The sequence below is a fragment of the Peribacillus phoenicis genome (assembly GCF_047238085.1).
In the GTDB taxonomy this organism is placed as follows: Bacteria; Bacillota; Bacilli; order Bacillales; family DSM-1321; genus Peribacillus.
Window position 1 is genome coordinate 3,296,951 of the sequence record NZ_JBDFMF010000001.1, and the last position, 57,671, is coordinate 3,354,621.

Here is a 57,671-nt window from a genome sequence, read left to right on the forward strand (position 1 = left end):
TAGTTAAGGTAAACCTTCCCTCATATTGGTCCGCATCTTTTGATTCATTAGGAATAAATGTTATCAATTCCTTGTCTTTTTCAATGAAATCATAGGAGGGAATCACCCAATCTGAAAAGCTTTTCAATAGTGGTACGGAAAAAGAGTGGATCGGCTTGTTTGTTGGATCATAAAATGCATATGTACCCCGATCTTGTTTTTCTGTCTCCACTTGAATCGTCATTAGCGCTTGTTTCATTTTTTTAAAGTGAATGACATCGAGCATAAGGCTGTCCGTTCCATCCCCATTAAGCGCTTTTCTTTCTAGGGGTGCCGTCAAAGCAGGTTCTTCCCTGTCCCAATCGAGAAACATCAAATCTTTTTCACTTGCCCATTGAGCAAAGGGCTGTGGAAAGTCCAGAGTTTCCATTGTTTGTTCATCTGGATTCAACACATAACTGTTGTATGTCCAATCTTCATAAAAACTCGATAAAAACAACTGGCCATCTTTAAATGAATTCCACTCATAAGCTAATTCATAGGCTGGGATCGCCACGGAATACAGTGGATCTCCCGTTTTATCGAGTATTGTGATTGATGCTTTACCCGAAGAGGTGAAGGACGATAACAAAATATGCGTTCCAGACGGACTGATCGATACTTCAGAAAACTCAAAAGCCGGCTGATAGAAAACGGAAGTATCATTCGTTTCCAAATTCCATGCCATCAACTGGGATAATTCATTACCATCCCGCTTCACAGAATATAAAATGGTTTTAGAATCCAGCCATCCAACAATGGCTTCGATTTTATCCGTTTCTGTCGGGACCTTTAGATTGCTTACTGAAGTTTCCAGGTTTGATTGGGAGTGTTCTTTTTCCGTATCATTTACGGGTTTACTAAGGTCCTTGGAAGGCTCACAAGCCGAGATAAGAAGGATAGTGGAGATAAATAATGGGATGAAACACAACATCTTACAAATGGAAAGCCGCATACAAAGTGCTGCTTTGGATACTTTAATCTCCACACACCTCCCACTTCAAAACTAAAACGCCTGGCATATGTGAGCGAGACATTAGAAAGAGAGTAAGGATTAACCAATCGAATCCTTACGACTTTCATTATAAAGTAAAAAAGAGAAAATGTGGCGAATAATGATCTTATATTTTTTTGGAAGTATATCCCTTAGGGGGAAATGTATCACATATAAAGGCCTGCCACCAATATCTTGACGGTATCTTCATATATACCAGGCAAATGGGAAAGCGGAAGCGGATTGATGCCCTTTCCCAATTCGATTGTGAAACCGCCGCGTTTGAATTCCTGAATGAACCAATCTTTATACCCGGCATGGCTGTCAACGTATTGTACTGCCCGATATCCGCTGCGTTCCTCAAACTCCCTTGCAACATTCGCTGCCTCTTCAGGTTCATGTCCCTCATATCCCCAATAGAATTCTTTTCCCTGGGTGTGAAGTGCAAGCACTCTTTCAAAATTCCGCTTCATTGCCAGCTCCTTCATGGCCAATGCTTCTGGTTCTGATAACGCGGTCTCTCCTGGGAAATCTCTTGGGGAAGGGGCTTTTGGAATCTTTCTACGCTTTTCAATCTCCCAATTGGCAGGATATTGATTATTCAGATCTATACCGCGTATATTGGCTTTCCAAGCATAAAAGGCAGGATTGCCATTGTTTATTTTTAAAACATCGACCTTCCCCTCTGCCGCCTCCTCCCCCTTTAGGACAAGCTCGACTCCATCCGGATTCACCATTGGAACCATCGAAATGGTCATATCCCGATAGAAGGGCATACAATCCATTCCGCAAAGTGTACGATCATTCGTTACTGCCAGCAGAAAATCATTCAGCCATTTCATCAAAACCGCCGAAGTGATCCATTCATTAGCATGGAATGAACCGTTATAATGTATGATCTTATCGCCTTGACCGATCCTTACCTCAAGGAGTTCTTTTCCCAACACACTCCTCCCAATCGATTCAACCTTAATAAAGGGGTAATGAAAAGATAGAGTATCAAGATCGTCAAGAAGTGATTGATAATCATAGGGCTTGTCGGTGACAATCATGGGATTCATGACCCGGACGGGTACGGAAAAAGGTTTTTGTCCACCTTGATTCAACAATGATACCCCATCGATGGGCAGGTGATATTGTAAAGCGATTTCGGCAAAATCGATATCTAACCGGGACTCTTCCTGAACAATGTATCCAGGTATCTGTACTTCCATGCCATTTGGCAAAACCCCGCCAGTAATGGCGGGATTGGCATCCTCTATCAAAACCCGGGGAATTTGGAACAATTGACTGTAATATGCCAAACCATCCCCGCTTCTGCTCACGACTTTCATTCAGCCTCCGCCCCTTTCATTGTTTTATCTTTATGAAGGGAAAAACAGAAAGATGTTCAGGAAGTCTCTTGTTTCATAATTGTAATGGGTACTGATTCTCCTGAAAAAAAGAAAAAACCTGGATTGCGCCAGGTATCAGTAGACAAACTCGATGAAAATCTCCTACCGTTTTTTTAGGTTTTGTGCAATTTGAACGTCGATTTCCTCTTCAGGCACTCGCTTTCCGCGGGCGGTCCGGGAGCCTCCTCGGCGCCTTTGCGCCTGCGAGGTCTCCCCTAGACTCGCTTTTCTAAGCAGGAGTCTCGTATTAAGTTCCAATCAACTTTGTTTTACCTTTTAGATAGAACACTTTTGTCCACAGTCTTTTTTGTTTAGTATTAAAACTTGAAGTGACTATAGATTCTTTCAAAACATGATTGTATTCAGCGATATCGGCTTGAAATGATTACTTTAGATAATTGATTCATTTAAAACGTTATTTTTAGCCAGTACGATCGTAATACCAGATACCACCTCAATACCTTTTTATCTATAACTGAAACCTGGATTGCGCCAGGTTTCTTTTTTCAACGTTGCTCATAAAATCGAAGCAAATCCCCGTAAATGATTTTGTCGGAGTAATCAAGCTCTTGTTTCGCCTTTTCCAAATACTTTTCACATGAAACCTTTTCAGTCGCCGCTCCAGTCTTTTTATCATAGCAGGTATCCATCGTATAGAGATAATCCTTCGTGATGAAACTGCTATCGCGAAGAACGGTGAATTCTAATTTCTCTTCAGAAAATAGATCTTTGCCGAATTCGATATAATCATCATTTTCAATCCCCAATAAATGAAGGAGTGTCGGCCTTACATCAATTTGGCCGGAAACGGTGGAAATCGTTTTTCCCTTCTGACCGGGGATATGTATGATGAGCGGGACACGCTGAAGTTGGATGGATTCGAAAGGAGTGATTTCCTTCCCAAGGAACTGGCTCATGGCAGAGTTGTGATTTTCCGAAATTCCATAATGGTCCCCATATAGCACAATTATGGAATCATCATATAATCCATCACGTTTCAAATCGCCGACAAATCGTTCCAAGGCTTCGTCCGTATAACGTACGGTCGGAAAATATTGATTCAATGTTTTGGAATTGGAATCGTATGGCTCCAATGTCCGGTCTTCCTCATTCAAAGTGAATGGGAAATGATTGGTTAACGTTATGAACTTGGCATAAAAAGGCTCAGGCATCCTCTTCAAGTGAGAAATTGATTGTTTGAAGAAAGATTTATCATTCAAACCCCAATTGATGGAATTCCCTTCAGAGACATTGTATTCATCACTGTCATAAAACCGCTGGTATCCAAGAGAATCATACATTATGTCACGATTCCAAAAGCTTTTATTATTGGCATGCAAGGAAGCCGTATAGTAACCTTTTTCCGTTAAGATTTCGGGGGTGGCTTTGTATTCATTTTGGGCATGAGTGAAAAATACTGCACCTCTACCTAAAGGATAGAGGGAATTCTCAATAATGAATTCTGAATCGGATGTTTTCCCCTGGCCAGTTTGGTGATAAAAGTTATTGAAATAATAGCTTTCTTTAATGAATTCGTTCAGAAAAGGAGTGATTTCTTCACCGTTGACAGTTTTATTGATGACAAAGCTTTGAGTAGATTCCAATGATACAAGTATCACATTTTTGCCTTTTGCCAGACCATAGAGATCATCATTAACCTCTTTTTGATTGGCACGGACATAATTTTCAATTTCCGACAATTCACTGCCGTCCGCAAGGGCACGTTGAGCTGATGATTTCGTCTGTAATATTGCATCATAGAGGTGATAATGGTACGTACCGATATTCTTAACGAGGATTTCGCGGTCAAACGTTCTTGTCAATAGTTCAGGACGCGCCGCTTCAGCTAAAGCTAAGTTAAAAAATGTTACTCCTAAAGCGATTAACATAAAGAATTTACGATCCTTTGGATTGTATCGACATTCATGGAATGTTTTTGGTTTGTATTTCAGCAGCAGCAGCAAGAAAAGAATATCGGCAAAATACAATAGGTCACTCGGATTGATCAATTCATGTACACTGCTTCCAAGGTCGTTCATATTGCTCGTTTGAAAAAGAACGGGAATGGTTAAAAAGTCATTGAAAAAGCGAAAAAAAACAAGATTGGCAAAGAGGATGAAGGTGATGGAAAAACTCATGATCAATAAATATGCTGTCCTTCTATTTTCTTTTAAAAATATATGCACGCCAAGAGTAAGCAAAAGGAAACTGACAGGATTGATGAATAGTATGAACTCCTGGAACCAATTATCAATATCTATCTCAAAGCTTGTTTTATAAGCAATATATGTTTTAAGCCAAAGTGAAATGAATACGACCCAAAACAATGAATATCCCTGTTTTTTGAAGACCCTTTTCAATCCCGGTCCCTCCTCATCGAAGAAGCGCTGGAGCCATGCCAGAGCGCCTCAATCATGGGTCATGGTTCTCCCCTCTATTTAAATGCAGGAACGATTGCCCCCGCCCCTCAAAAGGGGGGTATTTTTTGAAGATTCCATCTTTTTTTCTTATAACCCTGTTAGCACAGGGCAGCAAGGGATTACGTATTCAGTTGGCTTTTAATGAGCCATGCTCCACCTATCACCCCTGCATCATTGCCTAGTGTGGCCAGGCTGATTTTCGTTGATTTACTAACCCGTTTGAATGCATACTTTCCGAAGGCAGCACGGACAGGATCAAGCAAAATGTCTCCCGCTTGTGAAACTCCCCCGCCAATGACGATTTTATCTGGATTCATGACATTCCCAACATGTGATAGAGCCAGCCCCAAGTAATTGCCTACCTCATCCACCACAGCTTTGGACAAAGAATCACCTGCTGCAGCACATTGGAATAACAGTTTGGAAGTAACTGCATTTCCCTCGTCGACTTTCTGCTGAAGCAATGATTTTTCATTAGCGGCGGTATTCAAGGCTTCTAAAGCCATACGGACGATTCCCGTTGCCGAAGCAACCGTTTCCAGACAACCAGTCTTGCCGCAATTGCATGGTGCCCCTCCGTCCGTTACGACCGTTATATGCCCTATTTCTCCAGCAGCTCCACTGATACCATGGACGATTTGCCCATTATGGATGATCCCGCCGCCTACACCCGTTCCCAGAGTGACACAAACGAGGTCTTTGGCACCATTACCGGCGCCTTTCCACATTTCTCCCAAAGCCGCCATATTGGCATCATTATCGATCACAGCTGGAAGAGATGTCTCCACTTCCAGTAAATCTTTTAAAGGATAGTCCTTCCAGCCTAAATTGACAGCTTCATATATGGAACCGTTAACAAATTTCACAGGGCCTGGAGCACCCATTCCTATCCCTACTATCTTACTCTTCGGTTCATTAAGTTCCACGAGCTTCGCATCAATTGCTTTGGCTATATTAATCGTAATGAATTTTCCCTTTTCGGAGATGTCCGTGCTGATCTCCCATTTATGAATAATCTCTCCGTATAAATTGATTAGAGCCAGTTTGGTAGTTGTACCGCCTAAATCCACACCCATTAGCCACTTTTCCATCATTCTCACCTTTTTTATCAATTTTTTTTCTGTTTTTCCCTTTCAAGAGACAACTGCTGTCTAATTAAAAGGATCGCCATTTGATAATCTTTCGTATCCATCATCTGCATACGGTGGATTTCCCTTATTTCGGCTTCCATCATTTCAAGCTCGGCTAAGCGATCACCAATATAGATAAATGTACCGAATCTTTTCAAGTATTGTTGAAGATCATAATATGTTTTCATAGTAAACCTCTTTACTCTTTTCTTTAGGAAAGTATATCGAATCAGCCTTTTTGTAACAAGCGGCCAATTCCCCTTTTGATAATTTCCCCCATCCCCCTCATACATGTCCAACTGTATTCATATGATGAAATATTAAGAATGTGGACTCTATCGATTTGATTCAACAGCTTAATGTTTTTAACCACTCATCACGAGCGAAAACGGAGGGGAAAAATGAAAGTACAATTGAAGTATACCGTCTTTTTGGTTTTGACGACCATTTTTGTCATCCTATATTTATCAAATCATAAAAGGGCAGAGGAAACCATCATTTTTTTTCCCATCGATTCCTCGCTCCATTATGAACATGCTTCCACCCACCTGACACCGGAAGCTACCGGGGATTCAACCTATACCATCACTTGGAGGGTGGAGTCTTCATTGGACCAGACAGCTTACTTGCGTCAGGACGTATCGCTTTTATACAAAAATGGAAAATTGGCAGGAGCCTTAAAAAATTGGCGCCAAAATAAACAAGAGCTCTCTCAAAAAGCGAAAACTAAAGAAACCGAGAGTGGTCGTTATGAAGCGGTAACGTTTCATTATGCCGAGGTTCATCCGAGTGACACAATATTCACCAGTGCCCAGCAGCTCAGTAAAGATAAACTCTATACAGTAACGACACCGGTTTTTCAATATTTCCACCGTCCCCTTTCAGAAGAACAGTTTCAGTGGAAAAAAACGCTGGACGGCTTGACAGATCAAACGGTTCGAAATGGTTTGGAAAAAGCCGGTCAAGCATTTCAGGTTAATCTGGATCAGTACAAAATCATCTCTTTAACAGATCTGCCGTCAAAGAAAAATCAATGGCTAGCTGACTTCCCCCAATTCAAACGGGAAGAAATTGTGGGAAAACTGTGGGAAGGACTTTACAAAAATTACGTGTTGGGAATAAAAAAGGAGGATGGATCCACTGCGAGTCCACAAGGGAGCACCATCCCCCTATTGCTCATGGCGAAGAATCAAAGTGAAATACTTGTCTTGTTTACCCTGAAAGACGGTTCCCCAATCATGCTGCGTCAAAAGTTATAGTCGCTTTTCAATTTCTGCCAGCAGTTTAGTATATGATTTATTATCCGGGGCAAGCGCAATAGCATGAACAGCTTGCTCCTTAGCTTGATCGAATGATTCGAGATTCATGTAGACTAAGGCAAGATTGTAATGGGCTTCATGCAAATCCGGATTGCTTTCAATCGCTTTTTCATAATAATCCCTGGCTTTATATATGTCCTTATTATCAAAAGATAAATTTCCCAGCATAAAAAGCGATAGCGGTGCATCAGGATTTGCATCAACATAATTGTTTAGCATCTCTACAGCTTTATCCTCTTCATCATCATCAATATACTTTTGGGCCAGCATGGCCATCGTATTATCATCTATATCTGCACTTTCCTGATGATTGAAACCAAAGTGAAGCAAGGCATAGGTCAGTATTGCCGACCCGATCAGAAAAGCCAGCTGCCGAAAGATATTCCTGGATTTTGGCAGATGCACCACTCCAGCAGCCAAGAACCCTCCGATCAAACCTCCGATATGCCCTGCATTATCAATTCCCGAAACGGTGAAACCATATATTAAGTTAATGATGATCAACACAATCACCGATGAGCCCATCGAGCGCATGAATAATTTCGGATAGACGATGCCGAAGTACAGAAGTGCCCCAAAGCAGCCAAAAATGGCTCCGCTCGCCCCTGCGGAAAGGTTCGGGGTCATGATGAAGCTGCCTAGAGTTCCAGCGAAACCAGCGAATATATAGATGAAAAGGAACCTGGCATTACCGTAAATCCTTTCAACTTCAGCTCCGATTAAATACAATGAAAATGTATTCATCAATAAATGAATGAACCCAATATGGACGATCATCGGTGTAAAGAACCGCCACCATTCCCCTTGTATGATATAAGGGGAAAATTTAGCGCCAAACTCAATCAAAGTTTTGGAATTGGTGCTGCCCCCATTAAACACCATCAAGATGAACACAGCTATTTGTAACGCCATGAATATATATGTAAAGAATGGCTTATTGGCATTTTGAAATACCTTCTGCTCAGCCTTAGCCTTTTTGACTGACTCCGAGATGGCGTCTTTCTTTACTGCGAGAATCTTTTCCTCATCTATTTCATTATCTTCAAGAACTTGAATTGAAAGTGGTTTTTTCAAAACATGTTCAAGGTTTTGCAAAGAGTCATGAAAGTTTTCACAAGTTAAAAGGAACGTGTTAACATTCGTTTTTTTAAAGGAAGCCAAGCGTGAGCTAAAGTCATGATCATCCACCGGGGCGAATTTACTAACATAGATACTTAATATGTTAATGGGCTTTTTATACAATTTCCTTCTGATCCTTTCCCCATTCTGTAAAGTTCGGTCGATATCGCGTTTCAGCCAATTAGCCCAATCCAAATCATGTCGAATGAGTCTTATGACAGGAAATTCTTTATTCTTATCGCTTTCAAGCCAAATCTCCTGATGGTTTTCCGTGACAGTGATCATTCGATAATCATAATGGGCTGACAACTCCCTTATGGTTTCCCAAAACAAATAATCCTCTTTAAATCCCAATGCCTTCCCCACTTTCCAATGAAACTTAAGCTTCTAAAATTCCTGTTTCTTAATTAAAACTATAGACGAAATCATGAAAAAAGTAAAAAAGGAGACTGCTTTCCCGGTCCTTAAAAATAAAAAAGGAACCCCTGATCAGGTTCCTTTTTAAGATGCCGGCATTCTCATTTGGTCTGACTGAACATGCTTTGCATCATTTTATCCCTGAACATTGGCATATCCAAGGATTTAGTCACTAGAAATCTTCTTAAAATGCCGTTGGACAGCGCAACATTTATCAGGCGGTACCGGTTTTTGTAACCTGCATAAACAGCTAAACCAACCAAGAAGATTTGAATAATTAATCGAAGCATAACAATCCCTCCTATCAATAGTGTGATACAGGACAGGATTTTTATGAGCTAAAAGTGATAATTAATAAACTTCTTCTAATGGGCGTACGTACGTATTACCCTGGATGGGGTAATGAGTTTGCCTACCGCTATATCATGGACTTCTATCGGGAGTTCATCCATTAATTGAAGCTCGTATGTAAGTGCCAATGTATCTCCTCGGTAATAAGATAGGAAACGGTCATAATAGCCGCCTCCAAAGCCTAGGCGATACCCTTCCTTGGTAAAAGCAAGACCGGGTACGATCAATGCATCCAATTCCTCTTTCCGAGCCTTGGCTGTTTCAGCCACTGGTTCAAGCAACCCGTAATAAACAGACTCCAGCTGATTGAAGGACGAGATTTTCTTGAATTCCATTGTCTTTTTTTCAGGATCACATTTTGGTACTGCCACTTCTTTTCCTTCACTCCATGCTTGTTCGATGATTCGTACAGTTGGAACTTCGGGCGGTATGGAGATGGTGATGCCTATGGTTTTTGCTTTTTTCCATTCCTCCAGTGAAAATAAGTTTTCAGCAATTCTATTCGAAAGTTCCTCATGTTCCTCTTTAGTCAGCTCCATTAAACGGGACCTAACTTCTTGGCGGAGCTTATTTTTGTTTTCTCTCATCTCTTCCGACTCCTTTAGTCTGCTTCTATCATTATCTCATAATATTGGTTCATATACGAAAAATACGGTGTCGGAAATCGCCGAACCATTAATTCATCTGAAAATATCCACTAAAGGAAAGAGAGGAAGAATGGATTAAAAAAATGCATAAAAAAAACAACAGGAAAAATCCTGTTGCTTACTTTGTTTCACGGTGAGTCGTGCTGCGTTTTTCTCTTGAGCAGTATTTTTTAAGCTCAAGACGGTCTGGATTGTTACGTTTATTTTTTTTAGAAATATAGTTACGGTCTCCACATTCAGTGCAAGCTAATGTAATATTTACGCGCATTGTGTATTTCCCTCCAAACATATTGACTTTTTCACATAGGACTTTTCTATAATAGCATTATTCAATGCGAATTGCTAGTATGTTTTTTGGGAAATCCAACATTAACTTTTTTGAATTCTTAATTGTTTACGTTTTGCATCGTCAGGAGGAGCTGATTATTTATGACTTTCGCTTCTTCTTTCGTTTCAGCATGAATGACCCAGGCCACAGCTTCCACACATTCCTTCGGCAAGATTTCAGTCTCTAGCGTAAACACGCTGGTAACTTCCCCTTTGGCGAGCGGTGAATAAGCCAGGAGCCCCTCCTTCAATGATTTGAAGCACCCCTCTTGATAAAGGCTTCCCTTACCTTGGATGCAATATTGAGAGATGCTTTTTCCTTTCACCAATCCACCCAATAAGGCAATCGATTGGGGGGCTACATGTAAAATCGCCCGTTCATTCGGGCTGTAAAAAGCCACCGCCTGCCTTTCGAAAGCGTTTTCATAGTGAAAAAACACTTTTGGGCGCTTCGTCTCGAATGAGGTATTTCTAATCGTGAACTTCGAAAAGGTCACCTGCCCTTGGGTATATGTTTGTGAAAGTGTCCGGATCTCTCCATTAGGATGACTCATCATATCTTCTTCAGGATACCAATCAAAACTCTCATCCATCCATAACCCAGCTTTTAATCCCTTACGAAATATATCCTGGTTATCCTGCGGCATATACGCGAATAGCGAATTCATATAATCATCCCTTCCCCTTCTTTATCCTTATATATAGCTTATCGTTAGGCGCTGACAGTGAGACTATCCACTTTAGAAACTGCACACCATTTTCTTATAGGTAAATTATTTTTAACTATTCAAAATATTTTGTTTTTTCGATTTATTCTATCTTTATGTTAGCACTGAATTGGCTGATGGACAATAAACACATTTTGTCGAATTTTATGTATGTTATCTCTTAAAGGTTTTTTTCCCATTTTAATGCCTAATTTTTTTTCTTCATCTACTGTCTTAAGGATTTTCGACAATATCTGAAACAAAACAGACAATAAATGAAGTTGAAGGCCCACTTCCGAAAATATAAAAATATGAAAATCTCCAATTTTTCTTAAATATGTGTAAAATATAAGTATATTGTCGAAAATTATCTTCTGAGGTGAAAACATGGAAACACTTATCATCCTTCTTTTTTCATTAGCGATCGTCCTTCTCATCATTTCCTTTTTCGGTAAAGATAAAGTTGCCAAATTAGAGGAAGATTTGGAGCAGATGACACTAACGTATATGCAGGATATCTACCAATTAAAGAAGAAGGTGAAGATTCTTGAAGAGGAATTCGTTATCCCGGACGAACCCGTTCCCCCTGAAAAGGTTAAATCAACTGTCAATTCCAATGATAGCGAACCCATTCATGAAATTCTAAAAAGCCAGGTTCTATCTTTATATAGTCAAGGCCTTTCTTTGGACCAGATCGCCAGACAATCCTCGTTAACGAAGGAACAAACCATTGCAGTGATCGAGCAGCAAAGATTGCGTGGTGAATGAGAATGAACAAAGCAAGACTGCAAGGTCTTTCCGCCGGTATCATTTTTACAACAACAATCTTTGCTGGCTTTTATTATGGCACCGGATTATTCGAAGGCACCACTCCGACTGCGGAGGAAGCTAAGGAATTGCTCGTGAAGAAAGGATACGTCGTTACACTCCCTATGGAGGAAACTAAAAAGACCGTCCAACCAAAGGATCCGGATAAGGATTCAATGGAGAAAGGGGCTTCAAAAAAAGATCCCTCCATCGTCACCTATACAATTAAAGTGAAAACGAATATGACCACAACCGAAATTGCCGATAGCCTTGCCACTGAAAAAATCATCGATGATGCTGCTGAATTTGAAGCGTACATGAATGACCATGATTTCTCAAAAAAAATACAAATCGGTGAGTTTGTTGTTACGAATAATATGACATATAGACAATTGGCCAATACTTTGACCCATTAATGAATAAGAGAGACTTTTAAATGGACGATGTCCGAGAAAAAGCCTCTCTTTTTTTCAATCAGGATGGGTTCATTCATTCCTGCTGATATATCTCCCTCTTACCAGGAAGTAAATATTCTCTGCAATATTCGTTGTATGGTCCGCTGTCCTTTCCAAATATCGAGCAATTAAGGAAAGCTGTGTAACCTGCTGAAGGTTTTTTTCATCTGAAAGGCGAAGGAGACTCCGAATCATATCTCCATAAAAGCGATCAACCTCGTCATCCATTTCAATGATTTCTCTTGAAAGAACAACATCTTCCTTCTCAAATGCTTCTATTGAAAGTTGAATCATCTTTAATGTAATATCATGCATCTGCTTTAATGGTGTTAAAGGCAGAATAAATGGCTGGTCACCGATTCGGATGGCTGATTTAGCAATATTCACACCAAAGTCCGCCATCCTTTCAATATCAGAGGCGATTTTTATGGCAGCAATGATACGCCTTAAATCAATCGCAACCGGCTGCTGCTTAGCAATCAGCAAAATCGCAAAGTCATTAATTTCCTCTTCCAGTAAATCAGCGATTGTATCATCATCAATAACTTCAAGAGCATCATCCACATTATTGTTTTCCAGTGCGGCATATGATTTTGATATGGCACTTAATGCTAAATTAGCCAACTTCACGATTTTCTCCTGTAACTCTTTCAATTGAAGCTCGAAATTTTCACGAACGATCATTATCGCATCTCCCTTTCTCTTTAACCGAAGCGTCCGGTAATGTAATCTTCTGTTCTTTTATCATTCGGATTAGAGAAGATGGTGTTTGTATCAGAATATTCGATGACTTCCCCATTTAAGAAGAAGGCTGTTCTATCAGAGATACGTGCTGCCTGCTGCATGTTATGGGTAACGATGATGATGCTGAAATCCTTTTTCATTTCTTGGACCAATTCTTCTATTTTCAAAGTGGATATCGGGTCAAGGGCAGAAGTCGGTTCATCCATTAATATGACATCAGGTTCGATTGCCAAACATCTGGCAATACAAAGACGCTGTTGCTGTCCACCTGAAAGTCCATATGCATTTTCATGCAGTCGGTCTTTCACTTCATCCCAAATGGCTGCCCCTTTTAAACTCTTTTCGACGATCTCATCAAGAATTTTTTTATTTTTAATTCCATGGATTTTTGGTCCGTATACAACATTTTCATAAATTGATTTAGGAAAGGGATTAGGCTTTTGGAAAACCATTCCCACCTGTGTCCTTAAATCTTCCACCTTATAGGACTGATCGAGGATATTCCTGTTTCTATATTTAATCTGACCTGTCGTTTTCACATCCGGGACTAGCTCTATCATTCGGTTCAATGTTTTGATGTAGGTGGATTTCCCACATCCTGAAGGACCAATGATGGCGGTCACTTCATTTTGGTGCATATCCAGATTAATATTTTTCAAAGCATGGTTTTCTCCATACCATAAATTGAGATTGGATGTTTCATACACCTTTTCCGTCAAGGCAGCTGATCCGACATTTTCGATTCCGATTGCCGGTGACTCTTTTTCTCTCGTTAAGGTCATATTCATGCTTCCTTCCTCCTATCAGTATCTTTTCTGGAATTTATTTCGAATTATAACCGCTATTGAATTCATGAATATTAACAGGATGAGTAAAACGATGATTCCCGCGGCAGCAACCTGCTGGAATTCCTCCTGTGGACGGGATGTCCAATTATAGATTTGCATTGGCAGCACTGTGAATGTATCCATGACCGTTTGAGGTAAAAAGGCGATGAACATTGGTATGCCAACCACCACCAATGGAGCCGTTTCACCGATTGCACGTGATAAAGCAAGTATCCCCCCAGTTAAAATGCCAGGTATCGCAGCAGGCAGGACCACTTTCAATATCGTTTGCCACTTTGTTGCACCCATTCCAAATGAAGCTTCCCTTAAATCACGAGGTACGGCACGTATGGCCTCTTGGGCAGCTACTATGATGACAGGAAGAACAAGTAGGCTCATCGTCAAGCCTGCTGCCAATATGGACCGGTCCAAAGCTAGAGCACGAACGAAAACCGTTAAACCCAAAAGCCCAAATACTATTGACGGCACACCCGCCAGATTGGAAATATTCACTTTGATAAAAGTGGTGATCCAATTCTTCCGGGCATATTCCTCTAAATAAATGGCCGTTCCAACACCAAGCAGCAGGGAAACCGGGGCCACCACTACCATCAACCAAATTGAACCTATCAACGCTGCCTTTATACCAGCCTCTTCAGGTTTCCTGGAAGCGAAATTCTGAAGGAAATCCCCATTCAGACTGCCAATTCCTTGAGTGAATATCCGATAAAATAAGATGGCCAATACGAGGAGGCCAACCAATGTTGCCAAGAAGAATAATCCTTTACAAATCGTGTTAACAGCCAGCCTAGCAGGCATTTTTTTTGCAACATGACTTTTGTTTATCAGTTTCATGTCTTAATATTCCTCCCTGAACTTGCGAGAGATGAACTGCGCCAGTAAATTCATGATAAGCGTAAAGACGAACAGTGTCATTCCAACCGCATAAATGCTGTAGTAAATCGTTGTCCCATATCCTGCATCTCCCGAACTTACCTGTACAATATAAGCGGTCATCGTTTGAATCGATGAAGTTACATCCATGCTCATATTTGGGGTCGAGCCACCGGCAACACTCACAATCATGGTTTCCCCGATCGCTCTGGATAGAGCAAGAACGATGGATGCCACAATTCCTGAAAGGGCTGCTGGCAATACCACTTTAATTGTCGTTTCGAGTTTCGTTGCTCCTAAGGCATACGCACCTTCGCGAATCGACTTCGGTACTGATACAAGGGCATCTTCCGACAAAGAGGCTATCATCGGCATGATCATGATTCCTACAACGATTCCAGGACTAAGAGCATTGAACATGTCAAGGGAAGGAAATAAATCCCGTAAAACCGGTGTTACAAAAGTTAAGGCAAAGAAGCCGTAAACGATAGTAGGAATTCCAGCTAAAACTTCTAAAATCGGCTTGATGATTCTGCGTGTTTTCTCTGATGCATATTCACTCAAGAAAATGGCTGTTGCAAGCCCTACTGGAACTGCAACCACCGCTGCTATGACTGTTATCTTCATCGTTCCCACGATAAGCGGCATAATCCCATAGGACGGTGTAGATGCAAATGGCAGCCATTTAGCTTCTGTAAAAAATTCGACGATAGATACTTTGTCAAAAAAGATAAATGTTTCAAATATAAGCGTCAGGATGATCCCGATTGTAGTAAAAACGGAAATTGCCGCCGTAAGGAACAAAAGCTTAGGGATGACTTTTTCCATATTCATTTTTTTCTTACTTTTCTTTTCCAGAATCATTTGCTGTACAGAATAGGTTTCTGTTTTTCTAAGTTCCAACTTGCATCCTCCATTTCAGACACACAATATTTGGATTTACAAGCTGTTACCCCCGCCTTAATCGAGTCAAGGCGGGATTTCAGTAGCCTGTAATATCGTTTATTTTTCCAGTTCTTTTAATTTATCAAGATCTTTCTGGTACTCTTCTTCCGGCAGGCCGATATAACCCACTTCTTCAGCAAGCTCTCCTGCATTTTCAATGACGAATTGAGTATAATCAGCAACTTGTTCTTTTTCAGCTACCGACTTATTAGCTACATATGTGTAAAGTGGACGTGACAATGGTGCATACTCCCCACTTTTAATCGTTTCATGTGTTGGCTCTATAGCACCTTTGCCGTTGTCGATGGAAATGATCTTTAACTTATCTTTATTTTCAGAGTAGTAAGCATAACCGAAGAAACCAATCGCATTTTTATCACCTTCTACACCTTGTACAAGGACATTGTCATCTTCTGAAAGCGTAGCATTTTCCACCATCGGTTTTTCTTCAAGGATTACTTCATTGAAATAATCATATGTGCCTGAATCTGTTCCCGGAGAGTAGAATTTAATTTCTTCCTTCGGCCATTCAGGACGTATATCAGACCATTTCTTCACCTTTCCATTATCAATCCACAGTTTTTGAAGTTCTTCAACTGTTAGTGAATCGATGAATTCATTATCTTTATTGGCGACGATTGAAATACCGTCAAATGCCAGTTTCAACTCTGTATATTTAACTCCCTTTTCATCAAGTAAGGCAGTTTCTTCTTCTTTGACCGGGCGGGATGCATTGGCTAGGTCCGTATCACCAGCGATGAATTTCTTAAATCCCCCACCTGTTCCTGACGATCCCACTGATACCTTCACATCAGGCTGTGTAGCCATATATTCTTCGGCAACTGCCTCCATGATCGGAAAGAACCGTTGAAGAACCATCCGTAATTACTTCTCCCTGCAGTTGGCCAGACCCTTTTCCTTCACCGCTGCTTGTCTTAGTGTCATCGGATCCACAACCCGCCGCTACTGCAATTACTCCACCCATCATTACAGTCATTGCCATACCTTTGAAACGTCTCATTTGTAAATCCCCCTAAGAATTTTATATGAATATTTTGTCCTACTCTCACATCATACTTTTAGACTGTAAACTCCGTTTGAAGCAAATGTAAATATTCAGTAAATAATTGTGTGTTAATTGTAAAGATGAAAGAACTGTACTGATCTTGGTTTTAAAATGCAAAAAAACACGTTTCCGGTTTTACCCAAAAACGTGTTTTTAATCTTTTATTCATTTTCTTGGCTTTTTCTAACTTCAGCCTGGTCCTTTTGAACATCTTTACCATTCTCTACTTTCAAATCAGTCGAGGTTTCGGTATTTTCCTTTTTAGCCCGTTCTTTTTTCAGTTCGAAATACTTATCCATAATCTCTTCACCTATTTCTTTACTCATGCTGTGACCCGTATGTCCTTGGTATGCCCACGGCACAACGACCGCAAAAGCGACCTCCGGATTTTTAGCAGGCGCATAGCCAACAAGCGTGATGTTCATCGTTGCTTGGGGCTCGCTATAATCCATCCGGTTCGGACCGTCATAGAATGCTTCCGCCGTCCCGGTTTTAGCTGCCACTGTATACGATTTTTTCCCAAAATAGGTATAAGCCGTTCCGCCTTGTTCCATCGCAACTTTCTCGAAACCGCTCTGCACACGTTCTACCCATTCTTCCTTCATATCAAGACGATTAAGGACAGTCGGTGCAACGTCTTCGGCAACAGGACCCAATTCCTCATTATTATCAACCGGATCACGGATTTCCTTAACCATATGCGGCTTCATGCGGTTTCCGCCATTCGCTATCGTGGAAACGTATTGCACAAGCTGCATCGGTGTGTACGTATCATACTGTCCGATTGCGAGGTCAAGCAACTTACCCGCTAACGCTTCTGAACCTTTGAATCCACTCATCTCATTCGGGAGATCGATTCCCGTACGAACACCCAAGCCAAACTGGGCAAATGAATTCCGGATGGTCGAAAACGCGCTTGAGCTAATATTTAAAGGTTCATTCGGCACATAATGCGCACCTGCAATATTAATCGCCGTTCTGAACATATAAACATTGGAAGATACTTTTAAAGCCGTTAAATCATTAATGTTCCCAAAGTTTTTATATGAGCCTTTTTCCTTTGTCCCCTTAATCTTCAGCTTTGTATCATAAAAGTATGTCCCCGGCTGGATTGCGCCTTGCTGATAACCGGTTAAAACGGTAGCACCTTTCACCGCGGAACCCATCGTATAGGAAGTCGTGATATTTCCTAATGCAAAGTCCTCAATGGAGGATTTCCCCGTTTTTGGGTCCTTCTCATATTTCTTGCCTGCCATCGTCAATACTTCCCCTGTATCGGGATCCATCATGACGACAAATGCCCTGTCCAAGAACTTGGTGTTACCCATTTTTTTCTTGGCAATCAATTGCTTTTCAATGATTTCCTCAGTTGCAAGCTGTAAATCCATATCAACTGTCAATATAAGATCTTTTCCTCGCGAACCTTCAGTAATCACTTCGGAATCGACGACATTTCCTGATTTATCGGTCACATTCCTTACTTTCGCTTTCTGACCTTGGAGGACATCTTCATATTGCGCCTCAATATAACTCTTACCTACACGGTCATTCCGGCTATAATCGCGTGCTAAATAATAGTCCAGACTTTCACTAGGCAAGCCTTCTTCAGATGAGGAAACTTTACCCAAAACAGATTTAAGTGTTTTATTATATGTATAAAAACGATCCCAATCTGTAGATATATCGACCCCTGGGAGCGAATCAAGGTTTTCACTCACCTTGGCGAATTCTTCTTTTGTTACTTTCTTGTTTTTCACAATTTGCGGGGTAAGGGCATATCCGCTTGCAAATTCCCTATAGATGGCAAGAACTTCAAGATCCTTTTCCGAAAGCTCTGTTTCTTCTTCAGTAATCCGATCAAGCTGAAGCTTATACAAATCACTTTCTTCCATCTCGCCTTCTTCCACTTTTTTCCTCTCTTTATCGGTAATCTTTTTCTCGGCCAGCTTTGGATTCTTCAAAATCCAAAAATCCTTTTTATCGCGTTCAGTCACTTTGTCTGTTTCCTTTTCGATCAACGTCGCGAGTTTCTCAGCCGTTTCCACCATTTCTGTTTGTTTCGTACCTTGTTTTCGTGTATATGTAATTGCATCCAGTGGTTGATTATCGACCATCAGTTTCAAATTCCGGTCATACATTTTCCCACGGGGCACCGAATTATTCACGGTCACTTCCTCTGTTCTTTCAATCTCACGGCGGTAATCATCACCATAAACAATCTGTACAACACCTAAGCGTAAAATTAAAGCGGAAAACAAAACAAACACTAAAAAGAAAAGAATATTCAATCTGAAAGGCACATGCGTCTTTTTCTTTTTCTTTTTATTCACACTAAGCCACACATCCTTTTTACATAGTCATAATAGTCCTATACTATTCTATAGAACATTTATATTTTTTTCTACCTTAGTGTTCTAGAAATATTAAACATCTAATGAACTTTACATAAAAAGTGACTTACTGCTCATCAATCCTAAAACCGCAAGTCCTGATAATTGGAAAAGAGGCCCTCTGGCCTCTTTTTTTTCAATCTTGGTCAATGATATCGATTTTCCGTACAAACCAGTATATCACGGTATGCCCTGCCCCGACGATTAACAGGTAGATCGGCAGTACTTCCTTTAGGTCGAATAACATGACCGAAAGTATGAATCCTGATATCGATACAATCCTTCCAATATGAACGAACAATTCCCGGACAACGATATATTCAATCCTCATTTCCGCTGCTTTCCAAGCACGGCCTATAATGTCATACGTCAACGATATATAAGGGACCAAAAGAATAGGATAAGCGGTAGCGACAATTGCCCCATAAATGAGAAGCTTCCCGAATGTGATATCAAATGCAATCAATAAGACCCCTGCATACAACAGGATTCCTCCAATAAGAATGGCCTTTTTTCGCATCGGCTGTTTAATATATCGTGAGGCAAAAAAATACGCGACGAATGAAATGGCGGAATTTAACAGACCGTAGCTCCCTAAGGCAAGTTCACTATCCGTCTGAATGAAAACGTTAATCGAAATGATGAACATGAAGGTGCCCTCTCGTATCCCTTGAAAAAAGTGAGCACGTGTGATCAAGAGCCAATTCCGATTATTTTTCCGTTCCTGCAATATCCGAAGGAAACAGTATCTGCCATGTGCTGGACGTCTTTTTAACGAAAAGCTAAGAAACACCGCAACGGAAAACAATAGCAAAGACAATCCGAATACAATGGAATATCCCGTGAATTTTTCAAGCCTCGAAATGATGAACCCTGAAAGAATCGGACCGACCATTCCCCCAAGGGATGATAAAATCCCTAAAAAACCATTGAAGAAATCCCTTGTTTCTGGTTCAGTTATCTCAAAAGTCAAGACATTATAGGCAAGCCAATAAAACCCATAACCGATTCCTAACAGTCCACCAAGCAACCAAAGGAAATCCGTTGCCCGTGTGCCGACCAATAGGACTGATAAATAAAATAGAGCCAAAAAGATAACACCCAGACGCAAAACAATGATTCGATCCACTTTTTTCGCCAGCCTGCCAGCAAAGACAAAGGTAAGCGGTTGAAAAAGCACCACGGTTAGATTATATACGGCAATATCAACAATTTGACCGGATTGTTTCCACAAGTACACATTAACGAATGTATTGGATAAAGCAATACTTAGGCTGTACAGCCCGCCAATAAACAAAAGGAGGTGCAGATCCTTCTTCCCCCCCGCCTCACCCAACCATCTCTCTAAAATACCCATTGTTTTAACTCTCCTTTAAATTCCACTCTAGTGTTTGAAAAAACAAAAGAATTTATGTAAAAAAAGGTAAAGAAAACTCTTCGATTGGCGAAGTCAGAGAAGTAGTTGCACTTATACTGTTTTCCTTAAAAGCTCTTCCCTGTTAATTCAAGAACAGTATAAAGAAAACTCTTCGATTGGCGAAGACAGAGAAGTAGTTGCACTTACACTGTTTTCCTTAAAAGCTCTTCCCTGTTAATTCAAGAACAGTATAAAGAAAACTCTTCGATTGGCGAAGACAGAGAAGTAGTTGCCCTTATACTGTTTTCCTTTTGAACTTGAACAGAAACAGTGGAAAACTCTTCGACCGGCGGAGACGAAGGGGATGTTTGAATTTGGAGTGTTTACTCGTGAATTCGATGCTTTTACTCGTAAGTTTTAGGATTTTACTCGTGAGTTTCGAGATTTCACTCAGGAATTGGAGTGTTTACTTGTGAATTTGGGCCTTTACTCGTGAGTTTTGAACTTTTACTCGTGAATTTGATGCTATTACTCGTGAGTTTTGAGCTTTTACTCGTGAATTTGAAGAGTTTACTCGTGAATTTGTGCGTTTCTCGTAAATTAGTAGCTTTTACTTGGAATTCGCAGTTTTTACTCGTGAATTTCTTTCACTTCTTTTGGCGAAACAGCAATACGAGTTGCCTTTATATTGTTTTCTTTAATGTTCCCGTTCGGATAAAAGAAACAAAAAAAGACAGGATTCCTTTTCACCAAAGGAATCCTGTCTTTTTAATTACAAATTATTTTGCAGCGCTGTAACGTTTTGCAACCTCATCCCAGTTTACAACATTCCAGAAAGAATTGATGTATTCAGGACGACGGTTTTGATAGTTTAGGTAGTATGCATGTTCCCAAACGTCCAATCCAAGAAGCGGAGTTTTACCTTCTGATAATGGATTGTCTTGGTTTGGTGTACTTGTTACTTCCAACTCGCCATTGTTGACTGCAAGCCAAGCCCAGCCAGATCCAAAACGAGTAGTAGCCGCTTTAGCGAACTCTTCTTTAAAGCTGTCAAAGCTTCCGAATTTTGAAGTGATAGCATCCGCTAATTCACCAGTCGGTTGTCCGCCGCCGTTAGGTGAAAGGATTTCCCAGAATAAAGTGTGGTTAGCATGTCCGCCACCATTGTTGCGTACAGCAGTACGAACAGATTCAGGTACTGCGTCAAGGTTAGCGACGATTTCTTCAACGCTTTTGCTTAGAAGTTCTTGGTTACCTTCTAGGGCATTGTTCAGGTTTGTCACATATGTGTTGTGATGTTTAGTGTGGTGAATGTTCATTGTTTCTTTGTCGATGTGTGGTTCTAATGCATCATATGCATACGGTAATTGTGGAAGTTCAAAAGCCATAATAAAATTCCTCCCTATGTAAGCTTTTTTTTTTGAGGGCTTCAGTTCTCGAAAGATACCTAAAGCTCGCTAGAAATAGAGTATCAAATTTTTGTAACCGTTTCAAACCTTATGCCTCAATTTTTCATTTTTCGATTATATTTCCTATGAGAATACCACGAATAGAAAATATCCAATCATCAGAAGTTGGATGATGCCTTTTGTAATGACGCTGCTTATAAAGCCTACAACGGAACCAAGGCCGATTTTCGAAGCAGTAACCGGGTCTTTTTTATGTACTATGATTTCTGCCAGGAATGCCCCGATGAATGGTCCTATTAGTATTCCGAGGAACGGGATCACGAATGGCCCGACCAGAAGCCCAATCGTACTGCCCCAAATTCCCGCTTTCGTGCCTCCATACTTTTTGACCCCGACCATGTTCGCAATATAATCAGCTGCGAATAAAAGGATGACGAATAAAATTTGGACCGTCCAGAAAAACCAGCCAAATGGTTCAAAAGAATAAAATAGTCCATAGAGCAATATTCCGCCGAAAATGAATAAAACACTTGGGATGATTGGAAAAATCAGACCGACAAACCCCATTATGAACATGAGGGTAATTATTATCCAAAATAGTGTATCCATTACTAAAACTCCCCTTTCTCATTTGATATATAATTTGACTTTATCTCTCCATAATTACCTCATTACTGATGGTTAAAACCAATGAAGCAGAATACAGGTTGTTTTATTTTTCCCGTATAGTTAAAATTGGTTAGGAATCTTATATAGTTAGGTGCTGAAAACATTGAACATATTCAAACAACTATGGGTAAGCTTGTATTCTCCTAAAGATATCGCTTCCTTTCAAAACCAAGGTATCGGGAAAACGATTTTATTCGTTTTCTTTATAAGTCTCATCGCCTTTCTCCCTTCAGCTTTTTATTTTGGGACAATGATAGTTGACGGGATAGATGCCATGCACGAAACAGTATCCGAAGACTTACCGGCATTTGAAATCAAAAATGGCACGTTGACAACTGAACAAGATAAGCCATTTAGCCTGAATAAAAACGGATATCAAATTTTTGTAGATGGCACGGGAGCCTTGACCCCGGAAGAAGTAGCCGCAAAAGCTGATGAAGCTGTCGCACTTTTAAAGTCTGATCTGGTTTTCGTATCCGGAGGCAACGTGCAATCCTCTCCATATTCAGTTCTGGAGGGAGATAATCAGGAAATATCCACTTGGCTTGATTCAGTTGAATCTGTTCTGCCTATCATCCTTCCATTGCTTCTACTTATATTATACCTGTTTACTGCTACTGGAATCTTCATTAAAGTGACAATCCTTGCCGCTTTCGGTTCTTTTTTTCAAAAATGCTCTTGGCCGTCCTCTTTCCTATAGGCATCTATGGAGAATCGGTGCTTACAGCATAACGCTTGCCACCGTATTCTTCACCATCATGGATGCTTTTCAAGCAATGGTACCGTTCGCTTCCATCATTAGCTGGTTTGTGACATTGATGATGTTATATTTATCCATAAAAGAAACATCAACCAATAAGATCGGAAATTGAAATTTACAAGAATGGACTCAGACTGTAGGCAAACTCGATGAGAATCGAGTTTGCCTACAGTCTTTTAAGGCTTTGTAAAATTCGTGATTGGAACCAGGGCGGTCTTTGCGCCTGCGGGGTCTCCCTAAGACACGTTTTTCCCACAGGGATCTCGCACACCCGTTCCAATCAACTTGTTTAAAATTCAGATAGAACCCCACTTGTCTGCAAACTGAGATTCGACCACCTGGTCCGGCTCTTTTTGCTTAAGCATAAAATCGGGTAAACATGCCTTTGCAGTATATGACTACAGTCATCATTTTTTATATCTACTTAATTCGACAAAATACTCACTAAGTTATTCCTATACTTATTGTTGAAATAGTATTTAAGAGGTGATAGACGTGAAGGAGAGTCATATTGATGTACAATGGTTGTTACTCATAACGGAGGCAAAAAAGAGTGGTCTGACCCCAAAGGAAATTCGCTCCTTTCTTAACACTCATTCAAATAATAAGGATGTTACTCAACTGAAATAGAAAAATTTGAATGGTCACTCTCACATTCCATTTGAAAAATCGCCCATTTTTAGGCATATTTTTTGCCCCCTCCAAGTATAGATGAATTAAAGACAAGCTTGGGAGGATGGAAAATTGAAACGGCTACTGCTTTTTATCTCATTCTGTTTCACTTTATTTATTATTTATTTTGATTTGACTACGGGTACCCTGCCGGCTTCCAATCCACCGGCCTCTACAAGCGAACCGGCCGTCCCGGCCAGCCAGCCTGCATCCGCACCATCTGCCGCTTATAAAGAAATTACCATGAAACCGGGTGATACCTTACTTTCCATCGTCGAAACGGAAAAAGGCGAATCCAATCAGCCAATCGAAACGATCATCACTGACTTTCAAAGTTTGAATGAAGGATTGAAGCCCGAGGATATGCAGATTGGCAAAACATATAAGATTCCCGTTTACAAATAACCCCCAAAATAGGAATCTGCCCCTTCACAAGAACCTTTTAGGGGATTTCCCGGCACTGGTTGTATCCATAAATTAGGAGAATTATCATGATAAAAAAACATTATGCGTCCTATTTCCTTGTCAAGCGGTATGTACATTGATACAATATTTCAGAGAAACAAATAAAAATCAAAACTGATTTTTTCCTAAAGGAGAGAATTCCACTTGAGTGAAATCATACATCGCACCAAGACGCGGCCAATTAAAGTCGGAAACTTAACGATTGGCGGCAATAATGAAGTTATTGTACAAAGCATGACAACGACAAAAACACATGATGTTGAAGCAACGGTTGCAGAGATTCTTCGCCTTGAAGAAGCTGGATGTCAAATCGTACGTGTCGCCTGTCCGGATGAAAGGGCAGCTGATGCAATCTCTGAGATAAAAAAACGGATAAACATCCCTCTTGTAGTCGATATTCATTTCGATTATAAACTTGCTCTGAAGGCAATCGAGGGCGGAGCTGATAAAATCAGGATTAATCCTGGTAACATCGGTCGCCGTGAAAAGGTTGAAGCAGTAGTGAAAGCTGCGAAGGCTAAAAGAATACCAATTCGCATCGGGGTCAATGCTGGTTCTCTAGAGAAGAAAATCATCGAGAAATATGGCTTCCCGACTGCTGATGGAATGGTAGAAAGTGCTTTACACCATATCAAGATCCTGGAAGATCTGGATTTTCATGACATTATCGTTTCCATGAAGGCTTCCGATGTGAATTTAGCCATCGAGGCATATGAAAAAGCTTCAAAAGCATTCGATTATCCCCTACATCTTGGGATCACGGAATCAGGTACACTGTTTTCAGGAACCGTAAAAAGCGCTGCCGGACTAGGTGCCATCCTAAGTCAGGGCATCGGAAGCACGATGCGTGTTTCCTTAAGTGCCGATCCTGTCGAAGAGGTGAAGGTGGCAAGGGAGCTTCTAAAAGTATTTGGCCTTGCTTCCAACATGGCCACTTTAATTTCGTGCCCTACTTGCGGTCGAATCGAGATTGATTTGATTTCCATCGCCAATGAAGTTGAAGAGTACATCCAGACGGTTAAAGCGCCAATCAAGGTATCAGTGCTTGGTTGTGCAGTAAACGGCCCTGGAGAAGCCCGTGAGGCTGATATCGGCATTGCCGGAGCCCGTGGTGAAGGTTTACTGTTTAGAAAAGGTCAAATTGTTCGTAAAGTGCCTGAAGAGACGATGGTCGAGGAACTTAAAAAGGAAATTGACAAAATCGCTGAAGAGTACTATGAAAAACAAAGAGCCGAAGCAGCTGCTGCAGCTTTACTAAATAAATAAAACAAAGAATCCCGAATTTTCATTATCGGGATTTTTTGTTTTATACCATTTGAAAAACCCTTTGATGCATTTTTGAAAATGACATCAAAGGGTTTACTGATGTTAAAAGAACGGCAGGATGAATATGCCAACGATGATGGAGATTGCACCAATGACGATCGCCCAAGTACCCAAGTTCGATCCCCGGCTTCTGGCCACTATCCCTACAATGATACCCACAATCCCTAAAATGAAAGGCATCATGAATAAAGATAAAATGGAGATGATCAAAGCTATGACACCAATCGCTTTCCCTCTTGATGCCACATCCCCAAAACCATTATCCTCTGCAGGCTCATCATTTTTATATGACCTGATTCGCTGAGGCGGTGTTGAAATTTCGGCAGACGTTTCTTCCTGATACCGGTTATCCATATTGGTTATGGTCCCACCACTTTCATATCGTCTGTCATCTTCAGGTGTATCTTCATTATAATACCGCTCATGATGCTGATCATCCACAACGGTTGGTTCACTGCCCTCTTTCGCCAATTGCATTTCATCGTCAATACTGGAGTATTGATCTTTTTCCATTCGTGCATCCCTCACTTTCATTTGTGAAGCATTTATAGTGTATGTAAAAATCGCGGAACCCATCGTGAAAATGGTTTCATGTCTTGGAAATAAATACGCGTTTTTACCAAAGCTATGATGGGATATGTTACACTATTACAAGTACCTGAAAATGAGGAGAGATTCATCATGAAAAAACGTTTTGGCATCGATATAGACGGGACTGTTACAAGACCTGATTCCATGGTCCCCTTTTTAAATAAAGCTTTTCAGCTGAATTTAGCTTATGAAGATATTACCGAATATGACTTATTCCCCTTCGTGAATGTTCCAAAAGAGGATTTCACTAAATGGTTCATTGAGAGCGAGCCACTTATCTATTCCGAATCATTATTGGCTGAAGGTGCGAAAGATGTATTGGAAAAATGGACAGAACAAGCTAATCTTTATTTCATCAGTGCCAGAAGCAACCGTTTATTGGATGTAACAAAAAATTGGTTCACGTCGAATGAAGTCCTATATGATCATATTGAGCTTGTAGGCTCACACGATAAAGTGGCTGCAGCCAAAAAATTCGAAGTCGATCTCTTTTTAGAGGACAAGCACGATAATGCAGTGGCGATTTCAGAAGAGTGTAAAATACCCGTGATTTTATTTAATACTCCTTACAACCAAGATCCCGTGCCTGAAAGGGTGATTCGGGTCAACAATTGGCAAGAAGCCTCTGCCTGGGTGAATAATTGGATGTCAGGGCAACCGGCAACTATAAAATGAGACAAGAAAAAAACCATTGACTGGAGGTCAATGGTTTTTATGCATCCAAAGATACGCTACATGCGGGACAGCGTCCGTAAATTTCAAATTTATGTCCCGAAACATCGTAGTCCTTCAAGCTTTCCTGAAGTTCCTGCATCGGGCACAATTCGATTTCTTTCGTTTTTCCACAATTCAAACAGATGAAGTGGTGATGGTGGGAAGAATGACCGCAAGTAAAACGAAAACGCTTTTCCCCTTCCAACTCGGTCGCTTCAAAGATGCCCAGTTCTACAAATAAGGAAAGATTTCTGTAAATCGTATCGAAGCTTAAACCTGGATAATCCTGCTTCATATTCTCCAATACATCTTTGGCCGTTAAATATTTATCGCTGGAAGAGAAAAGCTGAAGCATTTCTTCCCTCTTTCCTGTATGCTTAAAACCTTTATCTTTTAATAGTTGCATGGCAGTAGTTACGTTCATAATACATCACCCCATCTATCGATTTTTCCACTTATCAAACAAAATTGACAAGATGAGAATTAATACAGCTATTATTACAATGGTCCCGCCAGGAGCGAGGTCAAGGCTGTATGATAAGAATAATCCGCCTATGACGGATACTTCACCGAATAAGACCGAATATCCAATCATCTGCTTAAAACCCTTTGCAAAGCGGAGACTAGCAGCTACCGGGAGCGTCATGAGGGAAGAAACAAGTAATATGCCAATGATTTTCATGGAAGCGGCAATGACCAGTGCGACCATTACAATAAAAATAAAATGAATCGCTTTATAAGGTATCCCAGACGCTTTCGCATGCTCTTCATCAAAAGATAACAGAAATAATTCTTTATACAATAGGGTGAGCATCAAGGCTACGACTATCCCCACTGCCAAAATGACATATAAGTCCGCCCGGCTGACAGCGCTGACACTGCCGAATAAATAACCGTATAAATCCGTATTGAAACCATCTGCAATGGATATGAAAATGACACTAAGACCCATGCCGCCTGACATTATGATCGGGATTGCAAGCTCTTGATAATGCTTGTACACCCCTCTTAATTTTTCAATGAATAATGAACCACCTACAGAAAACGCCATTCCTATATAAAGTGGATTCAATCCTGCTAAAGATAGAAAGCTCTTCTGCAGCAATAAACTAAACGCTATCCCAGCTAGCGCTACATGACTTAGCGCATCGGAAATCATCGACATCCGCCTTACCACGACAAAAACGCCCACTAATGGCGCAATCGCTCCGATGATGATTCCTGTCAAGAATGCGTTCTGCAAAAATTCAAATTGCAATATCCCCGATATCATTGGGCTATCCTCCAAAACATATTAATGATCATGATTTAAAAATTGGACCCCATGTCCATAAATGGACGAGAGCTCACCTTCATCCAACTCATTATATTCACAGGCATCCCCGTGAAAATGAAGCTTTTTATTTAAACAGGCGACATGTGTGACTTTATCGGTCACAGTACCAATATCATGAGTTACTAAAATCAGGGTTATTCCTAATTTTTTATTCAACATCTCAAGCATTTCATAAAATTGGTGGACGTTTTTTGAATCAACGCCAACCGTTGGCTCATCCAATATCATCAATTCCGGTTCGCTGACCAGTGAACGGGCAATGAACACCCTCTGCTGCTGGCCTCCGGACAATTCCCCGATATTTCGGTTCTGATATTCAAGCATATCCACGGATTCCAGAGCCTTCTTCACCTTTTGCTTATCCTCTTTGCCTGCAAACTTAAACAAGCCGATTTTTTTGGTCAACCCGCTCTGAACGACTTCAAATACTGTGGCAGGAAACCCAGAGTTGAAGGAGTTCGCCTTTTGGGAAACGAAACCGACCTTTTGCCAATCTTTAAAGCGTCGTATGTCTTCCCCGAATATTTCAATTTTTCCCTTTTGGAGCTTGAACAGACCAAGCAGCAACTTCAAAAGCGTTGACTTACCGGATCCATTCGGCCCAACGATTGCTAAGAAGGCCCCTCTAGGGATTTCAAGCGAAACATGTTCTAGCACTAGATCTTTTGTATATTTGTAAGATATATCTTCAAATTTAACTATGGGGTTTACTACATTATCCAAAGAGATCACCTATTTTTTAAGAATCATTACGATTAACAATCGTTAGTATAAATCAAAGAAGGCCAGATGTAAAGAATCCGGTCCTCTGAACACGTGCTTGGTACGCCCTGAACCACAAAAAAAATGTTAGCTGAACCAAATTACCATAATCAACAAAGTTTCATGTTCACATACGTCTTCCTCCTTCATATGTTTTAACAAAGGAGGAGATTGTTTGAAATTATTTGAAATAATGGTTAATCATAAAATCAACAATATACGCCCAGATGAACTGCTTTCACTTGCTAAACAGCATAAGGTTGCACTTACTCAAAAACAAGCACAGGATATCACTGCACTTCTAGCAGGTAAAAATATTAACATTTTTGATATACGTCAAAGACAGAACGTGCTTGGTCAAATTACAAAAGTTGCCGGAGCAAGCACAGCCAGGGAAATAGAATCCCTCTTCAACAACCTTACTTCCACTTTTTAAAGTTCTTAAGCCAGCTGCAGTCTTTATTTGAGCATACTTAATGCAAATGAAAGGACGATTCATCTTTTTCGATGAATCGTCCCTATTATGATTATTGTTGAAATCTGATCTTATCCAATAGATCTTCATCAAATTGATTATTCTTGAACATATCAATTTCAAATTTATATGGTGCCTTTTTGTCTTTTTTATCTTCCCCTACATAAGGTGTTTCCAGGATTTTCGGAACACTGCTTAATTGCGGATGGTGGACAATAGCATTCAACGCCTTAAAACCAATATGACCAAATCCAATGTTTTCATGTCGGTCCTTGCGCGTTCCGCGTTCGTTTTTGCTATCGTTTATGTGAAGGACCTTGATGCGGTCAACACCGACCAATTTATCAAATTCATTCAGTACGCCATCAAAATCCTCGATGATATTATATCCGGCATCGTGAGTATGACAAGTATCGAAGCAAACCGATAGTTTTTCATTATGGGTCACACCATCAATGATCATCGCCAGCTCTTCGAAAGACCTGCCACATTCAGAACCTTTACCCGCCATCGTTTCAAGGGCAATCTGAACTTTATCGTCGGCAGTCAGCACCTCATTCAAACCTTCGATGATTCTCTTGATTCCCAGTTCACTGCCTGCACCAACATGCGCACCTGGATGAAGTACGATCTGCCTTGCGCCAATGGCTTCGGTCCGATCGATTTCGCTGCGTAAGAAGTTGACTCCAAGCTCGTATGTGGCTGGATTCGTGGTATTTCCAATATTAATGATATACGGGGCATGGACAACGATATCGCTGATTCCATTCTCCTCCATATGCAGTCTTCCGGCTTCGATATTTAAATCCTCGATTTTTTTACGTCTTGTGTTTTGAGGGGCCCCTGTATAGATCATGAATGTGTTGGAGCCATACGAAGCCGCTTCTTGACTCGCAGCAAGAAGCATACCTTTCCCGCTCATTGAAACATGCGATCCAATCTTCAGCATCTGATTTCTCCCCTATTTCTTTCTCTGTATACGACGTTCGCGTTTTTTAAAGTTTTCCACATCTCGTTGAATTTTCTTCTTGTATCCTGGCTTGACTTTAGTTGGCTTCTTGACGTGCCTGCTCGCTTTAACATCGATTTCAGATTTTTGTTTTTTACGGTTTTTCCGTTTATTACGTTCGTCGATATCAACCCAATCACCGTTTTGGATATCGGCATCACGGAACTCAATGCCCATTTTTTCAAGGCGGTTCAATGAATCTTCATCGGATGTATCGTAAATGGTAGTAGCAATGCCTGAATATCCGGCACGAGCCGTCCTTCCCGTCCTATGGATATAAAAATCCAAATCTGAAGGCAATTCATAGTTAATGATATGACTTACACCTTCAATATCGATTCCACGGGAAGCCAGATCTGTCGCAACGATGAATTGATACTCCAAATCATTGATTTGCTTCATCATTTTTTTACGCTCACGAGGCGATAAATCACCATGAATACGGCCGACATTCAATCCTTTTTCGATCAAGGAGTTAGCCACATGATCCGCCATTTTCTTTGTGTTCGTGAAAACAATCGCCAAATATGGATTATAACGAACGATGATATCATGAAGTAATTGCTCTCTGTTACGGTGGCGAATCGGTACAAGAACATGTTCAATTTTCGAAGCGGTCGCCTGCTTGGGATTCACTTGAACATACTTTGGATTCTCCATATATTTATTTAAAAACGGCTTCAATTTTTCTGGGATGGTTGCCGAAAAGACAAGCATTTGAATTTTTTCTGCCATACGTGATGCAAATAAATCGACATCTTCAATGAAGCCCATGTCAAGCATAAGGTCCGCTTCATCGACTACAAGCATTTTTGCTGTATACACCTGTAATGCCTGAGCTTCAACCAAGTCCTTGATCCGGCCCGGCGTACCGATTACCAATTGCGGCTGTGTCTTCAATTTATCTATCATTCGCTGTTTATCAGTACCACCGATGAAACAACGGACTTGAATCTGCTCATCCTCAGGGAAATGGTCAGCAATTTTCAAAGCTTCTTTGTAGATTTGGTTCGCTAACTCACGGGTTGGTGCGGAAATAATCGCTTGAACTTCATTCTTACCGGCATCAAGCCTGTTCATGATCGGCAGCAAATAGGAATGTGTCTTTCCTGTTCCTGTCTGCGACTGTCCAATTAAGCTACTTCCCTTTAAAAGCGACGGAAGCACGCGCTCTTGAATTTCCGTCGGCTTATCGAACCCTAAAGTACGAACCGCATCTAGAATGTAGCTTTTCAAATTAAATCGTTCAAATTGATTTTGTTTCATCAAAAAACTCCTTTATCCTGTCAGTCATTAGACATGTCCTGTTATTATAATAAATTTTACACAAAAAGCGCAAGCGCCTGGGTTGCTCGTGAAGAAAATAGGGATTGACCCATAAGGCGCTTTTTGCCTTATGAGGGCGATCATCTTTTTCACAACGAGCTAGGCGCTGAAGCTGGATTACACAAAAAGCGCAAGCGCCTGGGTTGCTCGTGAAGAAAATAGGGATTGACCCATAATGGGGCAGGCCATCATTTTTTTCATTGTGACCCATTTACTTAACAATAGCGCTTGCGCTGAGGTTAGTTCTCTTAAAATGGACTCTTGCAAACGAAAAGCCCCTGTCCTGGTCATAGCGTATCCCCCGCAGACATGGAGCTAAAAGACTACCGTTACCATCTTACCTTCTTTCCGGTTACTTCACAACTGCCCAGTCACTCTTTCCTCAAACCTTTTTTGTCGAGTTGCATAATTTATATAGAAGAATACACCAGCATATAATATCTGAGGAGGTGAAACCTATGTTCCCAAATAGAAATCGTCAACCCGGACCCGGTTTTCAGCCACCCAACGGCCGAAGGATGCAGCAGCACCCTGCTCCATTCAGACAGTCACCGCAAATCCCCCCTTATCAGCAGATGCAGCGGCCGATGGCACAAAACAGACGGCAGGTGCCTCAGGGCCCTCAAGGTTTCCGCGGCCCTTTCAACCAACCGCAGCGGCAGGAGATGCCGCCAGCAAAGAAAGAAGGGTTATTGGCAAAAATACTCGGTAAGTCGAAACAAAAAGCAGCATCGCAAAATTTGTTTGCGCCAGCCGGGTCCTCAAACCAAAGTTCTTCAAGAAGCAGCGGAGGCGGTATCTTAGAAACATTAAAAAACCCCGATTCCCTTAATAACATGCTTTCCAACACGCAAAAAGTATTGCAAGCAGCGGAACAATTCACACCCATGGTGGAACAATACGGACCAGTGATTAAAAACCTGCCTTCCATGTGGAAAGTTTTCCGGAGCATTTCATCAGCCGGTGATAACGAGGATCAGGAAGCTTCCGTTGAAAGCGAGCCAAATGTTGAGGTACAAAAAAACATTGAGGTAAAAACGGATTCGAAGAAAAAAGAAAAAGCTAAAGAAGCTAACCCCATCGCCCAAGTCCGTACCGAAACCAAAAGGGAAAGATCATCCGGTCCTAAGCTTTATATTTAAAGGCTGCAAATTAAAGGCTGCAAAAAATTTACCAATAACTGATTTTATGTAAATATGATGTTTTGTAATATCATCTATGGTCTTATATAATAGAAAGGTATAAAAAGTGAGAGTTTCTTGCCTTGAAGGAGGACACATAGATGAAAGTGATTAAAATTTCACCGCGCGGCTATTGTTATGGCGTTGTCGATGCCATGGTCATCGCCCGTAATGCGGCTTTAGATAAAACATTGCCACGTCCCATTTACATTTTAGGAATGATTGTGCATAACAAACATGTGACGGATGCGTTTGAAGAAGAAGGCATCATCACGTTGGACGGCAGCAACCGCAACGATATCATCGAACAGGTAGACAGCGGAACCGTCATCTTTACTGCTCACGGCGTTTCACCTGAGATCAGGAAGATCGCCGAGAAAAAAGGTCTTGTCACGCTCGATGCTACATGTCCCGATGTTACCGCAACACATGACTTAATTCGGGAAAAACAAGCGGAAGGCTATCAAATCATTTATATTGGCAAAAAAGGCCATCCGGAACCAGAGGGTGCTGTCGGAGTTGCTCCTGATGTCGTTCACCTGGTTCAAAAGGATGAAGATGTGGAAGCCTTGACTTTGAATAGTGATAAGATCATTGTCACCAATCAAACAACGATGAGCCAATGGGATGTATTGGATATCATGGATAAGGTCAAGGAAAAGTTTCCACATGCCGAAGTCCATAAGGAAATTTGTTTAGCGACACAGGTTCGCCAAGAAGCAGTTGCCGAGCAAGCTGGCGAAGCTGATGTTTTAATCGTTGTCGGAGACCCCAAGAGTAATAATTCAAACCGCCTTGCACAAGTTTCCCAAGAGATTGCCGGCACGAGAGCTTATCGGATCGCTGACATTTCCGAGCTGAACCTTGAATGGCTAAAAGATGCAGAAACGGTTGCCGTCACTTCAGGGGCTTCAACACCAACTCCGATCACGAAGGAAGTTATCGCATTTCTGGAGCAATATGAAGCAAATGATGAATCGACTTGGAATACGGAAAAGAAAACGCCATTGCATAAAATTTTACCTAAAATTAAAGTGAAAAAATGATTTCACAAAAAAGAAAGGCAGCCACTAATGGCTGCCTTTTTCGTGTTATTTTAAATGAAACGGAAAGGGTCTGTATTCAGCCGGGATGGAATGAATTCCACATCGTAGTTCTTTTCGCGGCACACTTTTTCAAGGATTCGTGCCACCCCTTTTTTCATCACCTTTTCAACATTGTGGCCTGGATCCACGATATTCAATCCAAGCATCATCGCGTCATGGGCTGTATGGTAATACATGTCACCTGTAACGTATACATCAGCTCCCTTGAACTTCGCTGTCGTAAAGTATTTATTGCCGTCTCCGCCCAACACGGCCACTTTTTTGATCGGGCTTTGCAAATCTCCAACGACACGCACCTTTTCAACATCAAGTGTCCGCTTCACATGTTCGGAAAATTGTTCAAGTGTCATTTCTTCTGGAAGTACACCGATCTTCCCTAAGCCAAGAGACTCCCCTTTATTCTCCAGTTTATATATATCGTGGGCAACTTCCTCATATGGATGGGCTTTGATCATCGCAGATAGCACTTTCTTCTCGATATTTTCCGGGAATATCGTTTCGACCCGCATTTCAGCTACTTCTTCAAGCTTTCCTTGGGAGCCAATTACCGGCTCACTGCCATCACCTGGCAAGAAGCGTCCGGTTCCTTCCCCGGAAAACGAACAATTGCTGTAATTCCCGATCGCTCCGGCCCCTGCCTTACCTAGGGCTTCCCTCACCTTTTGTGCGTCGGTCTTTGGAACATATACGACCAATTTCTTTAGAGCTGTCTCGGTAGTTGGAATCAATACTTCTGTGTCCTGCAATTGCAGCGCTTCGGCAAGTAAATCATTCACTCCGCCCTTAGCGACATCCAAATTGGTATGCGCAGCATAAACAGCGATATCATGTTTGATCAGCTTTTCGATGATGCGGCCTCCAGCAGTGTTTGTATCGATCCTTTTCAATGGTCGGTAAATAAGCGGATGATGGGCGATGATCAATTCCGCGCCATGTTCTATCGCTTCGTCTACAACCTCTTCCAGCACATCAAGGGCAATCAGCACTTTAGTAACCGGCTTATTGAGCTGACCGACATGCAGCCCGATCGGATCTCCCTCCATTGCATAATGCTTTGGGGAGAATTGTTCAAACGTTTCAATGATTTTGTGACCATTAACTGCCTTCACCTTTAAGCACCTCCTCAATTACGGAAATTTGAGATTTTAATTCATTGCGCTTCGTTTCCAGTCCGCTTCTTCCGCTTTCATCCAATTGTTCGATGATTCTCTCCAAATGTTTTTTCTCTAGCTGCCATTTTTTTATGAAAATGTCATTGAATTGCTCTTTTAAGTATGGACCGAACGTGAGGCCTGCTTGCTTGTTTACCCGATAAGGGCGGAGCGGGTCCCCTTTTTCGGCAATTAAGATTTCATAGATTTTCCCATCTTCCTCAAGGATTTCCTCTCCACTAAGTTCCCAGCCGTTTTCGATTAGCCAGCTGCGAACATTCGCTGCACCGACATTAGGCTGAAGGATAAGCCTTTCTGCCTTGCCGAGTTTCCCTTTTCCGCTTTCCAATATACTTGATATTAAAGTCCCTCCCATGCCTGCAATCGTAATGCAAGTCGCTTCATCGGGCTTCAATACTTCAAGCCCGTCTCCTTTACGGACCTCTATCTTGTCCCCAAGCCCCGTCATTGCAACTTGCTTGCGTGCTGACTGATATGGCCCTTCTACAACCTCACCTGCTATTGCGCTGTCACACAAGCCGTTAGTCACAGAATAGCACGGCAAATAAGCATGGTCGGAACCTATATCTGCAAGGATGCTTCCTTTTGGTATATGTATGGCAACACGTTCTAATCTCATCGATAGTTTTTCATGATTCATATTTATCAACTCTCTTAATTCAAATAATTTCTTACTATAATTAGCTTCCCATTCGATTATACCAAGTTCAATCGAAAAATTACAGAAAGGAGAAAAAGGACTCTTTCTATCAGTGGGCAGAAGAAACTTTCCATCTGGAATCTTCCTTTTCTGAATAAATGAAAAACTGACTCAAAAAGTTCGCTTTCCAACGATTTCTTGAGTCAGTTTCATGAATTATTTCAGTCCATGAATATATTCGGCCATGGCGTCAATGTTCTGTTCTTCGACTAAACCTGGTGGCATTCCACCTCGTCCATTAGTGATCACGTCTTTGACCTCGTCCACCGACAGACGATCGCCAACACCTTTTAGGGCAGGTCCGACGCCGCCTTGATAGGCATCACCATGACAAGAGATACAGTTTTGCTTATAGATGTCCTCAGGTGATGCTGAGGCACTTTCTGTTTCTTCTGTCTTTTCGCCGCCCTCTTTTTCCTTAGCAAGATCTTTGGCATCACCCAAACCTTTAAACGAAAGTAAAAACATAAGTCCAATACCAAAAACCATGATAATAATAAAAGGCATTACTGGATTGCGATTCATAGTATTTCCTCCCCTATGTAGAACCTAAACTTACCATATTTAATATTATATACAAACAGCTATATATTATTTTACTTGAAAAGAGTTTCAAGTAAAAGCCCAAAAATAGAAGATATTATATAATTTCTTAAAATTGTCAAAAACTTATGTATATTTCCAAACAGTTTTACTTTTTCTTACATATATTTCATAATACCCTAAAGCCACTGATTAAAACCGCTAGAATGTCTTAAAAAAAAAGTAAAGAGTGATCATTGCTCCCAGGCATCCCGCTATGGAAAAATGGAGCAGCTTCAGTTTTTTGCCCATTAAAATCCAGAGTCCGCAATTAATGAACAAGAAAATATAAAGGATACTCACTTGGCCGGGTGCCATGAATTCGGCAAAGCTGACAGTTAATAAAAGCAAAGATAGCGTCATTCCCATCAAGGCCATTTGAAAAATGATTTTCCTGCCGGTAAAGCGGCGGACCGCCAGCCCAAAGACAAGAATTGAAATTGTTGTCATAAGCATTTGCATTCTTATGGGTATTTCAGTAAAATAATTCAAAAATACAATAAATGCAAAAAGGGCCCCAATCAACAACCCGGAAAAGATGTCGTTTTTTACGCTCCCGGTTTTAGCCGAATTGGATGGCGGCAGTTCGCCTTGACAGTATAATGCCAGCAGATAATTACAATATTGCTCCGGAAGCATACGACTTTCCTTCCAGGAGTTTATTTCTTGAATGATGATTTTCTTTCTCATCTCATCCATGAATCTCACATCCTCATGATGATCATTTCTTTTAACGACTTAGCTTTTGAAATTTTTTACATTCAATTGGTAATTATTGTTCTTGCAGGATATTTTTACATCGAAACTGAAAAAAAGAGCCGCTCCCGAACGCTGGGCATTCAAAGAGGGCTCTGTGAAGGGCATATATTCTATTCCAGGAAATCTTTCAGGCGTTTGCTGCGGCTTGGATGTCTCAGTTTACGCAGCGCTTTCGCTTCGATTTGACGGATACGCTCGCGGGTGACCCCAAATACTTTCCCTACCTCTTCAAGAGTACGGGTGCGGCCATCATCAAGTCCAAAGCGGAGTCTCAAGACGTTCTCTTCACGGTCAGTAAGAGTATCCAATACATCTTCAAGCTGTTCTTTCAATAGTTCATATGCTGCATGCTCCGATGGCGAAGTTGCATCCTGATCTTCAATGAAATCACCTAAATGTGAATCGTCTTCTTCACCTATTGGCGTTTCCAATGAAACAGGTTCCTGAGCTATTTTCAAGATTTCACGAACTTTTTCAGGTGTTAAGTCCATATCCTCCGCAATTTCTTCCGGAGAAGGTTCACGTCCTAAATCCTGAAGAAGCTGTCTTTGGACCCGGATCAATTTATTGATGGTTTCCACCATATGCACCGGTATCCGGATCGTTCTTGCTTGGTCGGCAATCGCACGGGTTATCGCTTGGCGAATCCACCATGTTGCATACGTACTGAATTTGAATCCCTTGCGGTAATCAAATTTTTCGACTGCTTTGATAAGTCCCATATTACCTTCCTGAATCAAATCAAGGAAAAGCATTCCGCGTCCGACATAGCGCTTGGCGATACTGACAACAAGACGAAGATTAGCTTCTGCCAAACGGCGTTTCGCTTCTTCATCTCCATCCTCGATTCTCGTCGCCAGAGAGATTTCCTCTTCTGCCGATAAAAGGTCGACCCGACCAATTTCCTTTAGGTACATGCGTACTGGGTCATTGATTTTAACTCCAGGAGGAACACTTAAATCATTTAAGTCAAACTCTTCTTCTTTTGCAAGCTTCTTCTCATCCGGATCATCTTCATCCTCGTCTTCCTCACCATCAGTGAGTATTTCGACGCCGTTTTCTGCTAACACCTCATAGAACTCATCCATTTGATCGGAATCCAATTCAAAACCGCCAATCATTTCAGCGATTTTTTCTAAAGTCAAGGAGCCTCGTTTTTTACCTAGCTCTAGTAATTTTTCTTTCACCTGTTCAAGGCTAAATTCATTATCAACTTGTTTGGAACGTGCTGGTTTTTCAGCCATTAGTTCCCCTCCTTCCAGGACTTACACCTAAACGACTACAACATTTTACGCAATTTAATGATTTCCATGGCAATTTGTGCAGCTGTGACATAATCACTTCGCCTAACTGCATCTTTTTCTTCAACTTGTTTTTCTTTTATCTTTAACAACTTTTCATATTTCAACACTTGATTTATACAATCGGTCAGTTCTTTATCGGTAACTTCCTCATTAACTGACATCATTTCTATTTCCGAAACGATCCTTCTCAAGTTTGGATCCGGTAAATAAGTAAGGAAAAAGCTTGTATCCGGTTCGTGTCCATCTTCATAGAACGCATATAAATAGGTGATGATTGCCTGATGTTCATCTACATGAAAGACCGTTTGTCCAAGCAATTGCTGAATTTTGAAAGTCGTATCCCTGCTTTTTAGCATATGGGCGATCAACTTCATTTCAGCATTATGGTGAGCAGGCTTTAATTTATGCTCATATTGCAGGGACATTTGCTTTTGGGCTGCCGGCTGCGGCAGTGTCCCCTTCTTGCGTTCCGTAAAGAACACCTGACGCTGCTGCTGTTCCAGAGCATCCAATGATAGGGAAAATTCAGAGGATAGCTGCCGAAGATAATGATCCCTCTCCACTGCATTTGGCAATCGTGAAATTTCTTTAAGGACTTCTTCGATATATTGAATTCGATCTCCTTCATTATTTACATTTTTCCCTCGACGCAAATAATGCATTTTGAATGCCATGTAGGTTAAACTGGCCCCTATTACTTCAGAAACAAAGCTTTTTTCACCGAATTCCTTTATGTAGTCATCGGGGTCCAAGTTATCAGGCATGAGAGCGACTTTCACGGTAAATTCATGGTCCTGTAGCATATTAACTGCACGATTGGCAGCGTTCAATCCTGCTGAGTCCGAATCGTAGCATATAAGTATCTGGTCAGTATTTCTTTTTAAAAGCTGGATATGCTGGTCCGTCAGGGCAGTACCCATTGTAGCGACCGCATTCTCCACACCTGCGCCAACAGCTGAAATGCAATCGGCAAAGCCTTCAAAAATGACTGCTTGTTCTTTCTTTCGTATGTGTGGTCTTGCATGATGGAAATTATATAAAGTTTTACTTTTATTAAAGATTGGCGTTTCAGGACTATTCAAATATTTGGGCTCGTCGTCCCCCATCGCTCTTCCTGAAAACGCAATCGTATTTCCTTGATGATCCATAATTGGAAACATGACTCTATTTCTGAAACGGTCAAAATATGACTCGTCTTTTTCCCTGTAAATAATAAGCCCTGCCTGCTCCATGTATTCCGCTGGAAACCCGCGTTTTAAAAGAAACTTGGACACGAAATCCCATGAATCCAAAGAGTAGCCAATTTGGAACTTTTCTATCGTTTCTTCAGTAAACCCGCGTTTAAGTAAATATTCGAGAGCATCCTGCCCCTCTTTCGTATTAACGAGGAGATGATGATAAAACTTCCTCAGCAGGTCATGTGCCTCAACCATTTGCTGCGAGCCTGCCGGCATGTTAGAACGCTTGGAATCCTTATTGATATCAACATCCAAAGGAACATTTCCTTTTTCAGCTAAAACTTTTGCTGATTCCACAAAGCTGTAGCCTTCTATATCCATTAAGAAGGTAAAAATATTCCCCCCTGCCCCGCAACCAAAACAGTGAAAGATTTGTTTTTCCGTTGAAACGGAAAACGAGGGCGAGTTTTCACCATGAAAAGGACATAGGCCAAAGTAATTGCGCCCCTGCTTCTTCAACTGGACATACTCCCCAATTAAATCAACAATGTCAACAGCTTCACGAATTTGATTAATTTTCTCATCTTCTATACGGCCATTTATCATTTTTCCACCTTGCAATATTGGTGATAGTTTTTAATTCGATACTGTTTCTTAATTCCCTGCAAAGTTCGACAATGTTTTCAAAAGTTTATTTGTAAAACATGCACGATCTTCCTTCGTGAATGCTTTCGGCCCTTTTGTATGCTTACCCTGCCTGCGGAGTTTCGCCGACTGATAGCGCATATCCAAGAGCATGAAAATATTCTCGTCAGTGTATTCTTTTCCCCTTGGCGAAAGGACATAAACGTTTTTAGGAAGCAGGGTCCCAGCCAAACCAATATCTGCAGTAACGACAATATCACCCTTTTTTACTGAGTTTACTATATAAAGATCTGCCGCTTCTTTGTCTGCATCGACATATACCCATTTACCTTCAGGGTTATTCATCATATTTTTATATGATGCAACAAAACAGACTTCAACATCGTGCAAACTTGCACAATGAAGGATTTCGTCTTTCACCGGGCATGCATCGGCATCGACGTGTATCGTAGGTTTATTATTCATACCTTCTAATTCTACATCTTTCTGCATAATCCTTTTTCTCCCCTAAACTTTATGAAGATATGGTGAATTTTCAGCATTATCCAGAGGGTTTCCTCTAAAAGAGCACACATTATTCTTCAGGGCATACCTGATCATTTATGTGAAAGCGCATCTTTTGCTTTGAAAAAGACCAGCCCCTCCTGAATTATACGGAACATGTCGAATTATTTTTATGATAAAAACCTTGACATCTCATTAACCTTTAGTTTATTCCTTATTAATTAAGTCTAAACCTTAAGATTACTTTTTTCTCACAATTTTTTATTATAGTCTATTTGATTAGAAGATGCCAACATTTAAATTCCGAATTTGTTTTCATTCAAATCAAAGGATTTACAGTTGGAAACAAAGAGGAATTTTATGTAATTATTTTGAACTTATTCTTTTTATTCCCTTTTAAACCTTGGCATTAAAATGTGAGCTGACACATAAAGTGCCTAGCTCACATTTTGATTTGCCTTAATTTATAAGGATCAACGGTTTTTGTTTTGAAGAATATTGATTATCAAATTGGCTGTCTCTTCAACAGCTTTATTGGTTACATCAATGATAGGACAGTTCAACCTAGATATGATTGTATCAAAGTATGTCAATTCTTCTTTTATGCGCTCCACATTTGCATAAATCGCATGATCATTAAGCCCAAGCGACTTTAATCGTTCTTTACGAATATGGTTCAGCTTTTCCGGACTGATCTTTAAACCAATGCATTTTTCAGGAGGTACCAGGAACAGCTCTTCTGGAGGTTCCACTTCAGGCACTAAAGGTACATTGGCCACCTTATAGCGTTTGTGGGCTAAATACTGTGATAACGGCGTTTTTGAAGTGCGTGAAACACCGACAAGGACGATATCTGCACGTAATATGCCCCGAGGGTCACGTCCATCATCATATTTTACAGCAAATTCAATGGCTTCCACACGCTTGAAATAGTCATCATCCAGCTTTCTTACAAGACCAGGTTCATTAAGCGGCCCTTTTGGCGCCCTTTCCTCAAGGATATCCATGAGCGGCCCTAAAATGTCATAAGCAGACAGGTTTTCTTTCTCGACCTGTGCTTTCATATACGCTCTAATAGCTGGCTTCACAAGAGTATATGCAATGATTGCCCCATCCAACTTAGCCAGCGATATCACTTCATCCACGTTTTGTTCATCTTCAATATACGGAATTCTCTTTATGGAAAATGCAGATCCCGAGAACTGGCTTGCAGCGGCTTTTGTAACCAATTCCGCTGTTTCCCCTACCGAATCCGATACAACATATATAATAGAACCGTTCATATTCTCCGTCATTCCTTTTGCAAGCCCCCTAATAGCCTTCATCAGCCAAAGCTACGAATGCTTTCGTAATATTGGTTTTTGTAATCCTTCCAATTACTTCATAGCCTTTTTCTGTGTCTTTGACGACCGGTAATGAGTCGATTTGTTTATCAATCAATTTTTTGGCCACATCAATCAAAAGGTCTTCTTTTGAACACATTGTAATATTGGGCATCCTAGTCATGATGATATTGACTGGAATGGAGTTAAGCTCTTGTTTCCCAATACTCGCACGCAACAAGTCTTTCCTTGATAAGACACCAACAAGCAATGCATGCTTGTCGACCACGAACATTGTTCCGACATCTTCTAAAAACATCATGACGATTGCATCATATACGGAAATGCCCTCGTCAACAACGACAGGTATCGATTGGTAGTCTCGTACATAAAGATGGTTAAGGCTGTCGGTCAAAAGCTGTGTCCCTGACCTGCCTGTATAAAAATACCCCACTCGCGGCCTGGCATCAAGAAAACCTGCCATCGTTAAAATGGCTAGATCTGGACGAAGTGTCGCCCTGGTAAGGTTCAATCTATCCGCAATATGTTCTCCAGTAATCGGTCCGTTTTCTTTTACAATTTGTAAAATTTGCTCCTGACGCTTATTCAATTGGATTATAATCACCACCCCACTGCTTTCGCAGAGTAAAGTAACAAAATTTATTCATTTAATAATTATATACTAAATTATTTAATAAGGGCATTTTTGTCCTATTTATTGACCATTATCTTTTTAAGAAATCGGAAACCCTATGTAAAGTGTTTCCGATTTCCAAGCATCCTTTCGATCATGTAAGGATGATTTTATTCATGGCAGCAAACCCTGCAACCAAATCACTGATCTCTTTCATTAAGGATAAACGGTTATTACGGATTGCTTCATCATCTGCCATGACCATTGTATTCTCGAAATATGACTCTATTTCCGATTGAAGCGAAACAAGCTGTTCAAACCGCTCATTCTCATCTTTAGATTCCATATAACGGATTGCCACTTGTTGATATTTTACATATAACGCATTTTCTTGATCATTTTCAAAGACAGAAGGATCAACTGTCACCTTATTGTCACATTTTACGGCAATGTTCATGACCCGACTTAATGCTTCCAGGCTTTCTTTAAACCCTGCTTCGTCCTTTTTAGCATCCAAGACATGTGCACGTTCCACGATAGAGTGGATATAACCGATCTCATTGAACAGAACTGCATCAATCAAATCGTAACGGATTTGCTGTTCTTGAAGCAGGTGTTTGACACGTGCTTTAAAGAATGTGAACATATCCGCTTTAACTTCTTCAAGATCACGTTTTAATATGCCTTTTGATTCCAGTCCTTTAAGGCCTAAAACAATAAGCTCCTCTAGAGAAATATTCCATTTCTTCTCCGCTAGGATTTGGACGACACCGCTCGCCTGCCTTCTTAATGCGTAAGGATCCTGGGAACCTGTCGGAATGACGCCAATAGCGAAGAATGAAGACAAAGTATCAATTTTTTCAGCTAAACTCACAACCGCACCAATGACTGAAGGCGGTACATTGTCATCCGCATGTCTTGGCATATAATGTTCATTGATAGCCGCGGCCACTTCTTTGGCTTCACCTTTTAAGAGCGCATATTTTTCACCCATATACCCTTGCAATTCAGGGAATTCATAAACCATTTGACTCACCAAATCGAACTTGGCAATTGCCGCTGTACGAACCGCCATTTCTTTTTCCGCCTTTAAATTCAAAGCATCCGCAAGCTCACCGGTCACAGCAGTTACCCGGGCAGTTTTCTCGGCTAATGTACCGATTTCTTCATGATAAACGATGCTGTCAAGCTTTTTCAAAGCATCCGAAATCTCTTTTTTCTGATCTTCTTTATAGAAGAATGCTGCATCCGATAGGCGGGCACGCAATACTTTTTCATTACCTTTAGAAACCTTATCCAAATGGCGGTCATCGCCGTTACGCACGGTTACAAAGTGAGCAAGCAGTTTCCCGTCCTGATCTTTAACAGGGAAATAACGCTGATGTTCCTTCATCGATGTGATAAGCACCTCAGCTGGAAGCTCAAGGAATTCTTCTTCAAAATTACCAAATAACACCGTTGGATACTCTACCAAATTATTGACTTCTTCAAGCAGATCTTCATCGACTGGGATGATCCAGCCTTTCTCCTGCTCAAGCTCTTTAATCTGATCCAATATAACTTGCCGGCGTTTATCTGGATCCGCCATAACAAATTGTTCTTTTAACGTATCTTCGTACAGTTCCGGCAGTTCGATGCTAGCACTATCGCCCAAGAAACGGTGTCCTTTTGTTTCACGGCCCGTTTCCACATCAGCAATGCTGAATGGCACAATGTCATTGCCGAATAAGGCAATCAGCCATTTAATCGGACGAACGAAGCGGAGCTCCTGATTGGCCCAACGCATATTTTTCGGGAACGTCATGCCGCTGATGATTTCAGCAAGCTCAGATAAAAGCTGAACGGTCTGCTGTCCTTTTATGAATTTATTCACATGGACATATTCCACACCCTTGAGTTCTTTAAAATAAATGTCCTCTGAAGTCATGCCTTGACCCCTGACGAAGCCCAATGCGGCTTTAGACCAGTTGCCTTCACTGTCCAAAGCGATTTTCTTAGCCGGGCCTTTTGCTTCTTCTTCGATATCCTTTTGGGATTCTTCCACGCCTTTCACCAGTACAGCCAAACGTCTTGGTGTGGAAAAAGCTTCAACCGTTCCGAATTCAATCGCTTTTTCCTTTAGCCATTGCTGCACCTTATCTGACAACTGCTTCATTGATGCTGTCACAAAACGGGCAGGCAGCTCTTCCAATCCAATCTCCAATAACAAATCACGCTTGCTCATTTGTATTCTCCCCTTTCACTTTCAGAATCGGGAAGCCTAATTTTTCCCGCTCTTCATAGAAGGTTTTGGCAACCTTGCGCGCTAGGTTACGGCACCGGGCAATATAACCCGTTCTTTCCGTCACCGAGATGGCACCTTTGGCATCCAAAAGGTTAAATGTATGTGAACATTTCAAAACATAATCATATGCGGGATGTACAAGTCCTTCTTCCATTTGCCGATGCGCTTCCTTTTCATACATCGTGAAAAGCTGAAACAGCATATCAAGGTCGGAGGTTTCGAACGTATATTTCGAATGTTCGTATTCCGGCTGTCCAAAAATATCCCGAACTGTGAATCCATCTGTCCATTCCAGGTCAAATACGTTTTCCTTATCTTGAATGTATGAGGCGAGACGTTCGATCCCGTATGTAATTTCCACGGAAACCGGCTTGCACTCAAGGCCGCCCACTTGTTGGAAATATGTAAATTGCGTGATTTCCATTCCATCAAGCCACACTTCCCAACCGAGACCAGCACACCCTAGTGATGGATTTTCCCAGTTGTCCTCCACAAAGCGAATATCATGCTCAAGCGGATTTATCCCTAAAGCGCGTAAAGAATCCAAATATAACTCTTGGATATTGTCAGGCGACGGCTTCATGATCACTTGGAACTGATGGTGCTGATACAGACGGTTAGGGTTCTCACCATAACGACCGTCAGCAGGACGGCGTGAAGGCTCCACGTAAGCAACGCTCCAAGGCTCCGGTCCAATGGCTCTCAGGAACGTGTATGGGCTCATCGTTCCTGCCCCTTTCTCGACATCATAAGCATTCATTAATATGCAGCCTTGTTCAGACCAATGCTTTTGTAACGTTAAAATCATATTTTGAATATTCATCGTACACCTCCAAGTTATTTAAAACGGCTCTTTTTAAAATCAGGTCGGAACCCATCACATTTTGGCAAACAAAAAACTCCCGTCCCTATGCGAAATGCATAGGGACGAGAGTATACCCGCGGTTCCACCCTAATTGCCGTTTATAAAACGGCCTCTTTTCAAAGCAACATGCTCCGGAAACGCCCTTCCCTGTAAATCCATATCCCGGCTTCCACCGTCCCGGGTTCGCTTTTTATGGAGAATGACAGATACTCTTTTCCATCAACGCAATCTTCTTATTTTGATGATTAGAATTTTATACAAACTAGCATGGAATGTCAATAGGTCAGATCTTAAAACATATCTTTCATCGTATCAATCTGTTTCAGGAACTTTTTTGATTTCAAGTTCAGACCAGAATATTCCTCATAATAAGCATCGATGATCTTCCGCAGTTCTTTTTTCGTTTCAGGCTTGACGGAAATGTTTCCGAGCCTTGATAAATCGAAATAATAAAAGATCCGCAACAATTTGACGGCTGCAGGTGAAATTTTATAATGATAAGGGTCCTTCCCCAGGCAGCGGTGACAGATAAACCCCGCTTCCCGAAGCGAGAAGGAGAATTCCCCTTCCGTTTCACCACATACAGCACATTGATTCAGCACTGGGTTAATCCCATTGACGGGCAGCATCTTCATTTCAAAAATGAATTTCAATACCTCTGCGTCATATTCTTCGTTTATGTAATGCAAGGTTTGCGAAAGCAACTCATACAAATATGGATTCGGTTTCTTATCCTCGACGCTTTTATCAAGGAATTCAACAATATAAGAAGCATAAGCAGTGGCAAAAAGATCCTCCCTTATGAAACGGAGTGAATCGACCATTTCTCCTTGCTGAAGACTTCCGAGTCCGGTTGATGTAGTTACAAGAAAATACCCGGAGCAAAAAAGCTGTGTGACGGCAGAAAGCCTGCTGTTAGGTTTACTGGCTCCTCTAGCCATAACGCCAATTTTTCCTAGCTCACGGGTATATATAGTAATGATTTTGTTATTTTCTCCATATGCAGTTCGCCTTATGACAATGCCCTCACATTTTTGGAGCATACCAAGACACCACCCATGCTCGCCAAGGCTAACCTATGAAACAGGAAAATCAATTTCTGCTAGCTCATCATTTAATCCCAAGTGTCTTTCCTGTCTTTCGACTTCTATCTCCTTAAACAGCAAATAGGTGTCCACATTACCTGTTTCAGTGAATAATTCCCAGGTAAAATCCAACATATAAAGCCCACCTTTCATTTTTAACTAGCAATATGAATATCCGACCATATGATTAGCTTGACCGTTTTCCAAACTTTCATGATGCGTAAATTTTGTTAATTAATACTCGCTCTCATTGAAGCCATAATCGCGAAGCTGGCTTGCTTTATTACGCCAATCCTTCTGCACCTTCACCCACAGTTCAAGGAAAACTTTCGAGCCCAATAAGTTTTCGATATCCACCCTGGCACGGCTGCCGACTTCTTTAAGCATTTTCCCTTGCTTTCCAATGACAATGCCTTTTTGTGAATCACGTTCGACAACGATCGTCGCCATGACATTAATGGTGTCGCTGTTGTCCATCTTTTTAATTGAATCGATGACAACAGCCACCGAATGCGGAATTTCTTCCCGTGTCAGGTGTAGCACCTTCTCGCGGACCAATTCGGAAATGATAAAACGTTCCGGGTGGTCGGTCACTTGGTCAGCAGGATAAAACTGGGGACCTTCAGGCAGATGTTCCTTGATTTGCTCAAGCAGTGTATCAACGTTATTTCCTTCAAGCGCAGAAATCGGAACAACTGCCGCAAAAGGGTAAAGCTGTTGGTATTTTTCAATGATTGGAAGTAAATCATCCGGATGCATCGCATCGATTTTGTTTACAACCAGGAAAACAGGCGTCTTTACGGATTGAAGTTTTTCAATGATAAACTCATCACCGCGTCCGTATCCTTCAGTCGCATTGATCATGAAGAGAATCAAATCGACTTCCTTCAATGTATTCGTGGCCACTTTCATCATGAAATCACCAAGCTTATGCTTTGGTTTATGAATGCCGGGTGTATCGATGAAAATCATTTGTGAATCGTTTTGCGTAAGTACACCTTGGACCTTATTTCTTGTAGTTTGCGGTTTATCGCTCATAATGGCGATCTTTTGACCGATGACCCGATTCAGAAATGTACTCTTCCCAACATTAGGTCGTCCAATAATCGAAATGAAACCTGATTTGTAGTCTTTTACTTGTGTATCATTAAATAATTTATCCATTCAAATCCTCCGGTGAAAAAGCTCCTGGAAGCAATTCCTGTACTGTTAGTTCTTTTATATCCCCATTTAAGTTGGTCAAAACAACCGGCATATCCTTATCGCACAGCTCTGAAATAACCTGCCTGCATGCCCCGCATGGAGCAACGGGACCATCGGTATCTGCCACGACTGCAAGTTTAGCGAATTTTTTATCGTCATGGGCATAAGCGCTGAATAAAGCTGTCCTTTCTGCGCAATTACACATGCTGTATGCAGCATTTTCTATATTACAACCATGATAGACCTTTCCATCAGCGGTTAAAAGGGCTGCCCCCACCTTAAATTTGGAGTAAGGCACATAAGCTTTATCCCTTGCTTTTTTAGCTTCCTCAATCAATTCTTTTGTATTCAATTCACATCTTCCTTTCAAATTGAGTACCATTTCGGCAATCTACAGGCCAAACTTGGGCAAAAAGATAATCAATCCAACTATTATAGAAAATATAGCATATATGAATACAGCTCCGGCTGCAATATCTTTTGCCTGCTTGGCAAGCGGATGGATTTGATCCGTTACCAGGTCCACTACCCTTTCAATCGCTGAATTAACGAGCTCCAACGTAATCGTACCGGCTATGGCCGCCAAAATGAAAAGCCACTCCATCCCATTCAATGAGAAGTACCAACCAAAGAATACGACGATTGCCGTTAACGCGAAGTGAATCTTGATATTGCGTTCAGTCCGAACAGCCTCCAAAATTCCCTGACAGGCAAAAGAGAAACTTTTTAATAAAGGATACCTTTTTTTACCCTTCTCTTGAAAGTCCATATTCTTCCAAGATCTCCTTTTGTTTTGTGAACATCACTTTTTCATCTTTTTCATTCATGTGGTCAAATCCTAATAAATGAAGAAATCCATGCAGTGCCAAAAATCCAAGTTCCCGGTCAAATGAATGACCATATTCTTCAGCCTGTTCTTTCGTGCGTTCAATGGAAATGATGATATCCCCTAGCATGCGGGGCATTTCGGCCCCGACAATTTTCACTTCATCTTCTCCCATTTCTTCAAGCGCAAAAGAAATGACATCTGTAGCTGAATCTTTATGACGATATTCTTTATTGATTTCCCGAATCCTATCATTGTCAACAAATGTAACAGACAGCTCGGTGTCTTTTTCAATGTTTTCTTTTCTTGCCGCAAATTGCAGAATGCTTTCAACAAGGTGCTGAGCTTCCTCCGTTACTTCATTCGTTTCATCCATTAAATCGATAGCTAAAATCATTCTTTCACCTTCTGTCCTAATTTATCCGACTCCGGATATTCAATCCTGGAGTGGAAGATACCATTAAGCGATTCACATAAGGAATGCTTCACGATACTCAATTCTCTCATAGTAATGTCACATTCATCAAATTGACCATCAGAGATCCTGTCCTGAATGATGAAACTTACCAGTTCTTCAATCTTCTCCGGAGTTGGGTGCTTCATCGATCTCACTGCAGCTTCCACACTATCGGCTATGCCGATGACGGCTACTTCCTTCATTACTGCCCTCGGCCCGGGATAACGGTAGTCCGCTTCGAGTGTGGACTCATCTAGTTTTTTTGCCTTGTGGTAGAAAAATTTCAATAAAGTGGTCCCATGATGCTGCTCTGCAATATCCACAATCTCTTTCGGAAATTTGTTACTGCGAAGCATCTCCCCGCCGTCTACGGCGTGGGCAATGATGATATCCCTGCTCGTTTCCGGCTGCAGCCGATCATGCGGATTCTCTTCATTCATCTGATTTTCGATGAAGAAATGCGGCCGCTTCGTTTTACCGATATCATGATAATAACTGCCGACCCTTGCCAGCAATCCATTCGAGCCGATGGCTTCACAAGCCGATTCCGCCAAATTGGCCACCATCACGCTATGATGATATGTCCCCGGAGCCTCAATCAAGATCCTCCGAAGTAAAGGATGATTGGGATTCGCGAGCTCGATAAGCTTAATTGATGATAAGATCCCGAAACCAGCCTCGAAAAACGGCAACAGGCCCATAGTCAAAACGGCTGCACCCACTCCAGAACCCATCGCAGCAGCAGCATAATACAAGTACTCCATTCTAGTATAATGGCTGTCCATAATAAAGATGAGCGAAAAAACAAATGCCATATTGATTAAAGCCAATAGCAGCCCCGCTACCAGCACCTTTGATTTGAAATTGGGCCTCGATAGAATGATGATTGCCGTCAATCCCCCAAATATGATATAAAGCCCCATCGAGAAATCCAGATTTCCAGGTGTATCACCATTGAATATAATCGTACCATACGAACCTAACAATATGATCATTGCTACCGCTAGCTTATCATTCAATAAAATCTTGATGAGCATCGCCGCCATGGCACCCGGGAAAATGTATTCCAAGTTCGAGTTTTTCAGGTCTGCGAGAATGCTGACTGTTTTCATGGTAGCCATTGAAAGGATGAAGACAAGACTGAAAATCAATAACTGATTGTACTTGTTATCCTTTTTGGAAATGGAATAGTAGAAAAAGTAATAAAAAGCGGCAAAAGTCAGGAATATGAATAACAGCAGGCCGATATACGGGTAAATGGTAGACTCCGTATTTAAGAAGCCCGCCAGTTCAAGCTGCCTATATACATCCCTGTCCACTAATTGATTTTCTTCAACGATGATCTGACCTTGAAGGATCCTGATCGGCTCCACGCTTTCAACCGCTTTCCTACGCTGTTCCTCGGTTTTGTCCTTATCGAAAAATACATTCTGAATGATTGCCGTACGCGCAAGGGAAGTGGAGGCTTTTTTCATATCGCCGCTAATGCTCATATAACCCAATTCCTCTACAACCTTTTTCTTGGCATTTTCGACGTCACTTGCAGCGATTCGGGAGCTCATCACATTATTCACGGCTGTAATGGTTGAATCCTTCGCTATTTTCAACTCATCTTCATCCGCCTGCACTAATGCAAGGAAAACGGATTCCTCGATATTTTTATTCACTTCATCGGTCAATTTTTCTTTTAATATGGAAACTTTTTGAGCATCCGTCTTTACGGTCTCTTTTTTATCCTCCTTTTCCTCATCTTCTTTATGATTTTCATCGGGGTCCGTTTCTTGATTCACCTCTATCGCTGAATCGAAAATGGATGAAATCAGATCGACTTTATTTTTGGCATATTCTTTTTTTAAAGAATATACATCCGCCACCTGTTTTGAAATCTCTTCTTTTTCCTGTTCCGTCTTATAGGTATCTTCCACAGTCTTGGTTGAACGGATCGTTTGTTCTGCAGGCTTAAACAGCTCTACCTGGACCCTTTCAGGTTTAACATTGGAGAACATTAACACATAAGCAAACAAACCAAGTATGATGAACAATAACACTTGAAAAAAACGATGGACCAACAGCCCTTTTATTTGAGTGAAAAATTTCTGAATACGATTCAAGGAAGGTCCTCCTAATAAAAATGATGTTTATTATTCTAGATATGTAAAATCATAACAGTTTTTATGTGAATTTTCACCTTCGTATTAATAAATGTAAAGCTTCTTTCATTCCATATCCACTTTTTCACGATAAAGTTTGTCATTTAGACACATCACGAAAAATCCGCCGATTGAAATGGCGGATTTCTTCTTATGACTTCGCCTGCTCGTAAGCAGTAATGATTTTGGCGACAAGCGGATGTCTTACAACATCACTTTGTTCAAAATAAACAAAGGATAGACCTTTAACATTCTTCAAGATCTCTTCTACCCTGACAAGACCTGACTTCATGCCTTTTGGAAGGTCAATTTGGGTCCTATCTCCCGTAATGACCATTTTCGATCCGAAACCAAGCCTGGTCAAGAACATCTTCATTTGCGCTTCCGTCGTATTCTGGGCTTCATCCAATATGACAAAGGCATCTTCAAGCGTACGGCCCCTCATATAAGCCAGAGGAGCTATTTCGATCGTTCCGCGTTCTATCATCCTTTGTGTCTGTTCCATCCCTAGAAGGTCATGGAGAGCGTCATACAGCGGACGTAGATATGGATCTACCTTTTCCTTCAGATCACCAGGCAGAAAACCAAGGCTTTCCCCTGCTTCGACCGCAGGCCGTGTCAGGATGATCCGTTTAACATGTCCATTTTTCAACGCATTGATGGCCATCACTACAGCAAGATAGGTCTTCCCGGTTCCGGCAGGCCCAATTCCAAATACAAGGTCCTGTTTCTTTATTGCCTGGATATAGTATCTCTGCCCGATTGTTTTGACTTTAATGGATTTCCCCTTAGCCGTTTTTGCGATTTCCTCATCATATAATTCACCGAAATACTCCAATGTGCCTTTTCTTGCCAATTCAATTGCATAAAGCACATCTCTGGAACTGATTGCAATTCCTTTTCTGACCACTGTCAATAATGCCTTGAGGATTTCCTCCCCCATCGTTACCCGCTCGATATCACCGGCAACACTCACCGCTTCACCTCGGGTTATGACAGAAATGCCTAGCTCCTCTTCGAGCACTTTTACATTTGAATCTCCATTGCCCAATAAAGCGATCGCTTCATTAGGTGATTCTATTTCCAGCTTAATTACTTTCACATCATCTGCCATTCGTTAGTCTCCTTGAATGATTGGTTGTCCAATCGCTATATCTTCAATAACTTGGTAATGTATAGATAATTTAACTTTACCATTCTCCATGCTTTCGTGCAAAATTTTTTCTTCGACGATTTCATCTTCCTCGTCTAAATGCTTTTTCAATTCAGCTTTAGCCATTTTCCTGCCTTCCTCCACCGCTTCTTTCTCCGTATAACTTCGTACAATATCTTCCTTGCTCCTTAAGGTCACTTGTTTATAGGAAATGGGCAGTTCCCATTGAAGAAAGTGAAACGGCCTCATTGTCGTTTCTTTTTCCTGTTTTTCATATCCCGGATCCTTGAAACCCCATACCGGAAGGGAAAAGCCCCCCATTTTTAAAAAGTGCCTGCTCGTTTCATCTCCGTTAAAAACAGAAAACTTGGTTTTTAACGGAACTTCCACTTTCGCTTTATACCACGTTTTCCCTTTTATTACTCCCTGTGCGGATACAATTTCCTGTTTATCCTCTTTTCCAATAAATCCTGAAACAAGAAGCTGTCCCTTTCCTACATAATCATTCACATTAACAATAGATTGTCCTTTTTCAACGAACATATCAGTGATGATCGCTTTTTTAGAAGCTACCAAATTCTGTGGAGATGTCTTCTCGACCTCTTTAGGCTGCCGTTTTTCTACAACCCGAAAATGGTAAGTCGTTCCCTTCAGCTCTACCCCTACCCATGTCAATGCACCAATCCGGTCCGACAGCTTACGCTGAATCGTATCCACATCATCAACAAAGAATTGCACTTTACCGATTTTCACGCCCATCTTGTCCAATTCTTTCCGGATGGCATGCTCGGTTGCCGGTTTGGCATCTTGAACCTCGATGCCCCATACCATATTGGAAAGTACGAATATGCAAAGCAGGAAAGCGATCATCCCCGCTAAAAACCCGCTGTTTTTCATGACTCTCTTCAATAGGAAAGGGAAACCCTTTCCCTGCATGAACTTTACTTTACAATCGCTCTTTCTCATGACCTGACGGAGTTTTGGGATATCCCTGATATCCATATGGAAAATCAGGGATTCACTTCCGACACGCTTCACTTCCCAGATATGAAGCCCCCTTCTCGTCAGCATATTGATCAGCCGTTCTGCACCTTTGCCATAAGCCTTCACCTTTACATAGCCTGTATAATAGTTTGTCCATTGGTTTTTCATGGAGACCTCCCGGGATCATTCATTGATAAAATAAACCTTATCAATTTTGCCTTCGAGCATGATTTCTTCCGGCAAAATCGTCTTTATGACAAAGGCATTTCCCTTTATCAGCAACTGCCCATTTTTCAGCATCAATCGCACTTCGCTGTCTGTAAAAGCCAATAAGCCACGATGGTTTTCAATATAAATATGTAATTGTCCAATCATTGTAATTCGCGGCAGGTCCATCATGACATCTTGCGGAAGGTCCATTGTTTTGGTCATAAGCTGTTTCACTTTTTTTCCCCAATTGCGTGCCATAAAAAAGAACCCCCTTTCATCTCAATGTATGAAATGAAAGAGGGTTCTAGCACAAAATTATAAGGGAATGAAAGTCTATTTTTTCAGGCTTTTAATGACGGGCTTAAAAAAGCCCAGGCTCCGAATCACCTTCTGGATCTGTGAAGACTTCTCTTCGCCCTTGGCGGTCCCAGCACTTCTGACATGATGATGCCATCAATCAGCTGTTTTTTGCCAAAAGACGGTCCTTTGCGATAGACCGGACTGTTATTATCAGAAATCGTTGATGTAAGTTGATCCGCTTTCGCTTTTTGATATAAACGCTCTTGATCGTACCTCTGCTGAAGCCGTCTAAGCTCCGTAATCCTTTTGTTCGCTTCGTTCTTCGTCTCATCGATCACTTCAACAGCCTGTGCTGCCTGGTGTTCGACTTTCCTTACGGGAGGAGGTGCATGCTTTTGCTGCTGATTCCCTTGCGGCATTTCACCTTGAAGCTCCCGCATGACCTCCTGCCATTTCTTTTTCGGAGGGGTGTTAGGATCTTGAGTCTGCTTTTTCTTTCCTAACATGGACGTTAAAACACCGATCAAGACAATGATAAGGAATGGGTTCTCGAGAAAGAAATCAATAAAATCTCCCATTTAAAGACCTTCCTTCCCTGACCTAATTATTATTTTGGTTATTGTTGTTATCTTTTGGATTTTCGGATATTTTACTGATGGAATCGCGCATATCCGTATCAGCCGTGATATTTTGGATATTCATATAATCCATCACTCCAAGGTTTCCGCTTTTCAGTGCATCAGCCATGGCCAACGGAACTTCGGCTTCGGATTGAACAACCTTCGCTCTCATCTCCTGAACACGGGCAACCATTTCCTGTTCAAGTGCAACAGCCATCGCACGGCGTTCTTCGGCCTTCGCCTGGGCTATCTTCTTATCGGCTTCGGCTTGGTCAGTCTGTAATATGGCCCCGATATTTTTACCGATATCCACTTCAGCGATATCAATGGAAAGTATTTCGAATGCCGTTCCTGAATCCAACCCTTTTGATAAAACCGTTCTTGAAATCAAATCGGGATGTTCCAGTACATCCGTATGCATTTTCGAAGCACCGATCGTCGATACGATCCCTTCCCCTACACGGGCAATGATCGTCTCTTCACCGGCACCACCGACCAAGCGTTCAATATTGGCTCGGACCGTAATCCTTGCCTTCGCTTTCACTTCAATACCATTCATCGCCACACCAGAGATGAACGGCGTTTCAATCACTTTCGGGTTAACGCTCATTTGAACGGCTTCCAGTACATCACGGCCGGCAAGGTCAATAGCTGCACCCCGTTCGAAAGGTAACGTGATATTGGCTCGTTCTGCAGCAATTAATGCATTCACCACTCGATCGACATTACCGCCTGCTAGGTAATGGCTCTCCAATTGATTCGTTGAAACATTGATTCCAGCCTTATGGGCCTTGATAAGCGGGTTGACGACCCTGCTTGGTATAACACGGCGAAGCCTCATCCCAACTAATGTAAATATACTGATTTTGACTCCTGCCGCTAAAGCGGAAATCCATAGCATTACTGGTACGAATGTGAAAAATACTGCCAATACGATGATAGCAGCAATCACTGCCAGTACAATAAATATCGTTCCTGAAGTTATCACTTAATGATTCATCCTTCCTGTATCTTTTAATTTTAATTTGAATCCGGAATTTCCCGGACGACTACCCTTGATCCTTCAACTTTCACGATAACGATTGACGAACCTTTGGAAATAAAGCTTCCTTCGGTCACGACATCCACTCTTTCTTCTTTGACCAAAGCTGTTCCTGAAGGTCTCAAATCTGTAAGGGCCTTCCCTTCAACACCTAATAAATCCAAACGATTCGGATTGCTGACATACCCTTGTTCCGTTTTTGTTGCATCGGTTAATATCATTTTCCTGAAAAATTTCATCTGTTTTCCAAACACCTTTACAAGTAGGATGAATACCAAAATGGATACGGTGACCGCAATTAGCAAGGATATCGTCATATGGACCGGATCTCCTGTCGCGAGGAACAGACTCCCCACTATCGCTGTAAATCCGAGCAGCCCGATAATCCCCCCAGGGATAAAAAATTCAATCAGTACGAGAATGACCCCAATGATGAACATCGCTAACGATTCGTATCCGGTGATACCGGCGACAAGATGACCATAGAAGAATAAAACAAGACTGGTGATTCCAATGACCCCCGGAATTCCAAAACCGGGTGAAAACAATTCCATCACAATCCCGATTCCGGCTATCGTTAATAAAATGGGAACGACGATCGGGTTGGTCAAAAAGCGGGCAAGTTTCTCAGGAAAGCTTTCTTCGATTGACCGAATATCAGCATCCTCAACTCCAAGTATACTATACAGCTCCGCTTTCCCAGAGACGGTGCCTTCACTATATCCAGCCTTTTTTGCCTGTTCGGCTGTAAATGTCAGCAACTTTCCTTTTTCCGCTCCATATTCTGGTAGATCGATCTCAACATCCGCCATCGCCTGGGCGTATATGGGATCACGTCCATTTTGTTCTGCAGCAGTCTTCATGGCAGCTAACCAATAAGATTGCGCTTTCTTACCTGCAGCGTTTCCTGTTGAATCAATTACAGCCGCAGATCCCATGGTGGCACTCGGAACCATATAGATCTCATCTGCACTTAGAGAAATGTATGCCCCTGCAGATAAGGCCCTGTTATTGACGTAGGCAACTGTCTTGATTGGTGAATCGGACAGTAACTTTGCAATTTCCCCTGCTGCATCAACAGCGCCTCCAGGGGTATTCACCTCGAAAACGACAAGATCTGCATCAGCTGCTTCAGCAGTGGTAAGCGCGCGTTCCAAAAAGGCCGAAAGTCCCTTTTCCACCGTTTCTTCTATTGGTACATGGTAAACGATCTTCTCGTTTGCAGATACCGTCGATCCCCCAAAAGAAGACATGGTGAACAGCAATCCAAATAAGAGTACAGATAAATAACGCCAAATTTTCAACGGAACGCCCCCTTTCCCGTATTAAACGCGGTAAGTGCCTCCAATATCAGGAGGAAAACCTACCAGTAAATTCAGCACTCAACTAAATTCGAATAAGGAGCAAATGAGCAACCCTTTACTCTGTTCTTTAGTTATTACGTATGTATATGAAAAAGGTTTCAAAAAAAGCAAATAAAATTAAAAGTGCCCTATTATCTTGGGCTTCGTTTCAATAATATACGCATAAAATTCATGAAATACACAAAAACCACAGGCAATT

The 57,671-nt window shown here is 41.4% G+C and carries 62 protein-coding genes and 1 other annotated feature (1 of these 63 cut by a window edge); of the genes, 12 read left to right on the plus strand and 50 right to left on the minus strand.

Annotated features, from left to right (window positions below; translation table 11 throughout):
- From ABC374_RS16130 to ABC374_RS16150, 5 genes are all read right to left on the minus strand, one after another.
- Positions 1 to 1,006, minus strand: the 5' portion of a protein-coding gene (locus ABC374_RS16130) for a YqgU-like beta propeller domain-containing protein (RefSeq protein WP_413018881.1). 164 nt of this gene lie to the left of the window's left edge; only the first 1,006 of its 1,170 coding nucleotides appear in the window; its start codon is at positions 1,004 to 1,006; its stop codon lies off the left edge, out of view.
- Positions 1,007 to 1,179: 173 nt separating this feature from the next.
- A complete protein-coding gene (locus ABC374_RS16135) occupies positions 1,180 to 2,346 on the minus strand; it encodes a M14 family metallopeptidase (protein ID WP_413018883.1) in 1,167 nt (388 codons plus the stop codon).
- 566 nt (positions 2,347 to 2,912) lie between these two features.
- Complete coding sequence (locus ABC374_RS16140; protein ID WP_413018885.1) at positions 2,913 to 4,766, minus strand: LTA synthase family protein; 1,854 nt, start codon at positions 4,764 to 4,766, stop codon at positions 2,913 to 2,915.
- A gap of 179 nt (positions 4,767 to 4,945) precedes the next feature.
- On the minus strand, positions 4,946 to 5,920 hold the full coding sequence (locus ABC374_RS16145; protein ID WP_413018888.1) for an ROK family glucokinase: 975 nt from the start codon (positions 5,918 to 5,920) through the stop codon (positions 4,946 to 4,948).
- Positions 5,921 to 5,934: 14 nt separating this feature from the next.
- A complete protein-coding gene (locus ABC374_RS16150) occupies positions 5,935 to 6,144 on the minus strand; it encodes a YqgQ family protein (RefSeq protein WP_101222565.1) in 210 nt (69 codons plus the stop codon).
- A 213-nt stretch (positions 6,145 to 6,357) separates the two neighbouring features.
- Here ABC374_RS16150 and ABC374_RS16155 point away from each other — a divergent pair, with 213 nt between their 5' ends.
- Complete coding sequence (locus tag ABC374_RS16155) at positions 6,358 to 7,215, plus strand: hypothetical protein (protein ID WP_413018890.1); 858 nt, start codon at positions 6,358 to 6,360, stop codon at positions 7,213 to 7,215.
- Here ABC374_RS16155 and ABC374_RS16160 read toward each other — a convergent pair.
- From ABC374_RS16160 to ABC374_RS16180, 5 genes are all read right to left on the minus strand, one after another.
- On the minus strand, positions 7,210 to 8,748 hold the full coding sequence (locus ABC374_RS16160; RefSeq protein ID WP_413018892.1) for a rhomboid family intramembrane serine protease: 1,539 nt from the start codon (positions 8,746 to 8,748) through the stop codon (positions 7,210 to 7,212). The genes ABC374_RS16155 and ABC374_RS16160 overlap by 6 nt on opposite strands.
- Before the next feature lie 164 nt (positions 8,749 to 8,912).
- Entirely contained in the window at positions 8,913 to 9,101 is a 189-nt protein-coding gene (locus ABC374_RS16165) for a hypothetical protein (RefSeq protein WP_101222568.1), read from the minus strand.
- Between the two features lie 75 nt (positions 9,102 to 9,176).
- The gene (locus tag ABC374_RS16170) at positions 9,177 to 9,749 is read right to left on the minus strand and encodes a 5-formyltetrahydrofolate cyclo-ligase (RefSeq protein WP_350299478.1); all 573 of its coding nucleotides are present in this window, start codon (positions 9,747 to 9,749) and stop codon (positions 9,177 to 9,179) included.
- Between the two features lie 178 nt (positions 9,750 to 9,927).
- The gene (gene rpmG / locus ABC374_RS16175; protein ID WP_028391797.1) at positions 9,928 to 10,077 is read right to left on the minus strand and encodes a 50S ribosomal protein L33; all 150 of its coding nucleotides are present in this window, start codon (positions 10,075 to 10,077) and stop codon (positions 9,928 to 9,930) included.
- Positions 10,078 to 10,195: 118 nt separating this feature from the next.
- Positions 10,196 to 10,804, minus strand: a complete 609-nt coding sequence (locus ABC374_RS16180) for a hypothetical protein (RefSeq protein WP_101222570.1) — start codon at positions 10,802 to 10,804, stop codon at positions 10,196 to 10,198.
- A 426-nt stretch (positions 10,805 to 11,230) separates the two neighbouring features.
- Here ABC374_RS16180 and ABC374_RS16185 point away from each other — a divergent pair, with 426 nt between their 5' ends.
- Both ABC374_RS16185 and ABC374_RS16190 read left to right on the plus strand, forming a co-directional pair.
- Positions 11,231 to 11,611: a hypothetical protein gene (locus tag ABC374_RS16185; protein ID WP_413018895.1), complete on the plus strand. Its 381-nt coding sequence runs from the start codon at positions 11,231 to 11,233 to the stop codon at positions 11,609 to 11,611.
- Positions 11,612 to 11,613: 2 nt separating this feature from the next.
- On the plus strand, positions 11,614 to 12,066 hold the full coding sequence (locus ABC374_RS16190) for a hypothetical protein (RefSeq protein WP_413018897.1): 453 nt from the start codon (positions 11,614 to 11,616) through the stop codon (positions 12,064 to 12,066).
- A 69-nt stretch (positions 12,067 to 12,135) separates the two neighbouring features.
- Here the strand turns inward: ABC374_RS16190 and phoU are convergent, their stop codons facing one another.
- The 10 genes from phoU to ABC374_RS16240 form a co-directional block, all read right to left on the minus strand.
- Positions 12,136 to 12,789 carry a phosphate signaling complex protein PhoU gene (gene phoU, locus ABC374_RS16195; protein WP_413018899.1) on the minus strand — a complete coding sequence of 218 codons (654 nt, stop codon included), beginning with the start codon at positions 12,787 to 12,789 and terminating at the stop codon, positions 12,136 to 12,138.
- A 20-nt stretch (positions 12,790 to 12,809) separates the two neighbouring features.
- On the minus strand, positions 12,810 to 13,637 hold the full coding sequence (gene pstB / locus ABC374_RS16200; RefSeq protein ID WP_350299481.1) for a phosphate ABC transporter ATP-binding protein PstB: 828 nt from the start codon (positions 13,635 to 13,637) through the stop codon (positions 12,810 to 12,812).
- A gap of 15 nt (positions 13,638 to 13,652) precedes the next feature.
- Positions 13,653 to 14,531, minus strand: coding sequence for a phosphate ABC transporter permease PstA (pstA, locus tag ABC374_RS16205; protein ID WP_063590620.1), 879 nt, complete (start codon positions 14,529 to 14,531; stop codon positions 13,653 to 13,655).
- Positions 14,532 to 14,534: 3 nt separating this feature from the next.
- Positions 14,535 to 15,434, minus strand: coding sequence for a phosphate ABC transporter permease subunit PstC (gene pstC, locus ABC374_RS16210; protein ID WP_413020382.1), 900 nt, complete (start codon positions 15,432 to 15,434; stop codon positions 14,535 to 14,537).
- A 138-nt stretch (positions 15,435 to 15,572) separates the two neighbouring features.
- Entirely contained in the window at positions 15,573 to 16,394 is an 822-nt protein-coding gene (locus ABC374_RS16215; RefSeq protein WP_413018902.1) for a PstS family phosphate ABC transporter substrate-binding protein, read from the minus strand.
- Positions 16,327 to 16,536, minus strand: a complete 210-nt coding sequence (locus ABC374_RS16220; RefSeq protein ID WP_413018904.1) for a hypothetical protein — start codon at positions 16,534 to 16,536, stop codon at positions 16,327 to 16,329. Before ABC374_RS16220 ends, ABC374_RS16215 begins: the two co-directional genes overlap by 68 nt.
- Before the next feature lie 206 nt (positions 16,537 to 16,742).
- Positions 16,743 to 18,911, minus strand: a complete 2,169-nt coding sequence (locus ABC374_RS16225) for a peptidoglycan D,D-transpeptidase FtsI family protein (protein WP_413018906.1) — start codon at positions 18,909 to 18,911, stop codon at positions 16,743 to 16,745.
- 196 nt (positions 18,912 to 19,107) lie between these two features.
- A complete protein-coding gene (locus ABC374_RS16230; protein WP_413018908.1) occupies positions 19,108 to 20,328 on the minus strand; it encodes an MFS transporter in 1,221 nt (406 codons plus the stop codon).
- Between the two features lie 779 nt (positions 20,329 to 21,107).
- On the minus strand, positions 21,108 to 21,716 hold the full coding sequence (gene sodA, locus ABC374_RS16235; RefSeq protein ID WP_350299484.1) for a superoxide dismutase SodA: 609 nt from the start codon (positions 21,714 to 21,716) through the stop codon (positions 21,108 to 21,110).
- Positions 21,717 to 21,860: 144 nt separating this feature from the next.
- On the minus strand, positions 21,861 to 22,346 hold the full coding sequence (locus ABC374_RS16240) for a DUF456 domain-containing protein (RefSeq protein ID WP_350299485.1): 486 nt from the start codon (positions 22,344 to 22,346) through the stop codon (positions 21,861 to 21,863).
- 163 nt (positions 22,347 to 22,509) lie between these two features.
- Between ABC374_RS16240 and ABC374_RS16245 the strand changes: the two genes are divergently transcribed.
- The 5 genes from ABC374_RS16245 to ispG all read left to right on the plus strand — a co-directional run bounded on the left by ABC374_RS16245 (position 22,510) and on the right by ispG (position 25,569).
- On the plus strand, positions 22,510 to 23,106 hold the full coding sequence (locus ABC374_RS16245) for a DUF1189 domain-containing protein (RefSeq protein WP_413018911.1): 597 nt from the start codon (positions 22,510 to 22,512) through the stop codon (positions 23,104 to 23,106).
- On the plus strand, positions 23,051 to 23,278 hold the full coding sequence (locus ABC374_RS16250) for a DUF1189 family protein (RefSeq protein WP_413018913.1): 228 nt from the start codon (positions 23,051 to 23,053) through the stop codon (positions 23,276 to 23,278). The genes ABC374_RS16245 and ABC374_RS16250 overlap by 56 nt, the downstream gene beginning before the upstream one ends.
- Positions 23,279 to 23,661: 383 nt before the next feature.
- Positions 23,662 to 23,796, plus strand: a complete 135-nt coding sequence (locus ABC374_RS16255; protein ID WP_241665149.1) for an anti-repressor SinI family protein — start codon at positions 23,662 to 23,664, stop codon at positions 23,794 to 23,796.
- Positions 23,797 to 23,910: 114 nt separating this feature from the next.
- Positions 23,911 to 24,243: a hypothetical protein gene (locus tag ABC374_RS16260; protein WP_413018916.1), complete on the plus strand. Its 333-nt coding sequence runs from the start codon at positions 23,911 to 23,913 to the stop codon at positions 24,241 to 24,243.
- 213 nt (positions 24,244 to 24,456) lie between these two features.
- Positions 24,457 to 25,569, plus strand: a complete 1,113-nt coding sequence (ispG, locus tag ABC374_RS16265; RefSeq protein WP_413020383.1) for a flavodoxin-dependent (E)-4-hydroxy-3-methylbut-2-enyl-diphosphate synthase — start codon at positions 24,457 to 24,459, stop codon at positions 25,567 to 25,569.
- A 102-nt stretch (positions 25,570 to 25,671) separates the two neighbouring features.
- Here ispG and ABC374_RS16270 read toward each other — a convergent pair whose 3' ends face one another.
- Positions 25,672 to 26,142 (minus strand): DUF4190 domain-containing protein, encoded by a 471-nt coding sequence (locus ABC374_RS16270; RefSeq protein ID WP_413018918.1) that lies wholly within the window; start codon positions 26,140 to 26,142, stop codon positions 25,672 to 25,674.
- Between the two features lie 168 nt (positions 26,143 to 26,310).
- Between ABC374_RS16270 and ABC374_RS16275 the strand changes: the two genes are divergently transcribed.
- The gene (locus tag ABC374_RS16275; RefSeq protein ID WP_350299489.1) at positions 26,311 to 26,895 is read left to right on the plus strand and encodes a 5' nucleotidase, NT5C type; all 585 of its coding nucleotides are present in this window, start codon (positions 26,311 to 26,313) and stop codon (positions 26,893 to 26,895) included.
- 37 nt (positions 26,896 to 26,932) lie between these two features.
- On the opposite strand, the gene ABC374_RS16280 is transcribed toward ABC374_RS16275, so the two are convergent.
- From ABC374_RS16280 to ABC374_RS16290, 3 genes are read right to left on the minus strand one after another with little or no spacing between them, the layout of a single operon-like run.
- The gene (locus ABC374_RS16280) at positions 26,933 to 27,358 is read right to left on the minus strand and encodes a Fur family transcriptional regulator (RefSeq protein WP_101222584.1); all 426 of its coding nucleotides are present in this window, start codon (positions 27,356 to 27,358) and stop codon (positions 26,933 to 26,935) included.
- 15 nt (positions 27,359 to 27,373) lie between these two features.
- Positions 27,374 to 28,207 carry a metal ABC transporter permease gene (locus ABC374_RS16285; RefSeq protein WP_350299490.1) on the minus strand — a complete coding sequence of 278 codons (834 nt, stop codon included), beginning with the start codon at positions 28,205 to 28,207 and terminating at the stop codon, positions 27,374 to 27,376.
- A 21-nt stretch (positions 28,208 to 28,228) separates the two neighbouring features.
- Positions 28,229 to 28,993 carry a metal ABC transporter ATP-binding protein gene (locus tag ABC374_RS16290; RefSeq protein WP_413018921.1) on the minus strand — a complete coding sequence of 255 codons (765 nt, stop codon included), beginning with the start codon at positions 28,991 to 28,993 and terminating at the stop codon, positions 28,229 to 28,231.
- A 214-nt stretch (positions 28,994 to 29,207) separates the two neighbouring features.
- Between ABC374_RS16290 and ABC374_RS16295 the strand changes: the two genes are divergently transcribed.
- Positions 29,208 to 29,468, plus strand: a complete 261-nt coding sequence (locus ABC374_RS16295; RefSeq protein WP_413018923.1) for a DUF2624 family protein — start codon at positions 29,208 to 29,210, stop codon at positions 29,466 to 29,468.
- A gap of 91 nt (positions 29,469 to 29,559) precedes the next feature.
- Here the strand turns inward: ABC374_RS16295 and ABC374_RS16300 are convergent, their stop codons facing one another.
- Together ABC374_RS16300 and ABC374_RS16305 are read right to left on the minus strand one after the other, a co-directional pair.
- Positions 29,560 to 30,456, minus strand: coding sequence for a deoxyribonuclease IV (locus ABC374_RS16300; RefSeq protein WP_350299491.1), 897 nt, complete (start codon positions 30,454 to 30,456; stop codon positions 29,560 to 29,562).
- 12 nt (positions 30,457 to 30,468) lie between these two features.
- A complete protein-coding gene (locus tag ABC374_RS16305; RefSeq protein WP_413018926.1) occupies positions 30,469 to 31,782 on the minus strand; it encodes a DEAD/DEAH box helicase in 1,314 nt (437 codons plus the stop codon).
- Between the two features lie 518 nt (positions 31,783 to 32,300).
- On the opposite strand from ABC374_RS16305, the gene vrrA reads away from it, so the two are divergent.
- Together vrrA and ABC374_RS16315 are read left to right on the plus strand one after the other, a co-directional pair.
- A complete protein-coding gene (gene vrrA / locus ABC374_RS16310; protein ID WP_413018928.1) occupies positions 32,301 to 32,984 on the plus strand; it encodes a VrrA/YqfQ family protein in 684 nt (227 codons plus the stop codon).
- 140 nt (positions 32,985 to 33,124) lie between these two features.
- Positions 33,125 to 34,069: a 4-hydroxy-3-methylbut-2-enyl diphosphate reductase gene (locus tag ABC374_RS16315; RefSeq protein ID WP_048685698.1), complete on the plus strand. Its 945-nt coding sequence runs from the start codon at positions 33,125 to 33,127 to the stop codon at positions 34,067 to 34,069.
- Between the two features lie 50 nt (positions 34,070 to 34,119).
- Here the strand turns inward: ABC374_RS16315 and ABC374_RS16320 are convergent, their stop codons facing one another.
- From ABC374_RS16320 to ABC374_RS16435, 24 genes are all read right to left on the minus strand, one after another.
- A complete protein-coding gene (locus ABC374_RS16320) occupies positions 34,120 to 35,238 on the minus strand; it encodes a Nif3-like dinuclear metal center hexameric protein (protein WP_413018930.1) in 1,119 nt (372 codons plus the stop codon).
- Positions 35,225 to 35,941 (minus strand): tRNA (adenine(22)-N(1))-methyltransferase, encoded by a 717-nt coding sequence (locus ABC374_RS16325; protein WP_413018932.1) that lies wholly within the window; start codon positions 35,939 to 35,941, stop codon positions 35,225 to 35,227. Before ABC374_RS16325 ends, ABC374_RS16320 begins: the two co-directional genes overlap by 14 nt.
- A gap of 216 nt (positions 35,942 to 36,157) precedes the next feature.
- Positions 36,158 to 36,526: a cytochrome c550 gene (gene cccA / locus ABC374_RS16330; RefSeq protein ID WP_095389799.1), complete on the minus strand. Its 369-nt coding sequence runs from the start codon at positions 36,524 to 36,526 to the stop codon at positions 36,158 to 36,160.
- 219 nt (positions 36,527 to 36,745) lie between these two features.
- A complete protein-coding gene (locus ABC374_RS16335; RefSeq protein WP_413018935.1) occupies positions 36,746 to 37,282 on the minus strand; it encodes a hypothetical protein in 537 nt (178 codons plus the stop codon).
- A 170-nt stretch (positions 37,283 to 37,452) separates the two neighbouring features.
- Entirely contained in the window at positions 37,453 to 38,586 is a 1,134-nt protein-coding gene (gene rpoD / locus ABC374_RS16340; RefSeq protein WP_034308477.1) for an RNA polymerase sigma factor RpoD, read from the minus strand.
- A 35-nt stretch (positions 38,587 to 38,621) separates the two neighbouring features.
- On the minus strand, positions 38,622 to 40,427 hold the full coding sequence (dnaG, locus tag ABC374_RS16345) for a DNA primase (RefSeq protein WP_350302912.1): 1,806 nt from the start codon (positions 40,425 to 40,427) through the stop codon (positions 38,622 to 38,624).
- Between the two features lie 51 nt (positions 40,428 to 40,478).
- The gene (locus ABC374_RS16350; protein WP_101223469.1) at positions 40,479 to 40,934 is read right to left on the minus strand and encodes a YaiI/YqxD family protein; all 456 of its coding nucleotides are present in this window, start codon (positions 40,932 to 40,934) and stop codon (positions 40,479 to 40,481) included.
- 512 nt (positions 40,935 to 41,446) lie between these two features.
- A complete protein-coding gene (locus ABC374_RS16355) occupies positions 41,447 to 42,256 on the minus strand; it encodes a pyruvate, water dikinase regulatory protein (RefSeq protein WP_101223470.1) in 810 nt (269 codons plus the stop codon).
- A gap of 28 nt (positions 42,257 to 42,284) precedes the next feature.
- Positions 42,285 to 42,923: a transcriptional regulator CcpN gene (ccpN, locus tag ABC374_RS16360; RefSeq protein ID WP_034308483.1), complete on the minus strand. Its 639-nt coding sequence runs from the start codon at positions 42,921 to 42,923 to the stop codon at positions 42,285 to 42,287.
- 160 nt (positions 42,924 to 43,083) lie between these two features.
- Positions 43,084 to 45,153 carry a glycine--tRNA ligase subunit beta gene (gene glyS, locus ABC374_RS16365; RefSeq protein ID WP_413018937.1) on the minus strand — a complete coding sequence of 690 codons (2,070 nt, stop codon included), beginning with the start codon at positions 45,151 to 45,153 and terminating at the stop codon, positions 43,084 to 43,086.
- On the minus strand, positions 45,140 to 46,036 hold the full coding sequence (glyQ, locus tag ABC374_RS16370) for a glycine--tRNA ligase subunit alpha (RefSeq protein WP_034308488.1): 897 nt from the start codon (positions 46,034 to 46,036) through the stop codon (positions 45,140 to 45,142). Before glyQ ends, glyS begins: the two co-directional genes overlap by 14 nt.
- A gap of 97 nt (positions 46,037 to 46,133) precedes the next feature.
- Positions 46,134 to 46,310: a binding site (T-box leader), on the minus strand.
- A gap of 58 nt (positions 46,311 to 46,368) precedes the next feature.
- A complete protein-coding gene (recO, locus tag ABC374_RS16375; protein ID WP_413018939.1) occupies positions 46,369 to 47,121 on the minus strand; it encodes a DNA repair protein RecO in 753 nt (250 codons plus the stop codon).
- A gap of 33 nt (positions 47,122 to 47,154) precedes the next feature.
- The gene (locus ABC374_RS16380; RefSeq protein ID WP_065310843.1) at positions 47,155 to 47,298 is read right to left on the minus strand and encodes a YqzL family protein; all 144 of its coding nucleotides are present in this window, start codon (positions 47,296 to 47,298) and stop codon (positions 47,155 to 47,157) included.
- A gap of 99 nt (positions 47,299 to 47,397) precedes the next feature.
- The gene (era, locus tag ABC374_RS16385) at positions 47,398 to 48,327 is read right to left on the minus strand and encodes a GTPase Era (RefSeq protein ID WP_101222597.1); all 930 of its coding nucleotides are present in this window, start codon (positions 48,325 to 48,327) and stop codon (positions 47,398 to 47,400) included.
- On the minus strand, positions 48,320 to 48,718 hold the full coding sequence (locus ABC374_RS16390; protein WP_413018941.1) for a cytidine deaminase: 399 nt from the start codon (positions 48,716 to 48,718) through the stop codon (positions 48,320 to 48,322). The genes era and ABC374_RS16390 overlap by 8 nt, the downstream gene beginning before the upstream one ends.
- A gap of 39 nt (positions 48,719 to 48,757) precedes the next feature.
- A complete protein-coding gene (locus ABC374_RS16395; protein WP_089361538.1) occupies positions 48,758 to 49,135 on the minus strand; it encodes a diacylglycerol kinase family protein in 378 nt (125 codons plus the stop codon).
- Positions 49,113 to 49,589 carry an rRNA maturation RNase YbeY gene (gene ybeY, locus ABC374_RS16400; protein WP_413018944.1) on the minus strand — a complete coding sequence of 159 codons (477 nt, stop codon included), beginning with the start codon at positions 49,587 to 49,589 and terminating at the stop codon, positions 49,113 to 49,115. Before ybeY ends, ABC374_RS16395 begins: the two co-directional genes overlap by 23 nt.
- Positions 49,586 to 51,760: an HD family phosphohydrolase gene (locus tag ABC374_RS16405; protein ID WP_350299500.1), complete on the minus strand. Its 2,175-nt coding sequence runs from the start codon at positions 51,758 to 51,760 to the stop codon at positions 49,586 to 49,588. Before ABC374_RS16405 ends, ybeY begins: the two co-directional genes overlap by 4 nt.
- Positions 51,761 to 51,950: 190 nt before the next feature.
- Positions 51,951 to 52,913: a PhoH family protein gene (locus ABC374_RS16410; protein ID WP_034308506.1), complete on the minus strand. Its 963-nt coding sequence runs from the start codon at positions 52,911 to 52,913 to the stop codon at positions 51,951 to 51,953.
- 3 nt (positions 52,914 to 52,916) lie between these two features.
- Positions 52,917 to 54,104 (minus strand): sporulation protein YqfD, encoded by a 1,188-nt coding sequence (gene yqfD / locus ABC374_RS16415; RefSeq protein ID WP_413018946.1) that lies wholly within the window; start codon positions 54,102 to 54,104, stop codon positions 52,917 to 52,919.
- Positions 54,105 to 54,119: 15 nt separating this feature from the next.
- Positions 54,120 to 54,404, minus strand: coding sequence for a sporulation protein YqfC (yqfC, locus tag ABC374_RS16420; protein WP_034308511.1), 285 nt, complete (start codon positions 54,402 to 54,404; stop codon positions 54,120 to 54,122).
- 125 nt (positions 54,405 to 54,529) lie between these two features.
- Positions 54,530 to 55,024, minus strand: coding sequence for a hypothetical protein (locus ABC374_RS16425; RefSeq protein ID WP_350299510.1), 495 nt, complete (start codon positions 55,022 to 55,024; stop codon positions 54,530 to 54,532).
- A gap of 22 nt (positions 55,025 to 55,046) precedes the next feature.
- Positions 55,047 to 56,036: a flotillin-like protein FloA gene (gene floA, locus ABC374_RS16430; RefSeq protein WP_413020384.1), complete on the minus strand. Its 990-nt coding sequence runs from the start codon at positions 56,034 to 56,036 to the stop codon at positions 55,047 to 55,049.
- Positions 56,037 to 56,086: 50 nt separating this feature from the next.
- A complete protein-coding gene (locus ABC374_RS16435; protein ID WP_413020385.1) occupies positions 56,087 to 57,406 on the minus strand; it encodes an NfeD family protein in 1,320 nt (439 codons plus the stop codon).
- Between the last annotated feature and the right edge of the window lie 265 nt (positions 57,407 to 57,671).

Excerpts from the sequence above, each read along its gene's own strand:
- ABC374_RS16325 (WP_413018932.1), bottom strand. The coding sequence starts at position 35,941 with ATGAATCATGAAAAACTATCGATGAGATTAGAACGTGTTGCCATACAT.
- yqfD (WP_413018946.1), bottom strand. The coding sequence starts at position 54,104 with ATGAAAAACCAATGGACAAACTATTATACAGGCTATGTAAAGGTGAAG.
- yqfC (WP_034308511.1), bottom strand. The coding sequence starts at position 54,404 with ATGGCACGCAATTGGGGAAAAAAAGTGAAACAGCTTATGACCAAAACA.
- ABC374_RS16135 (WP_413018883.1), bottom strand. The coding sequence starts at position 2,346 with ATGAAAGTCGTGAGCAGAAGCGGGGATGGTTTGGCATATTACAGTCAA.
- ABC374_RS16185 (WP_413018895.1), top strand. The coding sequence starts at position 11,231 with ATGGAAACACTTATCATCCTTCTTTTTTCATTAGCGATCGTCCTTCTC.
- ABC374_RS16280 (WP_101222584.1), bottom strand. The coding sequence starts at position 27,358 with ATGAACGTAACTACTGCCATGCAACTATTAAAAGATAAAGGTTTTAAG.
- ABC374_RS16315 (WP_048685698.1), top strand. The coding sequence starts at position 33,125 with ATGAAAGTGATTAAAATTTCACCGCGCGGCTATTGTTATGGCGTTGTC.
- ABC374_RS16145 (WP_413018888.1), bottom strand. The coding sequence starts at position 5,920 with ATGATGGAAAAGTGGCTAATGGGTGTGGATTTAGGCGGTACAACTACC.
- ABC374_RS16380 (WP_065310843.1), bottom strand. The coding sequence starts at position 47,298 with ATGTTGGATTTTACCTGGGAATTATTCACTGAAACAGGTAATGTGGAC.
- rpmG (WP_028391797.1), bottom strand. The coding sequence starts at position 10,077 with ATGCGCGTAAATATTACATTAGCTTGCACTGAATGTGGAGACCGTAAC.
- pstB (WP_350299481.1), bottom strand. The coding sequence starts at position 13,637 with ATGAATATGACCTTAACGAGAGAAAAAGAGTCACCGGCAATCGGAATC.
- glyS (WP_413018937.1), bottom strand. The coding sequence starts at position 45,153 with ATGAGCAAGCGTGATTTGTTATTGGAGATTGGATTGGAAGAGCTGCCT.
- ABC374_RS16425 (WP_350299510.1), bottom strand. The coding sequence starts at position 55,024 with ATGGGAGATTTTATTGATTTCTTTCTCGAGAACCCATTCCTTATCATT.
- ABC374_RS16220 (WP_413018904.1), bottom strand. The coding sequence starts at position 16,536 with ATGAGACGTTTCAAAGGTATGGCAATGACTGTAATGATGGGTGGAGTA.
- ABC374_RS16275 (WP_350299489.1), top strand. The coding sequence starts at position 26,311 with ATGAAAAAACGTTTTGGCATCGATATAGACGGGACTGTTACAAGACCT.
- ABC374_RS16410 (WP_034308506.1), bottom strand. The coding sequence starts at position 52,913 with ATGGCAGATGATGTGAAAGTAATTAAGCTGGAAATAGAATCACCTAAT.
- ABC374_RS16150 (WP_101222565.1), bottom strand. The coding sequence starts at position 6,144 with ATGAAAACATATTATGATCTTCAACAATACTTGAAAAGATTCGGTACA.
- ABC374_RS16230 (WP_413018908.1), bottom strand. The coding sequence starts at position 20,328 with ATGGGTATTTTAGAGAGATGGTTGGGTGAGGCGGGGGGGAAGAAGGAT.
- vrrA (WP_413018928.1), top strand. The coding sequence starts at position 32,301 with ATGTTCCCAAATAGAAATCGTCAACCCGGACCCGGTTTTCAGCCACCC.
- ABC374_RS16350 (WP_101223469.1), bottom strand. The coding sequence starts at position 40,934 with ATGAATAATAAACCTACGATACACGTCGATGCCGATGCATGCCCGGTG.
- glyQ (WP_034308488.1), bottom strand. The coding sequence starts at position 46,036 with ATGAATATTCAAAATATGATTTTAACGTTACAAAAGCATTGGTCTGAA.
- ABC374_RS16335 (WP_413018935.1), bottom strand. The coding sequence starts at position 37,282 with ATGGATGAGATGAGAAAGAAAATCATCATTCAAGAAATAAACTCCTGG.
- ABC374_RS16395 (WP_089361538.1), bottom strand. The coding sequence starts at position 49,135 with ATGGACTTTCAAGAGAAGGGTAAAAAAAGGTATCCTTTATTAAAAAGT.
- ABC374_RS16165 (WP_101222568.1), bottom strand. The coding sequence starts at position 9,101 with ATGCTTCGATTAATTATTCAAATCTTCTTGGTTGGTTTAGCTGTTTAT.
- ABC374_RS16305 (WP_413018926.1), bottom strand. The coding sequence starts at position 31,782 with ATGAAACAAAATCAATTTGAACGATTTAATTTGAAAAGCTACATTCTA.
- ABC374_RS16270 (WP_413018918.1), bottom strand. The coding sequence starts at position 26,142 with ATGGAAAAAGATCAATACTCCAGTATTGACGATGAAATGCAATTGGCG.
- cccA (WP_095389799.1), bottom strand. The coding sequence starts at position 36,526 with ATGAATCGCAATCCAGTAATGCCTTTTATTATTATCATGGTTTTTGGT.
- ABC374_RS16155 (WP_413018890.1), top strand. The coding sequence starts at position 6,358 with ATGAAAGTACAATTGAAGTATACCGTCTTTTTGGTTTTGACGACCATT.
- ABC374_RS16240 (WP_350299485.1), bottom strand. The coding sequence starts at position 22,346 with ATGGATACACTATTTTGGATAATAATTACCCTCATGTTCATAATGGGG.
- pstC (WP_413020382.1), bottom strand. The coding sequence starts at position 15,434 with ATGATTCTGGAAAAGAAAAGTAAGAAAAAAATGAATATGGAAAAAGTC.
- ABC374_RS16300 (WP_350299491.1), bottom strand. The coding sequence starts at position 30,456 with ATGCTGAAGATTGGATCGCATGTTTCAATGAGCGGGAAAGGTATGCTT.
- ABC374_RS16180 (WP_101222570.1), bottom strand. The coding sequence starts at position 10,804 with ATGAATTCGCTATTCGCGTATATGCCGCAGGATAACCAGGATATATTT.
- ABC374_RS16285 (WP_350299490.1), bottom strand. The coding sequence starts at position 28,207 with ATGATATCGGGGATATTGCAATTTGAATTTTTGCAGAACGCATTCTTG.
- rpoD (WP_034308477.1), bottom strand. The coding sequence starts at position 38,586 with ATGGCTGAAAAACCAGCACGTTCCAAACAAGTTGATAATGAATTTAGC.
- ABC374_RS16190 (WP_413018897.1), top strand. The coding sequence starts at position 11,614 with ATGAACAAAGCAAGACTGCAAGGTCTTTCCGCCGGTATCATTTTTACA.
- ybeY (WP_413018944.1), bottom strand. The coding sequence starts at position 49,589 with ATGATTTTAGCTATCGATTTAATGGATGAAACGAATGAAGTAACGGAG.
- pstA (WP_063590620.1), bottom strand. The coding sequence starts at position 14,531 with ATGAAACTGATAAACAAAAGTCATGTTGCAAAAAAAATGCCTGCTAGG.
- ABC374_RS16355 (WP_101223470.1), bottom strand. The coding sequence starts at position 42,256 with ATGAACGGTTCTATTATATATGTTGTATCGGATTCGGTAGGGGAAACA.
- recO (WP_413018939.1), bottom strand. The coding sequence starts at position 47,121 with ATGCTCCAAAAATGTGAGGGCATTGTCATAAGGCGAACTGCATATGGA.
- sodA (WP_350299484.1), bottom strand. The coding sequence starts at position 21,716 with ATGGCTTTTGAACTTCCACAATTACCGTATGCATATGATGCATTAGAA.
- ABC374_RS16215 (WP_413018902.1), bottom strand. The coding sequence starts at position 16,394 with ATGGTTCTTCAACGGTTCTTTCCGATCATGGAGGCAGTTGCCGAAGAA.
- ABC374_RS16170 (WP_350299478.1), bottom strand. The coding sequence starts at position 9,749 with ATGAGAGAAAACAAAAATAAGCTCCGCCAAGAAGTTAGGTCCCGTTTA.
- phoU (WP_413018899.1), bottom strand. The coding sequence starts at position 12,789 with ATGATCGTTCGTGAAAATTTCGAGCTTCAATTGAAAGAGTTACAGGAG.
- era (WP_101222597.1), bottom strand. The coding sequence starts at position 48,327 with ATGGATAAATTATTTAATGATACACAAGTAAAAGACTACAAATCAGGT.